The sequence below is a fragment of the Deinococcus wulumuqiensis R12 genome, assembly GCF_011067105.1.
Taxonomy (GTDB): Bacteria; Deinococcota; Deinococci; order Deinococcales; family Deinococcaceae; genus Deinococcus; species Deinococcus wulumuqiensis.
In genome coordinates this window covers 2350550-2406598 of sequence record NZ_CP049357.1, presented here as the reverse complement: position 1 = coordinate 2406598, position 56049 = coordinate 2350550, and the positions used below count along the sequence as shown (strand labels likewise).

Below are 56049 nucleotides of genomic sequence, written 5' to 3'. Positions count from 1 at the left end.
TCACCGGCGTGAGCCTGGGCATGATTCCCTTCGACTATCAGGTCACGATGTCCTACTACGTGGTGGCGCACTTCCACAACGTGATGATGTTCGGCACCGCGTTCCTGGCGATGGCGGGTCTGTACTACTGGTGGCCCAAGATGACCGGACGCTTCATGGACGAGAAGGTGGGTCTGGCCCACTTCTGGCTGTTCATGGTCGGGTCGTGGCTGACCTTCCTGCCGCAGTACATCCTGGGTCTGCTGGGCATGCCCCGCCGCTACTACACCTACCCCTCGGGCAACTGGGCCTGGACCGAGCTGAACTTCGCCAGCACCGTCGGCGCGTTCCTGCTGCTCCTCGGCGGCCTGGTGATGCTGTGGAACATGTTCCAGAGCTTCAAGCGCCCGATCACCGCCGGACCCAACCCCTGGGGCGGCTTTACCCTGGAGTGGACGAGCAGCAGCCCGCCCGCCGCCTACAACTTCGCCCACGACTTCCCGCAGAACTTCCCCACCGAGCGCCCGCTGTACGACTGGGAAAAGAACGGCGACACCCTGACCCCGGTGGACCCCAAGAGCATTCATCTGCCGCAGGACAGCATCTGGCCGTTCATGACCGCCTTCGCCCTGCTGCTGATGGGCTACGGCCTGAGCTTTGGCTGGTTCACCAACTATGACCCGGCTGTCGGCCTCAAGCCCTTCGCCGACGCCAGCCTGAGCTTCAAGATCGCCACGGCGGTGCTGTACCTCAGCTTCCCGGTGTTCTTCTACTCGCTGTTCAAGTGGGCAGGCACCCGTGAGTACGCCGTGCCTGTGGCGCACCACCACCTCACCAAGTACGACAACGGCTTCATGGGCATGGCCTGGTTCATCATCTCGGAAGTCTCGCTGTTCGCCATCCTGATCGCCGGCTACGTCTACCTGCGCGTGATCGGCGCCGCCGAGCCGCCCGCACTGCGCCCGAACATCTGGCTGGCCGCGCTCAACACCCTGATTCTGGTCACCAGCTCGGGCGTGATCCACAAGGCCGAACAGGACCTGCACCATGGCCGCGCCAGCTGGGGTCGCCTGGGCCTGTTCATCACGCTGCTGCTCGGTGCCATCTTCATGATCTTCCAGGTGTACGAGTTCGCCCTGTTCGGCACCGAGAGCGACTGGCGCCAGAACCTGTGGCAGTCGTGCTTCTTCATCATCGTCGGCCTGCACGGTCTGCACATCCTGATCGGCGGCACCGGCATCGCCCTGCCCTACTATCAGGCGCTGACCGGCAAGATGGACAAGTACAACCACGGCTCCATCGTCCCCGCCAGCCTGTACTGGCACCTGGTGGACGTGGTGTGGCTGCTGATCGTCGCGATCTTCTACGCCTGGTAAACCTGGCGACGGAGAGCGAACAAAGGAGAGAGGGAGGCACCTACGCCTCCCTCTCTCCTTCTTTCTTTTTCAGCTTGTTCAGGTCCGCTCCTCTGCCGCCGTCTCCCCTTTCGCCTCGCGGCCCATCAGGTGCCGGACGCCCTGTTGCGGGGTCCACTCGCCGCGCGTGACGTGCGCCACCGCCCGCACGATGGGCAGGTCGTGACCGTGGGCGCCCGCCCAGGCGTCCAGCAGGCCCGCCGTGCGCAGACCCTCCACCACCTTGCCGCCCTGCTGCGGACTTTCGCCCCGCGCAATCGCCTCGCCCGCCGCCCGGTTGCGGCTGTGGGGGCTGGTGGCGGTGGCGATCAGGTCGCCCAGTCCGCTCAGGCCGTAGACCGTTTCTTCTTCGGCGCCGAGCGAGCGCAGGTAGCGGTTCATCTCGCGCAGGCCCCGGGTGAGCAGGCTGGCCTTGGCGTTGTCGCCCAGATTCAGGCCGTCGCCCATTCCGGCGGCCACCGCCATCACGTTTTTCAGCACGCCGCCGAGTTCCACGCCGGTCACGTCGCGGCTGGTGTACACCCGCAGATGCGGCGACATCAGCGCGGCCTGCACGCCAGCGGCCAGCGCCGGGTCACGGCTGGCGACCACCGTGGCGGCGGGCAGCCCGCGCCCGATTTCCTCGGCATGGTTGGGACCGCTCAGGACCGCCACCCGGTCAAAGCCGAGCCCCGCCGCGTACTCGCTCAGGCGGCTGCCGTCGGGCGCGAGACCCTTGGCGCACAGCACCACCCCCAGCCCGCGCGGCAACCCGGCCAGCAGCTCGGGCACCCCCACGCTCGGCACGACCAGCAACGCGAAGTCGGCGCCCGCGACGGCGCCCGGCAGGTCGGACGTGACCTGCACCTGCGGCGGCAGCAGCACGCCCGGCAGGTACTCGCGGTTTTCACGCACCTCGGCCAGCCGGGCGGCGAAGTCGGGGCGACGTGCCCACAGCCGCACCTCCTGCCCCGCCCGCGCCGCCGCTGCCGCCAGCGCCGTGCCCCAGCCCCCGGCCCCCAGCACCGGCAAGACCGGCCCGCTCACGCTTCCCCCTGCCACGCGAACACCCAGATACGCGGGGTTCCGGCGTGCGGCGCGGCGTAGTCGGGGTATTCCACGATTTCCCAGCGGGCGAATCCGGCCTCGCGCAGCAGCGGCTCCAGCTCGGCAGGGTCGTAGCCGCGCTCGCGGTGGGTTTCCACGAATTCCTGCACCTCGCCACCTTTGCCCATCACCCGGCAAAACGCCTGCACGACGCCCAGTTTTTCCTCGGCGTCGTAGTGGTGTGACCAGTGGTAATGGACTTCCTCACCGGCCTCGCTGCGGGCCAGGCCCTCGATGGCGTCGCCTTCCCACAGCTCGCGCACGCCCAGACGGGTGTTGAGGTCGCAGGCAAACAGTCCGCCCGGCGCGGTGTGGGCCGCCGCCCGGCGCAGCGCCGCGCCGAGGTCGGCGGGGGTCAGCAGGTTGTTGAGGCTATCGAAGACGCAGGTGACGAGGTCGAAGGTTTTGCCCAGGTCGAAGCTGCGCAGGTCGCCCTGCTCGAACTCCACCCAGGGCAGGCGCCGGCGGGCCACGTCCAGCATCTCGGCACTGCCGTCCACGCCTGCCACCGCCAGACCGGACTGCTGAAGCTGCCGGGTCATGCCGCCGGTGCCGCAGGCGAGGTCGAGGGCGCGGCGCGGGGCGAGGCCGCCGTCACGGGCATAGGTCAGGATGAAATCCGCCCAGTGGTCGTACTCCACGTCGGCCATGATCGCGTCGTACACGGCGGCCAGGGCCGTAAAAGGGGGGCGCTGCATGGCGTCACTATAGGCGCCCGCCCCCAGGACTCAGGCCGGGCGCAGTTCGCCGCTGCCCAGTTGCCGCTCGATTTCGGCCACCGCGTGCTCGGCGTGGACGCGGCCATTTTCGATAAAGACCTGGTTGGTCCTGCCGGCAAAGCCCGCGCTGCCCACCACGAACAGGCCGGGCACGCTGCTCTCGTAGTTCTCGGTCAGCACCAGGCACTCGTCAGGCTGCGTGGCGAGGTTCAGCCCGTCCAGGAACGACAGGTCGGGGCGGTAGCCGGTCAGCGCGAAGGTGAAGTGCGTGGGCAGCTCGAAGGTCGTGCCGTCTTCACGCTGCACCACCACGTGCTCGGGGTGAATCTCGACCACCCGCGAGTTGAAGTGCGCCGCGATGCTGCCTTCCTTGATGCGGTTTTCGAGGTCGGGCCGCACCCAGTACTTGATGGTGCTCTTGAGTTCGGGAGCGCGGACCACCATGGTCACGTTCACGCCGCTGCGCCACAGGTCGAGCGCGGCGTCGGCGGCCGAGTTGCCCGCGCCGATGACGGTCACGTTCAGGCCCATGAAGGGGTGGGCCTCGGTGTAGTAGTGGCTGACGTTTTCGCTGTCCTCACCGGGAATGCCCATACTCAGCGGGTTGTCGTAGTAGCCGGTCGCCACCACCACCCGCCGCGCCTCCACCACCCCGCCCGAGCCGTCCTGCGCCTCGATTTCGAGGGTAAAGCCCGCCGGGGCCGCGTGCACCCTGGTCACGGCGGTGTACTGCCGCACGTTGAGCTGCTCGCGCTGGGTGACGAGGCGGTAGTACATCAGCGCGTCGCGGCGGTCGGGCTTGTCGTGCCCGGTCACGAAGGGGTGGTTGCCGATTTCGAGTTCGGGGGCGGTGGTAAAAAAGCCCATGTAGGTGGGGTACTCGAAAATCGCGTTGACCACGCAACCCTTTTCCAGCACCACGTAACTCAGGCCCGCACGCTTGCAGGCGATGGCGGCGGCCAGGCCCACCGGTCCGGCTCCGACAATTGCCACATCATAAAGACTCATGGCCCTATTGTGTCAGCCCGCGCTCCGGCGCACCGTGACCCGCCTGCCCCTGCTACTTTGAGAGCCATGCCGGGTGCGCGTTGGTGGTCGGGAGTGGTGCTGGGTGGGCTGTCGCTGGCCCTGCTGGGTTGCGGCCCCAAGCCTATCGAGGGGCTGCGAAGCTACGAGTATCTGGGCGGCGACCAGCGCAGCGGCGTGCTGACCTACGGTGAAACCCCGCCCGTCGGTGGCCCGTACAACCCGCTGTGGCAGACCTGCGCCCTCTACACGCAGCCGGTCTACAACGAGTACGCCGTCCATAGCCTCGCGCGGGGCGCGGTGTGGGTGACGTACCGGCCCGGCCTCGACGCCGCCGAGGTCGAGGGCCTCAGGACCCTGCTCGCCGGGCAACCCGCCGCGCTGCTCAGCCCTTACCCCAACCTGCCCTCGCCCATCGTCATGACGGCCTGGAACAGACAGCTCAGCGTGGAGAAGGCCGACGACGCCCGCTTGACCCGTTTCCTGAAAGAAGTGCTGCCGGAAAACAGCGCCCCGGAAAAGGGCAGCCCGTGCAGCGGCGGCTTCGGCGGCACCCGCTGAAGGGGACGGGCCGGCTGCATACCCTTGACGGCGGCTGCATCCTGCCCTATAGTTTTAAGCATCACCGCCCAAGCGGCGGTTTTTTTATTGTCCGTTTGCCTGAAACTCGTCCTGCATTTCACAGGCAATCTGCGCCAGCGCCCCCGCCTGACCGATGCGCCGCTGCCCGTCGCGCACGGCGGCTTCACGGCGGCGCCCCCCCAGCAGCCCACGCACGGCCTGCGCGATGTCCGGCGCTTCCGGGCGGGTCAGCGTGAGGGCCGCGCCCAGCAGTCGGCCCTGCCGCGCCGCGAAGCCGGGGACATACTGCGGCCCGGCGGTGGGAAACCCGACCACCGGCACGCCCAGACCCGCCGCCTGCTCGTTGGCGGTGCCCGCGGTGCCCAGCGCCACGCCACCCGAAGACGCCGCCGCGTGGAGAATGGCCGAGAACCGGCCACGCAGCAACCAGACGCGCGTTTCGTCCCGGCTCGCCAGCACTGCCCCCTCGCCACACGCCTCCAGTGACCAGCCGGGCAACTCCGGCACCTCGGCAAAGGAGCGCGGCCAGGCCACCAGCGCCTGCATCTGCGGCAGGGCGCGGGCGCCGCCGAGCATGACCGGCAGCGAGGTCTGCGCGTCTCCGCGCTGGCCGGGCAGCAGGGCCAGCACCGGAAGGCCACTGCGCAGCGGCGACAGGTCACCCTCGGGCGCGGGAAGCACGTCCATCGCGAAGCTGCCCCGGTACGCGGCGTTCACCCCCCGGCGGGCGAGGTGCCGGGCCGAGGCCGCGTCGCGGGTGTAGACCCGCCAGGCGCGGCGGCCCAGCGCGAGTTCCCAGGGCATAAAGACGTTGGCGCCCAGCGCGTTGAGTTCCCTGAGGTGGGTCAGCGGCGTCATTCCCTCGCCGTAGAGGACCGACACCAGCGGCTGCACATGCACGAGCGGCAGGCGCGGGCGGGCGGCGGCCCCGCGCACCTGCCGGGCGGCCAGCGTGCCCACCGCGAGCGCGTAGGTGTCCCCCACGACGACCACCCGGCCCACCTCGTGCCCGTGGGCGTGGGCGGCGAGCCACTGCCGCAGCGAAGTCTGCACCAGTCCGGCCCGCAGGTCGGCCCGCAGGTTGTCCAAGTTGCCGAAGGGAAACCCGCCCGAGGGCAGCGCGAGCAGCGGCCCAGCGATGTCCGCGAGCCCGGCGTAGGCCCCGCCCGCCCCCACCAGCGGCAGCGCGAGCAACGGCCGAGCGGGCCAGCGACGGCGCAACTCGCGGGCCAGCGCCGCGCCGATCAGGTCTTCGGCATGTCCGTTGGACACGAGCAGGGTGGCGGGCGCGACAGACAGCGACATGGCTCCGAGGGTAGCGTCCGGGCATCAGGAGCCGCGTCCGGTCCCGGCCAGCGCTGCTCCGGGGAGGAAACCGCATGAACAAGAACAACTTCTGGACCGCGCTCGGACTCTGCCTGTCCCTCGGACTGGCCGGGGCTGCCGCTCCCGCATCGTCCACCTCTGCCCGCGTGCAGGCCCCGGCAGGCACTTTTGTCGGCCAGGACAGAGAGGGGGTACGGACCTGGCTCGGCATTCGGTATGCCCAGCCGCCCGTCGGGGACGCCCGCTGGCAGCCGCCCCGCCCCACGCCCCCCCTTCCGGGCGACACCCCGGCGACGCAGCCGGGGGCCGCCTGTCTTCAGGCCTTCGAGCTGCCGGGACACCCCCAGACGCTGCGCGGCGCCGAGGACTGCCTGTTTCTGAACGTCTATGCGCCCGAAGGTGCGCAGAAAGCCCCAGTGATGGTCTGGATTCACGGCGGCAGCTTTCGGACCGGCGCGGGCAGCGACTACGACCTGAGCGTGCTGGCCCGTGAGCAGGGGGTGGTGGCGGTCAGCCTGAACTACCGCCTGGGCGCCCTGGGGTTTCTGGCGACCCCGGCGCTCGACACCGCGCAGGGCACGGCGGGCAACCTGGGCCTGCTCGACCAGCAACTCGCGCTGAAGTGGGTGCGGGACAATGTCGCTGCCTTCGGGGGCGACGCGCAGAACGTGACCGTGTTCGGGGAGTCGGCGGGCGGCATGAGCATCTGCGCCCAGCTCGCCTCGCCGGGTGCCGCAGGCCTGTTCGACAAGGCGATTATTCAGAGTGGTCCCTGCACCGCCCCCGGCATCATGCAGAGCCGCGCCGAGGCGTACAACCTGGGCGCCCGCTTTGCCGCCGCCGTGGGCTGTGACCCCGCCGACGCCGCCTGCCTGCGGGCCGTGCCCGCCGAGAAGCTGGTGCAGACCCGCTCGCCGAACGCCGCTTTTCCCGGCGCCGTGCCGTTTCCGCCCGTCTACGGCGACAGCACTGTGCCCCGCGCTCCGGGCGAGGTACTGCGGCAAGGGCTGGCGACCCGCGTCCCGCTGCTGATCGGCAGCAATCTCAACGAGGGCACCCTGTTCGCCGCCTGGGTGGGCGACCCCCGGCGCGACCTGAGCGCCGCCGAATTCCTGGCCCTGAACGCCGTGCTCAACCGCGCCAACGCCCCCCGCGCCCTGCTGACCTACAACAGCCGCCGCTTCGGCACCCGCACCCAGGCCGCCGCCGCCAGCGCCACCGACAGCCTGTTCGCCTGCCCGACCAGCAACCTCGCCCGCGACCTCTCGCGCTTCGGGCCAGTCTACAGCTACGAATTCCGCGACCCCAACCCGCCCCGGCCCGCGCTGCTGCGGCCCACTGCCGGGCTGCCGACCTTCGGTGCCTTTCACGGTGCGGAAATCGTGAGTGTGACCGGCACCCCCACCGGCCTGGGCGACCCCGCCGACTTCACGCCCGCGCAGGCCGAACTTTCGCGCACCATGCAGACCTACTGGGCCAACTTTGCCCGCACCGGCCAGCCGGGTGGCCCTGGACTGCCCGCGTGGCCCGCCTTCACCGCCGAGCAGCCGCAGGTGCTGGGCCTGGCCCCCGGCGAGGTCAAGCCGGTTGAGGACTTCCGCGCCGAGCACCACTGCGACACAGTCTGGCGGCCCTGAAACGGGACAATAAAAAAGCCGCCTCTTGGGCGGTGATACTGACTACTTTATCCGCTTATTCAGGGGTTGTCAAGGGTATGCAGTGGGGAGGGCCGTTTCCCCGCACGGGATGCGGCACCCTGCCGACACCTTCCCGCAAACGAAGAAGGCCGCCATGCAGACGACCTTCCTTGCCCTCAGACTTTTGGACCTTCAGACCTCTTGAGGCACCCCGGACACAAGTTCAGCTGTGCGTCATGTCCAGCGGCACGACCCACTGGGCAAATTCTTCCTCGGTGACGTGGCCCAGCGCGAGCGCCGCTTCCTTGAGGCTGGTGCCTTCCTTGTGGGCCTTCTTGGCGATGGCGGCGGCCTTGTCGTAGCCGATGTACTTGTTCAGGGCGGTGACCTGCATCAGGTTGATGTCGAGGTTGTGCTTGATTTTTTCCTCGTTCGGCTCGATGCCCACCGCGCAGTTGTCGTTGAAGGCGAGGCAGGCGTCCGAAATCAGGCGAATGCTTTCCAGCACGGCGTGAACCATGACGGGCTTGAACACGTTGAGCTGGAAGTTGCCCTGCGACCCCGCAAAGGCGACGGTGGCGTCGTTGCCGAAGACGCGGGTGGCGACCATCGTCATGGCTTCCGACTGGGTGGGGTTCACCTTGCCGGGCATGATGCTGGAGCCGGGTTCGTTCTCGGGAATGGTGATTTCGCCGATGCCGTTGCGGGGGCCGCTCGCCAGCCAGCGCACGTCGTTCGCCATCTTCATGAGTGCCCCGGCCAGGGTGCGCAGCGCGGCGGAGGTCTGCACCAGCGCGTCGTGGGCGGAGAGCGCGGCGAACTTGTTCTCGGCGCTGCGGAAGTGGTAGCCGGTCTCGGCCTCGTACTTTTTGGCCGCCAGATCACCGAATTTGGGGTGGGCGTTCAGGCCGGTGCCCACCGCCGTGCCGCCGATGGCGAGGTCGAGCAGGCCCTCGCCCGCGTGCCTCACTTCCGCCAGCGCGTAGTCGAGTTGCGCCACCCAGCCGCCGATTTCCTGCCCCAGCGTGATGGGCGTGGCGTCTTGCAGGTGGGTGCGGCCCACTTTCACGAGGTCCTTGTACTGCTCGGCCTTGGCGTGCAGGGTATCGCGCAGCTTGCCCACCGCGCCGTACAGCCGCTCGTTGAGTTCCAGCACCACCGCGATGTGCATGGCGGTGGGGAAAGTGTCGTTGCTGCTCTGGCCCCGGTTGACGTGGTCGTTGGGGTGAACGGGAGCCTTGCTGCCCATCTCGCCGCCCGCGATTTCGATGGCGCGGTTGGAAATCACCTCGTTGGCGTTCATGTTGCTCTGGGTGCCGCTGCCCGTCTGGAACACCACCAGCGGGAAGTGGTCGTCAAGTTTGCCGGCAATCACTTCGTCGGCGGCCTTCACGATCAGGTCGGCCACGTCGGCGGGCAGTTCACCGAGTTCGGCGTTGGCCTGCGCCGCGCCCTTTTTCAGGATGCCCAGCGCCCGGATGACGGGCCGGCCCCACACGAAGGTGTCGCGGCCAATCGGGAAGTTGTGGATGCTGCGCTCGGTCTGTGCGCCCCAGTAGCGGCTGGCGTCCACGTCCATCTTGCCCATCGTGTCGGTTTCTTGGCGGGTTTTGGTCATAGCGCTTTCAGTTTACGGCGTTTGAAGATTCGACTTTATGGAGCGCGCGGAGTGCTGCCCCGAGTCGCCAGAACCACCACAGCAAAAATGCCGCCACCACGCCGAGGCCGAGGCCGTCCGGTTGCCCGGAATCCCAGCGCCACCAGAACACGCCCAGCAGCAGGGCCATTATTGTCCCTGGCGCACTGAAAAGCCACGCGCACCCGCGCCGCGCCGCTCAGCCGCAAGCCTGCGATGACCAGCCAGCGCAGGGTAGGGACCAGCAGGACAATGAGGAGCGCGGCCGCTACCCCGGCGGCTGGCGGCAGGTGAAGGGTAGCGTTCAGCACAGTGAACAGCAGTGTCAGCAGAATGACCATGCCAGCGCGCCCGGCCTCGCCTTCCTCGAACACCGCTCGGCGCCAGCCTGCCGCGCTGAGTGCATAGCCGGGATGCAGCAGCCCCCTATCGGTCACGGTCAGGTGGGCTTTTCTGAAAGCGTCGTTGGCCCGGTGCGGGTCACCCCATTCGCGTAGCACGTCTTCGACGCTCTCACCCGCGTCCACGGCATCGTCCAGATGGGCCAGATGTTCAGCCCTGACCCGCTCGGCGGCTTGCGGCGCGAGGCCATGCGTGGCGATTTCCAGCCACAGCGGCGGCGACAGCGGGGCGTTCCAGTGGGGGTGAATGTTCCAGGCCATCTCAACCTCCCCCCACGACCGCGCCCACCGCCTGTGTCTGCCGCTGCCACTCGCCCCGCGCCCGTGCCAGAGCCGTGCGCCCCGCGTCGGTCAGGCGGTACTCGCGGCGCACGCGGCCCCTGACATCCACCTCGCTGCTTTCCACCAGCCCTTCCTTCTCCAGCAGGTGCAGCGCCGGGTAAAGGCTGCCCTCCTTGGCGCTGAGGACGCCCTCAGACCGGGCCTTGATGGCCTGGGCGATGGCGTAGCCGTGTTCGGGCTGACGGTCGAGCACCGCCAGAATCAGCAGGCGCAGTTGCTCCTTGGTGTTCATGCGGGCACGATACATTGAAAATTTATGTATTGCAATTTGAGGTATAGAAGGCGACACGCTAGAATTCCCCTTAGAGGTTATTTATGACGCCACAGATGCAATTTACTCTGGCAGACCTGCTGCGGCGGCACGGCATCACCCAGAAAAAGCTGGCGGAGGCGGCAGGCATGCGCCCGGCCACGCTCAATGCGCTGGTGAAGGCCAAAACGGGGCGGGTGGAAATCGGCACGCTGGTGGCGGTGATTTCGGGCCTTCGCAAACTGGGCGTGCAGGCCAACGTGGGCGACCTGCTGCGCGTGGAAGACGTTCCAGACGATGCAGAGCAGGCAGCGAGGGAGCGGGCGTTGAGGCTGCTGGGCGGCGAACCCTGGGGCCTGAAGCCGCGTGGTTCGGCGGTGCTGGCAGAGGTCAACGGCCCACCCATTGAAGAATTCCTGCGCGAGCATCGGGGGCCAGAGCTTTGACGCTGCTGTATCTGGACACCTCGGCGCTGGCCCGTCTGTACACCCGTGAGGAAGGCCATGAACACGTTTCCGCCGAATATGCCCGGAGTACGGGTGTGGTCTGCCACGACAACACTTTCGTAGAGATGGCTTCTGCTCTGGGCGGCAGGCGGCGGCGCAAACTCATGACCGAGGGGATGTACGCGCAGGCCCAGCGAGATTTTGAAGCCGACTGGCCCACTTTTCGTCACGTCGCCATAGACCCGCCCCTCCTCTCGGACGCGGCCCGCCTCGCTCAAAGTTACGGCCTGCGCGCTTATGACGCGGTGCATCTGGCGGCGGCGCTGGCCCTGGTGCCGCTGGGCGTGCGCTTCATGACCTTCGACGCGGCGCTGCGCGAGGTGGCGCGGGACGTGTTGCCCGCCGTGTGGGAAGCGTAGGCGCGGGAGCCACAGGCGCAGGCGGCCATTACCCTTTCCTGACACGATTTGCTCTAACTTACGGAACGCGTTTCACCGAGTCGTTCGACGTTGAAGATAGGCCCATAAAGATTGGCCCGTGAAAATCGGCCTGTCGAGAACCCCTTGCCCTCTCCTCTTGCCCCTGGAGTTCCCATGTCCCTGAAACCTGCCCTGCTGCTGTCCTGCGCCCTGCTGCTCGCCGCCTGCGGTCAGTCGCCCGCCGTGACCGAACCGGCCACCGCTCCCGCTCAGGCCGCGCCCGCTTCCGTCCCCGGCGCACAGAACAGCCTGCAAAGCCTGTCGGTCAAGCCCGACGCCCTCACCGTGACGGTGCCTGAAGGCGCGAGCGCCGTCACCTTTACGCTGCAAGGCACCAAGCTGCCGGGCGGCAAAGTGTTCCCGGGGGTCATCCAGGACGGACAGGCGAGCGCGGACCTGAGCGGCCTGCCGAAAGGCGACCCCAAGTACACCGTGACCGTGCGGGCGTACGACGTGCCGGGCGGCGTGGTGCTGTATGCGGCCCAGACCAGCATCAACCTGTCCAGCGGCAAGGTGACCGGCCCCCTGACCTTCGAGCGCGTGAAGGCCGACGTGACCGTGACCGCCAGCCCGGTGCTGCCCGAAACGTCTGCCCTGACCGCCCAACTCGGCGAGCAGACCGTGACCCTCACGGTGAAAGACGGCGTGGCGAGCGGCACCTTCGCGGGCGTGCCCACCACCGGCAGCCAGACCGTGACCGTGACCGGCCAGAGCAGCGACGGCCAGACCACCCAGAGCGGCACGGCCACCTTCGCTGTGCTGGAAGGCGGCACCCGGGCCGAAGTCAAGCTGACCGAACTGGCCCACTGCCCTGTCTCCACCAGCCCCGTGACCCGTGTTCCCGCCGTGCAGGGCAGCGGCGACGCCAGCCCCCTGCTGAATCAGGTCGTGACGGTGCGCGGCATCGTGACCGCCGACTTCCAGAGCGGACTGCGCGGCTTTTTCATTCAGGACGCGCAGGGCGACGGGGACGCGGCCACCAGCGACGCCGTGTTCGTGTACACCGGCACCGCGCCGCAGAACGTGCAGGTCGGCCAGTACGTGCAACTGACCGGCACCGTCAAGGAGTTCTACGGCTCCACCCAGATCGACACCCTGACCGCCTTTGCTGGCTGCTCCGGCACGCAGGAAGTCAAGCCGGTCGAACTGAAAGCGCCTTTCACCGACCTGGAAAAGTACGAGGGCATGCGCGTCACCTTCCCCGAAACGCTGACCGTGACCGACAACTACGGTTACGGGCGCTACGGTGAACTGGGCCTGAGCGCGGGCGGACGCCTGTTCAACCCCACCAACGGCAACGTGACCACCACGCTGGAGCAGAACGCCGCACGCAAAATCGTGCTGGACGACGCCAACACTGCCCAGAACCCCGCCAACCTGCCCTACCTGAGCGCGGAAGGCACCCGCCGCACCGGGGACACCGTGACCGGATTGAGCGGGGTGCTGCACTACGCCAACAACGTGTTCAAGGTCGAGCCGACGGTCGCCCCCACCTTCGCCGACACCAACCCGCGCCCGGCCCAGCCCAAGGACGTGGGCGGCAGCCTCAAGGTGGCCGGGGCCAACGTGCTGAACTACTTCACCACCTTCACCAGCAACGACCGCGGAGCCGACAGCGCCTACGAATTCCAGCGCCAGAAGACCAAAGTGGTGAATGCGCTCAGGGGGCTGGACGCCGACATCGTCACCCTGATGGAAGTGCAGAACAACGGCGACGTGGCGCTGAACGACCTCGTGACCAGCCTGAACGCCGCGTACGGCACCGACACCTACCGCGCCGTGCAGACCGGCACCATCGGCACCGACGCCATCAAGGTCGCCATCATCTACAAGCCCGCGCGCGTGAACCTGGTCGGCAAGTACCAGGTGGACACCAACGCCATTCACAGCCGCCCTCCCCTCGCCCAGACCTTCCAGGACAAGCAGGGCGGCGGCGTGCTGACCGTGGTCGCCAACCACCTCAAGAGCAAGGGCAGCTGCCCGACCAGCGGCGACGTGGACCGCGGCGAAGGCTGCTGGAACGAACTGCGCACCCAGCAGGCCCAGGCGCTGCTCGGCTTCGTGGACCGCCTGAAGACCCTCAGCGGCGACATGGACGTGCTGCTGATGGGCGACTTCAACGCCTACGGTGCCGAAAAGCCCATTCAGACCCTTCAAAGCGGCGGCTTCGTCAGCGAGAACCTGCGCATTCCCGCCGAGGACCGCTACTCCTACCAGTTCGGCGGGCAGTTCGGCTACCTCGACCACGCGCTCGCCAGCACCAACCTCGACACTCAGGTGACGGGCGTGACCGAATGGCACATCAACGCCGACGAACCCACGCTGGCCGACTACAACGTGGAATACAAGCAAAACCCCGAGTGCCGCACCAGCACCTGCACCAGCCCCGACCTGTGGCAGAACAACCCCTTCCGCGCCTCCGACCACGACCCGGTGCTGATCGGCCTGCAACTCACCCGCGACGAGGTGCGCCCCGACTTCACCCTCAGCGTGAGCGGCACCGCAGCGGCGACCGCCGCTCAGCCCTACACCCTGAACCTGACCACCAGCGCCCTGCCCGACACCCTGACCGTGAACTGGGGCGACGGCCAGACCGAGACCCTGAGCAGCGGCGCGACCACGGCCACCCACGCCTACGCCAGCGCCGGAACCTACACCGTGACCGTGACGGCCACCGCGAATGGTCAGACCCAGACCGCTGTCCAGACGGTGACCGTGAGCGCCGCGCCCGTGGTCGTGACGCCCCCCACCTCCGCCAGCAAACTGGTCATCAGCGAGGTGTACGGCGGCGGCGGCAACAGCGGCGCGACCTACACCAACGACTTCATCGAGATTTTCAACGCGGGCACCACCAGCGTGAACCTCGGCGGCTACAGCGTGCAGTACGCCAGCGCCACGGGCACCAGCTGGGCCGTGACGCCCCTGACGAGCGTGAACCTCGCCCCCGGCCAGTCCTACCTCGTGCAGCAGGCCAAGGGCGCGGGCGGTACCACCCCCCTGCCCACCCCCGACGCCAGCGGCACCCTCGCCATGAGCGGCAGCGCCGGGCAGGTGGCCCTGGTCGAGGGCACGGCCAAAATCACCGGCAGCACCGACGCTGGCGTGCGTGACTACGTGGCGTACAGCGGCCTGAGTAGCAGCACCAGCGCCGCTCGCCTGTCCCCCTGCACCGACACCGACGCCGCCAGCGACTTCAAGGCCGGTGCGCCCACCCCGCAGAACACGGGCGCGGCGCCTGTAAACTGCGTGACCCCGCAGTAATTTCTGCCCTCTGCAAGTACCCGGTCCTGGTGGCCGGGTGCTTTTCATTTGCTTCTGCTCTACTGCCCGTATGAGGCCATACCTCAATTATCTTCAGCACATCATGGAGCACGGCACCAACAAGGCCGACCGCACCGGCACCGGCACCCGCTCGGTGTTCGGCTATCAGATGCGCTTCGACCTCTCCGAAGGCTTTCCGCTGGTCACGACCAAGCGCGTTCACCTCAAATCGGTCATCTATGAACTGCTGTGGTTCCTGCGAGGCGAGAGCAACGTGGGGTGGCTTCAGGAGCGCGGCGTGACCATCTGGGACGAATGGGCGCGTGAAGGCGGCGAACTTGGCCCGATCTACGGCGTGCAGTGGCGCAGCTGGCCGGATGCGGGCAGCGGTCACATCGACCAGGTTTCGCAGGTCATCGAGCAAATCAAAACGAACCCCGATTCGAGGCGCCTGATTGTGAGTGCCTGGAACGTGGCGCAGCTTGACGATATGGCCTTGCCGCCTTGCCACCTCCTGTTTCAGTTCTACGTGGCAGACGGCAAACTCAGTTGCCAGCTTTACCAGCGTTCAGCCGACAGCTTTCTTGGCGTCCCCTTCAATATCGCGTCCTACGCACTGCTCACCCTGATGGTCGCCCAGGTCTGCGACCTCGAACCCGGCGAATTCATCTGGACGGGGGGCGACTGCCACATCTACAGCAACCACATGGCGCAGGTGGAAAAGCAACTGGGGCGCGAGCCTCGGCCCCTGCCGAAAATGCACCTCAATCCCGCCGTCAAAGACATTTTCGAGTTCAGGTACGAGGACTTCACGCTGGAGGGGTACGACCCCCACCCCGGCATCAAGGCGGAGGTGGCGGTGTGAGTGGAGGCATTTATGCCATACACCACCTTGAGAGCGACCGGCAGTACATAGGCAGCGCGCTCAACATTGCGGCGCGTTGGCGGCTGCACCGCAAACAATTGAAAGACGGCAACCACCACTGCGCTCACCTGCAACGCGCCTGGAACAAATACGGGGCGCAAGCTTTCGAGTGGACTGTCCTGGAAACCTGTCCCGCAGAACAGCTGCTGGAACGCGAGCAGCACCATCTTGACAGCACACGCCGCAAGTACAACTCTTCTCCAACGGCCAGCAGTCCACGCGGCACCAAGCATCGCCCCGAAGTGGTCGCCGCCATGCGTCAGCGGGTGCTGGCGGCGTATGGAAATCCGGCATTTGCCGAGCGACACCGGGAAGCGCAGCGACGGCGTTTCGAGGACCCGGCCCAGCGCGAGGCCGTCAAGCAGCGCAATTCCGGCGTCTACCGGGTGACTCGGCCAAGCGGAGAAGTGCTGGAAGTGCGCGGCATCACCCAGTTTTGCCGCTCCGAAGGGCTTTCCGTCACACAGATGACGGCTCTGGCACGGGGCGCACGGCTCCAGCCATACCGGGGTTGGCTTTGCGAGGTCATCACCCCTTCCAAAACGGGGCAAGCCAAGCGCAAGCATCGCAGTTATCCCCTCCCCAGCCGTCCCACCGAACCCAGGCAAGCCAAAAGATTTGCCGCACTTTCACCGCAAGGGGTCAGGCTGGAGGGCCGTAATCTGGCCGCGTTTGCCCGTCAGCACGGCCTGGACGAACACGGTTTGCGTGGCGTCGCCGCAGGACGACAAACCCACCATGCGGGCTGGGTCATTCGCTGGCAGGCGGCAGGCGAACAGGTTGAACTTTTGCCACCCGTGCGAGGCAACAGAAATGTAAAGCACTCCATTTTGACCGACGCAGGGGGCGAAGAATACAACTGCGACAACCTGCTGGCCTTCTGCAAAACGCGGGGCCTGAACGCTCCTTCGCTGGTTGAAGTGGCGCGGGGACGCAGAAAACAGCACAAAGGCTGGAGGTGCCGTTATGACCAGTGAAAAACAACGTGCCTGGGACAAGACCTATCTGGAAATGGCGCGGCTGGCGTCTCAGCATTCGCATGACCCGCGCCTGCAAGTGGGGGCGGTTGTCGTAGACCAGGAAAACGGCTCGGTGATTGCCATCGGCATCAACGGACGGGGCCGGGGCCGACCCAACGAACCCCTTTCGCTGGAGCCTGGGCAATCGGGCTGTGCCCACGCCGAAATGAACGCGCTGGCCCGCGCTTCGTGGCAGGGCGGCAAAACCTACACAATTTATGTGACACACGCCCCCTGCCCCATCTGCGCCGCGCTGATTTTGAATGTCCCAGTCACGCGTGTCGTCTACGGCGAAGGCTACCGCGACCCGACCGGGATTCGTGAAATGGTCGAAGGCGGTCTGGAAGTCGTTCAGATGGAGGTGAGCCATGCCCAGTAACCCCCAACTCATCGCCATCGCCGCGCAGACCGAAAACCGGGTCATCGGCAGGGACGGCGGGATGCCCTGGCACCTGCCCGCCGACTTCGCGCACTTCAGGCGCCTGAGCCGGGGCAAGCCCAACATCATGGGACGCAAGGTGTGGGACTCGCTGGGCGGGCAGCCGCTCAGGGAACGGGAGAATATCGTCCTGACCCGCAACCCTGGCTTCCAGGCCCCCGGAGCCACCGTCGCCCATTCGCCCGAAGAAGCCCTGAACCTGGCCGGGAACGCGCCCGAAATCGCCATCATCGGCGGCGAGGAAATCTACCGGCTGTACTGGGACCGGCTGACCCGGCTGGAACTGACGCTGATTCACGCGGAGCTGGACGGGGACACCTTTTTTCCCGAAATCGGGCCGGAATGGGAACTCACGGCCGAACAGTTCCGGCCTGCCGACGAGAAAAACCGTTACGACCTGACGTTTCAGACCTGGCGGCGGATCGGCGATCATGGGCCATGACCGACCCCCGCCTCGCCATCGAACAGGAACGCACCGAGCAGGAGCAGGAGCGCACCGAGCGCGTTCGTGAGCACGAAAAAAGCGGGCGGTTCAAGGCGTTCATGGACGCCGTCCCGCTTCTGGCGACGCTGGCGACCGCGACGGTGGCCGTGTTCGGTAGCCTGCAGTCGCAGCAGCAGTACCGCGACGCGCAGGCGTCCGAGCGGTTTCAGAGCGCGGTGGAGCTGCTGGCGGGCGACGACCTGACCACCCGGGTCGGCGGCATCGCGCTGCTGGGGCAGGTGGCGCAGACCAGCAGCGAGCGGCGCGAAAACGCCGTGCGGCTGCTCGCCACCTACCTGCGCGTTCACTCGCCCGTGACCGAGGAAGGCCGCACAAAGCCAGTGGTCACGGCCCCCCCCACCGAGGAAGTCCGCGCCGTCCTTTCGGCGCTGCAGTACCGGGGCAACGTGAACAACGTAGACCTGGGCCGCATCAGCGCCCGCAACCTGATGGAAAGCAGCACCGACCTGACCGGGCTGGTCTTCGCCCGCAGCGACCTCAGCGGCAGCCTGCTGGAGGGGGCGAACCTGACCGGAGTCCCGTTCAGGCAGGCCACCCTGCGCGGCGTCGATTTCCGGGGGGCCAACCTGACGCGGGCGACCTTTCAGGAAGCCGACCTGACCGGGGCACAGTTTCAGGGGGCTGACCTCAGCGGCGCGGATTTGACGCAGGTCAAGGGCCTGACCTCCGCGATGCTGGCCGGGGCCACGACCGACGCCGACACCCGGCTACCCGACGGGATAACGGTGCCGCCCGCCGAGCCAGCCAGCACCGTCAAGCCGCCCGTGCGGTGATTTGCTATCCTCGCTCCCATGAGGCGTTCGACCCGACGTGCATATCCGTTCCGCCGCCAGGTGGAAAGGTCGAACACAGCCTGAAATCCCCCGACAGCGGCGCATTTGCAGACAGCAGATGCGCCGCTTTTCTTTGGAGTGAACATGTCCGAAATCCGCAGAAACGTGCCCGTAGACGAACAGATTCAGATTCTCAAGCGTGGCGTGGTGGACCTCGTGTCCGAAGACGACCTGCGCCGCAAGATTGCCAGGGGGCAGGAAACAGGCCAGCCCCTGCGCGTCAAACTCGGCGCCGACCCCACCCGCCCGGACCTGCACCTCGGTCACGCCGTGATTCTGCGCAAGATGCGGCAGTTTCAGGACCTCGGGCACAAGGTCATCATGCTTATCGGCGACTTCACGGCGACCATCGGCGACCCCACCGGCAAGTCCAAGACCCGCCCGCCGCTGAGCCTGGATGAGGCCCGCGCCAACGCCGAGAGCTACCTCGCCCAGTGCCGCCTGATTCTGCGCCAGGAACCCGAGGTGCTGGAAATCCGCTACAACTCCGAATGGCTCGAACAACTCGGCTACAAGGACATCATCGGGCTGGCGGCCAAGTACACGGTCGCCCGCATTCTGGAGCGTGACGACTTCAGCAAGCGCCTGAGCGCGGGCACGCCCATTTCCATGCACGAACTGCTCTACCCGCTCACCCAGGGCTACGACTCGGTGGCCCTCCGGGCAGACGTGGAACTCGGCGGCACCGACCAGCTGTTCAACAACCTCGTGGGCCGCGCCCTGCAACGCGACTACGACCAGGAAGCGCAGGTGGTCATGACCCTGCCGCTGCTGGTGGGCCTCGACGGCACCGAGAAGATGTCCAAGAGCCTGGACAACTACATCGGCCTGACCGACGCGCCGCACGCCATGTTCGCCGGGCTGATGAAGGTGCCCGACCCCTTGCTGGAAAACTACTTCACCCTGCTGACCGACCTCGGCGCCGAGCGGATTGCCGAGCTGCTCGCCGGGCACCCGGTGGCCGCGCACCGCGAACTCGCCCGCGAAGTCGTGCGCTCGTTTCACCCAGGCGCCGACCTCGACGCCGCCGAGGAGCGCTTCCGCTCGGTGGCGAAGGGTGGCATTCCCGACAACATCCCCGAGGTGCGCGTGCCGGTCGGCGAACTCGGCGAGCAGGGCAGTGTCGCACTGGCCAAGCTGGTCGTGCTGGCGGGCCTGGAACCCAGCAACGGCGCCGCCCGCAAGCTGATGCAGAACCGGGGCCTGAAGCTGAACGGCGAGGCGTTCACCGACCCGCAGGGCCAGCTCACCCGCGAGCAACTGGCGGGCGGCGTGGTCGTTCAGAAGGGCAAGGACAAGTTCGCCCGGCTGCTGCTGGAAAGCTGACCCTCATGCTGTTACGGCCTGTGCGAAATTGCGGTCACCCGGAAGTTATGCACAGGCTGCCGCACCCGGCACTCGCCCGCGACTTTGTCTGTCCACCACACCTTTTTTTCGCGCCCGGAAAAAGGCTTATCCACAGGACGGCTGTGCAAAAAGTGCGTCCCTGTGGATAAAAAAGCTGACCTGCCCATCACAATCGCGTGGTGGGCAGGACTTCGCTGGGGGCGAAACGTCAGCCTGGGCCGCTCATACGGATTCCGCTTAACTCCTGCACAGTCGGGAAAGCGCCGCCTGTGCATCCATATCGCAGAATCCGTATTTTTTCCTACTCGCATCCGCTCTGCTGCGCAGCTTTGCAAGTCGGATTGAATCTGAAACGACCAGATTCAATCGGAATCCGTATCAGACCCGGTCGGACAGGTCCTCGGCCTTCAGTTTCTCCACGCGCAGCATGTTGGTGGTTCCGCGCACGCCGAAGGGCACGCCCGCCGTAATCACGTAGCGGTCGCCCACATCGGCCAGGCCGCTCTTTTTCAGCTCGTCGTTGGCGATGCGCACCATGTCGTCGGTGTCCTCGGGGTCCTCGCTGAGCATGGGGAACACGCCCCACGACAGCGCCAGCTGGTTGCGGGTGATTTCGTTGGGCGTCAGCGCGATGATGGCGACGGGCGGACGGTTCTTGGAAATGCGGGTGGCCGCGCCGCCGGTGCTGGTGAAGGCGACGATGGCCGGAGCGTCCAGCTTGGCGCCGATATTGCACGCCGCCTGGGCGATGGCGTCCTGGGCCTGCTCGGTGTCGAGCACCAGTTGGCGCTGCATGAGCTGGTAATGCTCGCTGGCCTCGGCCTCGCGGGCGATGCGGTCCATCATGGCGACCGACTCCACCGGGTACTGCCCGGCGGCCGACTCGGCCGAGAGCATCACGGCGTCGGTGCCGTCGTAGATGGCGTTGGCCACGTCCGACGCCTCGGCGCGGGTGGGGCGGGGCAGGTTGATCATGCTCTCGAGCATCTGGGTCGCGGTAATCACCGGCTTGCCCGCTTCACGGCACATGCGGATGATGCGTTTCTGGATGGTGGGCACCTGTTCGGGGCGCATTTCTACCCCGAGGTCGCCACGCGCCACCATCACGCCGTCCACTTCCTTCAGGATGTCGTCGAAGCGGTCCACCGCCTGCGGCTTCTCGATTTTCGCCATCAGCTTGGCGCGGGAGCCGAAGCGGGCGAGATAATGCCGGGCGAGCAGCAGGTCGTCGCGCGAGCGCACGAAACTCAGGGCCACCCAGTCCACGCCGAGGGTGGCGCCGAATTCCATGTCCTGCACGTCCTTTTCCGAGAGGGCAGGCACGGTGAGGTCGGCCTCGGGCACGTTGATGCCCTTGTTGTTTTTCAGCACGCCGCCGATCAGGACGGTCGTCTGAATTTCGCTGCCGCGCACGTGCTCGACCCGCAGGCTCATGTTGCCGTCGTCGAGCAGCAGCGTCATCCCCGGCGTCACGTCGGCGGCCAGGCCCTTGTAGGTGCTGCCCACGCGCTCGGCGCTTCCTTCCACATCGTCCATCGTGATGACGAACTTCTGGCCGGGGGTGAGCGTCACCGCGCCCTCCGCGAAGCGCCCCACGCGAATCTTGGGGCCTTGCAGGTCCTGCAAAATGCCGATGGTCACGCCTTTGCTGGCGGCGAGGTCGCGCACCATCTGCACCGTCTGGCGGTGGTCCTCGGGGTCGCCGTGGCTGAAGTTGAGGCGAACCACGTTCAGGCCCGCGTCGATCATGCGCCCGAGCACCTCGGGGCTACGGCTTGCTGGGCCAACAGTCGCCACGATCTTGGTGGCGCGGTCAAAGTGTTTCATGGAGTCTCCAGTCGAAGGGGGGGGACGGCACAGGGGATGGAAGCAGTTCCAGGGAGCCATGAGCTGTGGGCCATGAGCGATGCGGAAAAACCTCACGGCTCATGGCCCACGGCCCGGAGCCTTTAGAGCATTTGCCAAAAAGACGCAACGTCTTTTTGGCGAGCGGACTGGGACAGCTCGCAGAGAGCGAGTGCAAAACACGGAGCAGGGCGGACTTGCAAAGCTCCGGAGGAGAGAATGGAGTGATGCGGGGTGCCGGTTCCGCGCATCACGTCATTCGGAGAACTGCTCTAGCGCAGCGCCTTGCGTCCCAGGAACACGGCGCGGTCACCCAGCTGGTCTTCGATGCGCAGCAGCTGGTTGTACTTGGCGATGCGGTCCGAGCGGCTGGCCGAGCCGGTCTTGATCTGCCCGGCGTTGGTCGCCACGGCGAGGTCGGCGATGAACGCGTCTTCCGACTCGCCCGAGCGGTGGCTGATGATGGTGCCGTAGTGGTGGCGCTTGGCGAGTTCGATGGCGTCCATGCTCTCGGTCAGGCTGCCGATCTGGTTGACCTTGACCAGAATCGCGTTGCCCACCTTGCGGTCGATGCCCTGTTGCAGACGCTCGGGGCTGGTCACGAAGAGGTCGTCCCCCACCAGCTGCACCTTGTCACCGAGCCGGGCGGTCAGGCGTTCCCAGCCGTCCCAGTCGTCTTCGGCCAGACCGTCTTCGATGCTCACGATGGGGTAACGGCTGGTCCAGTCGGCCCAGAAGTCGATCATTTCGTCGGTGGTCAGCACGCGGCCTTCGCCTTCGAGGTGGTACTTGCCGTCCTTGTACAGCTCGGTCACGGCGGGGTCGAGCGCGATGCAGATGTCTTTGCCGGGTTCGTAGCCCGCCTTCTGAATGGCTTCGAGCAGCACTTCGAGGGCTTCTTCGTTGCTCTTCAGGTCCGGCGCGAAGCCGCCCTCGTCACCCACGTTGGTGTTGTAGCCGCGGGCGCTGAGCACTTTTTTCAGGTGGTGGAAGGTTTCGGTCCCGTAGCGCAGGGCTTCGCGGAAGCTGGGCGCACCGACCGGCATCACCATGAATTCCTGAAAGTCCACGCTGTTGTCGGCGTGGGCGCCCCCGTTGATGACGTTCATCATCGGGACCGGCAGGGTCCTCGCGTTGGAGCCGCCGAGGTAGCGGTAGAGCGGAATATCGAGTTCAGCGGCGGCGGCGCGGGCGGTCGCCAGGCTCACGGCCAGAATCGCGTTGCCGCCCATCTTGCCCTTGTTGGGTGTGCCGTCCACGTCCATCAGGGCCTTGTCGATGGCCGCCTGTTCGCTGGCGTCGAGGCCAATCAGGGCCGGGCCGAGGGCCTCGCGCACGTTCTGCACGGCGCGTTCCACACCCTTGCCCAGGTAGCGCTCGCCGCCGTCGCGCAGTTCGAGGGCCTCGTGGCTGCCGGTGCTCGCCCCCGAGGGCACGATGGCGCGGCCCGAGAAGCCGCTGTCGAGGTGGACTTCGGCTTCGACAGTGGGGTTTCCGCGCGAGTCCAGCACTTCACGGGCGATGACTTTCTCGATGTTCATGATCCTTGACCTCCAGGGCGAAATGGGTTGAGAACGTGGGCGGCAGATGCCCCCCGCTCCCCTTGCAGAAACGGGTGGGCGTAGCTTGGACACTATACGGGGCCGCAGTCAGGGCGATGTCCTGTCCGGGCGAAGGGCGCCGTGCCCCGAAACCCTGGATCCCCACCGCAGCCGCACATGCCCCGTAACGGCCTCAGAAGGCCCCTTAAACGCGCAGCGTGACCATGACCGCCATGTACCCGCTTCCCCCACCCACGGCGCGGAAAATGGCGGGACTGGTGGACCCGGAAAACAGCAGCTCGGCGTCTCCGTCAATCGGGCCGAGGGCGTCGAGGACGTGCCGGGCGTTGAAGGCGAGGCTCATCGCCTGTTCGGTGCCGCCCTGCGTGACGCTCAGGGTGTCCTGGGCGCGGCCATAATCACCCTCGGCGGCGAGGCGCAGGGTACCTTCCGAAACCAGGAACTCGACGCGGTTGTTGGCATTCTTGTCGGCCAGCACCGCCACACGGTTGACGGCTTCCTTGAGCGCGGTAGCCGGCAGCGTGACCTGCAGCTTGATTTCCTTGGGAATCACCCGCTCGTAGTCGGGAAAGTCACCGTCGAGCAACTTGAGGTTCATTTTCACCCGGTCGGTGGTCACGGTCAGCATGCCGTCGCCGTAGGTAAACCGCGCCTCGCCGTCCTTGAGCACGCGAATCAGTTCGTCCACGCTGCGGGCCGGAATAATCAGGTTTTTGCCGTCGCCGCTCGCCGGAAAGTCACGGATGGCGACCCGGTAGCCGTCGGAGGCCACCACGCGGGCGCTTTCGCCGTGGTGCTCAAGCTTGATGCCGCGGAACACCGCCTGAAACGCCTCGTTGCTGGCCGCGTAGCGCACGCTGGAAAAGGCGCGGGCAAGTTCCCCGCCTTCCAGGCTCACGTCGGCCTGCGCGGGGAAAGAAAGCGGCGGGTACGCCCCGATGTCACCGGTCTGGAGCTTGAAATCCGAGCCGCCCGAGCGCACCGAGAGTTCCTGACCGGCCAGTTCGAGTTCGACGAGTTCGCCGCCGAGGTTGCGGACAATCTGCGCGAACAGGTGCGCGGGCACCACGAAGTTTTCGGGCTGCTGCACCTCGGCAGGCACGAAGCACGACAGGTCGATTTCCAGGTTGGTGCCGCTTAGCGTCAGGCCACCCTCCGACGCCTCGACCTTCAGCGCCGTCAGCAGCGGATTGCTCGAACGGTTCGGGATCACGCGTTCGAGCAGGCCCAGGCCCTCGTTCAGGGTCTTTTTGGTGACATTGGCTTTCATCACCGGTCATTCTACGCCGTTTGCCCACCGGAGTTCAGGGGGAGAAATTGCGTTGGGGACGGCTTTTTCAGCACCAGCCCTTGCGGAGGTGGATTTCTGCGGCCACGCCGCACTTATCCACAGAACTTATCCACACCTGGGGAAAACTTCGTGCTGGACATGAAATTGCTGTGAGGCTCCGGTCTGGAACCTGAAGAACGGCTGGCCCCCTCCCCCGCTTTGGGGAAGTTCACCTCGACCTGTCCTTTTTGGAAGTTTCCAGAACGTTCTGCAAAAGATCCAAGGTCGCCCAGCCTATCTGTTAACTGTCTTTTTAAAAGACTAAAAACAGTAGTAGCAGTAGTAGGTCCTGTGGATACTGTGGAAAACTCGGCTGAACACCGTCCCAGAGCCAAAAAGTTTTCCACAGACAGGGTGTGGAAAACCCTCAAAACCTGTGGATAAGCTGTGGATAACTTGGGGGGTTATCCACAGGCACTTTTTAGGGGCAAGTTATCCACAATTTTATCCACAGGATTTTGGCACTTATCCACAGGATATCCACAGGTTTTTCCACAGAAAGTGAAAAGTTTCACCGCCATTTGGAACGGGATTTTGGAACGTTTCAGCCTATCACCTAACTTTTGGGAACATAATCTGCATACTTCCGGCATCTCATTCTTTTCCCAGCATACCAAACTGGCCCAAAAAAGGGGCCCTTCGCCCCTCTTTGCCCGGCAACCTTACGCCCCGACTTCTTCCTCCTCTTCCTTGCCCTGGATGCGGTTGCGCAGAGCCGTGACCGTAGCGGCCAGTTCGGGGTCTTTGCCCATCTGGTCGGTGATTTTGCTCACGGCGTGCATGACGGTGGAATGGTCGCGCCCGAAAAACTGGCCGATTTCGGGCAGCGAGTGCCCGGTCAGCTCGCGGATGAGGTACTGCGCGACCTGCCGGGGCACCACGATGTCGCGGGCGCGGCCCGAGCCGCGAATCAGGTCGGGGGTGGTGCCGTACTGGGCGGCCACCTGACGCAGCACGTCGGTCATCTCGACTTTGGCTTCCTGGGGAGCGAACACGTTGCTCAGGGCTTTGGCCGCCACCGCCCGCGAAAAGGGCACGTTGTTGAGGCTGGCGAAGGCCACCACTCGCATCAGCGCCCCCTCCAGCTCGCGGATGTTGCTCGTCACCTGCCGGGCGATGAGTTCGAGTACTTCCTGCGGAATGGTGATGCGGCCCTGCTCGGCGTTCATTTTCAGAATCGCCACGCGGGTCTCGTACTCGGGCGACTGGATGTCGGTGATCAGCCCCCACTCGAAGCGGCTGCGCAGGCGGCCTTCGAGCGTCTGGATGTCCTTGGGCGGGCGGTCGGAACTCAGGATGATCTGCTTGTTGCTCTCGTAGAGCGCGTTGAAGGTATGGAAGAACTCTTCCTGGGTGCGCTCCTTGCCCGCCAGAAACTGGATGTCGTCCACCAGCAGCAGGTCCACCGAGCGGTAACGGTTGCGAAACTGCGTGGTCTTGTCGTCGCGGATGGCGTTGATCAGTTCGTTGGTAAAGGTCTCGGTGGAGACGTACTCGATGCGCTTGTCAGGAAAGCGCTCGGCGAGGTAGTGCCCCACCGCGTGCATCAGGTGGGTCTTGCCCAGGCCCACGTCCCCGTAGATGAACAGCGGGTTGTACGCCTTGCCGGGCGACTCGGCCACCGCCAGCGCCGCCGCGTGCGCGAGGTTGTTGTTCGGACCGACCACGAAGTTCTCGAAGGTGTATTTGGGGTTGAGCGTCTTGCGGTTGTCGCCGGGATGACTGGCCGGGGAACTGGGCGCGGGTTTGGGTCTGGGCGCCGCCGCAGACGGTTCCGGCGCGGGCGGCGGGTCGTTGGGCAGCAGCAGGGCGTCCTGCGCGGCGGGGAGCACCTGAAACTCGACCTGCGGCTGCTCGGCGCCCAGGGAACGCAGCGCGGCGAGCAGCAGTTCGAGGTAATGGTCCCGGAACCAGTCCTTGGTAAAGGAGTTGCGCACGCCCAGCAGCAGCGAACCTTGCTGCACGCCCAGCGGTTTGACCGGGGCGAACCAGGTCGTGTACTCCAGATCGGAGACGTTTTTGCGCACGTAAGCGAGGACGTCGGTCCAGATTTCCTGTGAGATAGTGCTCCCCCTCCCCCGTCGGCGGGGGCGTTTTCCCCGCATCAGGGTCAGGGTAGCAGACGGGGTGAAGCGGACAGGAGGCGGGGGGCTGAAGACCCCCTACAGCGTCCGCCTCACCCCACGCGCCGCACCTGCCCGGCCTGCTCCCAGCTCTGGCGCTCGCTGCGGGCGACCTGTTCGTGCAGGTGCAGGATGGCGGCGTTGCCCCGCGCCTCGCGCTCCTGAATGGCGCGGGCGGTCACGGTGTCGATGTAGGCCATTCGCAGCAGTTCGGCGCTGGTCAGGCCGTCACGGGTGGCCTTGACGCCGCGTTCCTGCCGCACCGAGGCGCTGTCCTTGCCGAGCACGGTGCGGTTGCTGATGCTGCCGAGTTGTCCGTACACCCGGCCCTCGCCGCCGTGCCGAGCGACAGTGGCGAGCAGTTCGCGCCGGGCGCCGGTGCTTTCCAGTCGGGCCGCCAGCCAGCGCCGGGCGCCGGGTTCGGGGTTGCGCTCGGCAATCTGCGCGGCGAGGCGCACGTCTCCCTGCATGGCGCGGGCCAGCAGGTCCCGTGCCCGCCTGTGCCAGCGCCGGGCCTCGGGGGTGTCGAGGGCAAACGCCAGGGCCACGAAATCGGGCACGCTGACGGCGGCCTCGGGGCCAGCACCGAAGTCGCGGTACGTCTCGGGCAGGCCGTGTTCGACCAGGGCAGCTTCCCAGCTCTGGGTGAGACCGAGTTGCTGCCGGGCGGTGGGGGCGTGGAGGAAACCGTCCGCGCTGACAGGCAGCCGAACGGAGCCGAAATTGAGGGTCAGCGGAGCGTTCTTCATACAGATATTCTAGCATAGATTATGTTTTTAGCATAATAAGCCTGTTCTAATGTTGGCTTAGTTTTTGCTGTCCAGGACAAGATTTTCTTCCTTAAGCCATGCTCAACGTCATGACCGGGCAGCTACAGTGGGCGCCATGTCCTCCCTGTCCGAACTTCGCGCCGTGTGGGGCCAGCGTGCGCTGCCTGCGGTGGGCGTGAGTGTGCTGCTGCAAGACGGGGCGGGCCGCGTTCTGCTGCAGCGCCGGGGCGACGACGGGGGGTGGGGCGTCATCGGCGGCGGGCTGGAACCCGGCGAAGACTTTCTGAGTGCCGCGCACCGCGAACTGCTCGAGGAAACCGGGCTGCGCTGCCCGAACCTGCGCCTGCTGCCGCTGGACACCGGCCTGGTGGGCGGGCCGGAGTTCTGGCACCGCTACCCGAATGGCGACGAGGTGTATCTGGTCGGCCTGCGAACCGAAGGCACGGTGCCCGCCGCCGCCCTGGACAGCGCCTGCCCCGACGACAGCGGCGAGACGCTGGAGCTGCGCTGGTTCGCGCTGGACGGGTTGCCGCCGCTGAGCAGCAACATCAACCGCGAGAGCATGAACGTGCTGCGGGCACGGCGCGGGCTGCCGCCGTTGCCCCGGCTGGACGTGCCGCCGCCCCCGCCTCCCGGCCATTGGCTGCGCGAGCTGCGGGCGTTGGTCGGTTCCCGGCCCCTCATGACCCCTGGCGCAAACGTGGCAGTGACGAACGAGCGCGGCGAGGTGCTGCTGCTGAAACACGCGGGTACGGGACGCTGGACGCTGCCCGGTGGCAGCCTCGAACCCGGCGAATCGTTCGCGGAATGCGCGGCGCGGGAGCTGCGAGAGAAAACGGGCCTGCGGGCGGCGAGTCTGATTCCGCTGGAAATGTTCGCCGGGGCCGAGTACCGCTTCACCTACCTGAACGGCGACGTCATAGACAACATTTCGGTGCTGTTCCGGGCTGGGGATGTCAGCGGCGAATTTGCCCTCGACCTCACCGAACGTCACGGCGCCGCGTGGTTTGCCCCGGACGCTTTGCCGCCCGTCGGGGAACTGAGTGGGCCGCTGATTCGGGCGCAGGTGGAGGGCTGGCGACGGCTTGGACCGGGTGCAAGTTGAGGCGTTTGGCCCCCGATGCCGCGACATCGCTTATGCTGAAAAGCTGATGAGTGCCGTCATTCACCTGCAAGCGCTGGGGCTGACCGAATACGAGGCCAGGGCCTACACGGCGCTGCTGGCCCTGGGACGCGCGGTTCCGGCGCGGGTGGCGCGTCAGGCGAGTATTCCCCGGCCCAAGATCTACGAAACGCTCGAGCGTCTGGAGGGCCGGGGACTGGCCGCCAAGGTGGGTCAGAACCCGCTGGAATACGCGCCGCTTTCTGCCCGCGAGTACCTCTCGCGTTCGCGGCGGTCGTTCGATGACCGGCTCGCCGCCCTGGACCGCGACCTCTCGCGCCTCGCCCCCGACCCGGCGCCCGAGGCGGTCTACCACCTCAACGGCGAGGCGGCGATTCGCAGTCTGGCCGAGGACATGATTCTCAACGCCCGGCGCTGCGTTTATCTGGCCGGGGAGCAGACGCTGGCCGAGCGACTCGAACGCCTGACCCCGCGTGGCGTGGAGCTGATGCGGGCCGACCTCGCCGACCTGCCTCCCATCGCCGCGCCGGGGCAGCGGGCCTTTTTGCTCGCCCGCGACACCGAAGCGGCGCTGATCGGGCATTTCATTCCCGAGGGCGAAAGCGGCGAGGCGCACGGGGTCCACACCCACAACCCGGTGATCGTCCACCTGATCAAGGGGTACGTGAAGCTGGCGGCGCAGAAAAAGGGCTGACGCACCTGACCCTGCCCCCTGAAGCCGGGTGACAGGGTCAGCGTGTGCGCTTTACAGCTCGGTCGTGTCGCCCGGTTGCAGGACGCGGGCCTCCACGCCCTGCCGCTCGGCCCCGGCGCGGAAGACCTGCGGGTCACCCGTCAGCACCGGAAAGGTGCCGTAGTGCATGGGAATGGCGACGCGCGGGCGCAGCAGCTCCAGCGTGCGGGCGGCTTCTTCCGGCCCCATGGTGTAGTGGTCGCCGATGGGCAAAAAGGCGAGGTCCAGCCCCCGGTCCCCGATCAGGCGCATATCGGAAAACAGCGCGGTGTCGCCCGCGAAATACAGCCGCTGGCCGCCGAACTCGATGACCAGTCCGGTGGGCATCCCGCCGTAGGTGCCGTCTGGGAAAGAACTCGAATGCCACGCGGGCGTCAGCGTCACGCTGCCCCAGTCGGCGCGGTAGGTGCCGCCGATGTTCATGCCGACCGCGTTCGTGGCGCCGTGTGCCCCGGCGTACCCGGCGATTTCGGCGGTGGCGACGATGGGCACGCCCGCCTTGCCGAAGTCCAGGGCATTGCCCCAGTGGTCGCCGTGCGCGTGGCTGACGAGCACGGCGCTCGGCTGCCAGCCCAGGGCCTCGGTCAGCGTGACCGGGCACTGGGGGTTGCCCTCGATAAACGGGTCGATCAGCAGGCGGTGCTGGCCGTCGTCGAGAAGAAAAGTGCTGTGGCCGAGAAAACGAATCTTGAGCATAAAAGTCCTCCTGTGGCTTTTCAGTATGGGGGAGCCGCGGGCCGCTTGAGGAACCCCTTCAGTCTCAGCCGCTTCACGCTGTGGACGCCTATAGTGGACCGGCCCCGCCTGCGGCGCCCTGCGGGCGGGATTCCGAAAGGAGCCTGCCGCCGTTGTCTGACCTGCCTAGCCTCTCCAGCCTGAACCTGATCGGCGTCACCCTGCGCGACCTGCTCGATATTTTGCTGGTCGCCGCCCTGCTGTATCACGGCTACAAGCTGGTGGCCGGCACGCGGGCGGTGAACGTGGTGCGCGGCATCATGGTGTTCGCCGGGGTGTGGGTGGCGGCGCGGCTGCTGGGGCTGGTCACGCTGACCGACCTGCTGGGCCGGGCGGGAACGGTGGGCCTGTTCGCGCTGGTGGTGCTGTTTCAGCCCGAACTGCGGGCGGCGCTGGAGCGGGTCGGGCGACCACGCGGCGCTGCCGAACGCGACGGCGCGGCGCTTCAGGACCTCGCCCGCGCCCTGGAACGCCTCGCCGAGCGCAAGACCGGCGCCCTGGTCGCCATCGAGCGCCGCACGCCGCTGGGCGAATACGCCGCCACCGGGGTGCCGCTCGACGCCGTGGTGAGCGTGCCGTTTCTGGAAGCGCTGTTTGCCCGCAACGCCCCGCTGCACGACGGCGGGGTTATCGTGCAGGGCGCCCGCGTGGTGGCCGCCGGGTGCCTGTTTCCCTTGCAGGCGAGCGACGGCACCTACCGGCGCTACGGCACCCGGCACCGCGCCGCCATCGGGCTGTCCGAAGTCACCGACGCGGTGGTGCTCATCGTGAGCGAGGAGCGTGGCAGCATGCGCATTGCCCTGAACGGGCGCCTGGGACCGGACCTGACCCCCACCGAACTGCGCGAGCAACTGCGCGAACTCGTCTACGAACGCGGTGACTTGCCCAGCGCTGCGGTTGCGGTGCCTGCGGCGGCAGAGGGCCGGGCGTGAGCAGAAACGAAAAGGCCCCTGTGCCCGGCGCCCGGTTCCTGACCCGCTGGCTGAGTCCGGCCTACGGCTGGCGGCGGCTGCGGCACAACCTCGGCCCCAAGCTGCTGTCGCTGGGGGCAGCGGTGGCGCTGTGGCTGCTGAGCACCGGCGACCAGCGGGCACAGGTGCAGCAGAGTTACGACGTGCCGATCACGGTGCGCGACACCACCGGGGCGGCAAGCACCAACGAACGCCGCGCCGTCAGCGACCTCAACCCTGAAACGGTGCGCGTGACCCTCACCGGGCGGCCCGAGCGCCTGAACGAACTGCGGGCGAGCAACATCGAGGCCCTGCTCGACGTGACCGGAGTTCCCGAGGGCAGCTTCAACCGCCCCGTGCAGATCGTGGCGCCGAGCAACACGGTGCTGAGCAAGCAGACGCCCGAGCGGGTGCAGGGCTTCGTGGACAGCGCGCTCAGCCGCACCCTGACCGTCACGCTGGGGGTGGCGGCCCCCGCCGAGGACAGCCTGCCGCGCTTCGAGGTCAAGCCCGGCGAGGTGCAGGCCACCGCCCCGAGCCGGGTGCTGAACCAGGTGACGCGGGTGGTCACCAGTCCGCTTTCGCTGGCCCCCGGCGAGAAGCGTGAGGCCCCGCTGATCGCGCTCGACAGCCAGGGCCGGGTGGTCGAACAGGTCACGCTGCGCCCCGCCAGCGTCTCGGTGCAGCGGCTGGACACCGGCACCCTGCCGGTCAAGGCGTTGCCGGTGGTGCTCGCTCCGCCCCCGGCAGGTCTGCGGATCGTGTCTCAGACCCTGCAACCACGCACCGTCCGGGTGGTCGCGGCCCCCGAGCTGCTCGGGCGCCTGCGCGAGGTCAGCGGGCAGGTGGACTACCGGGTCGGCAGTTCCACCGTGCCGGTCACGCTCAGGCTGCCTGCCGGAGTGCAGGCCCTCGAAGCCGTCAACGTCAGTCTGGTCGTCGAGCGGGTCACGGCGGCGGACCCGGCCACCGGGGGCACCAGTCAGCAGGAGTCCAGTCAGCAGAAGTCCGGCCAGCAGAAATCCGGTGCAGATGAGGCCGGCACGTCGGCCAGCGGGAACGGCAATTGATTCCGCTTTGAAAAAAATGGACGGCTCCCCACCTCTGCGGCCTGAAAGCCCCTGTGCTCATGCCGCTGCCCGGGGGCCGTGGGATACTCCAGCCGATGACCAAGCTCGCCTTTGCCCCGTCGCTGTGCGGTCTGCTGTTGCTGGGAAGCCTGGGGGTCGCTCAGGCCCAGACCGGGATTCCGGCTCTGCCGCCTGCACCTCAGCCGGTTCCTGTGCCCGCTCCGGCTCCGGTTCCCGCTCCGGTCACGGCGCCCGCGCCTGCAAGCCCGGCACCGCAGCAGCCTCAAACGCCCGCGCCTCAGCTTCCGAAAGATCAATCCCCCAAAGAGCAGCCCCAGAAGGTCCAGACGCCCAGGCCGCCCGTTTCGTCCCGCCTCTCCCCTGCCCCCACGCCCAGCCCCCTGCGCGCTCCCCTGCTGATTCAGGCGCGGGTCAATGTTCCGGCGCTGGTGGCGGGCAAAAAGACGACGGTGCCGCAGCTGCGCACCCTGACCATTCCGGGCGAGCGGGCCGCCCAGCTGCGTCAGCGCGGCGAGGTGACGGTCAGTCTGCAAGCCGACCTCGACACCTTCCTCAAGTCGCTCGCCGCTCCGCGTGACGCCCGCTTCGAGCAGCAAGGCGACGGGCAGTGGGCCGCCGTGCAGCACAACGGCCTGAAGGTGGACGCGCAGGCCACCCGCGCCGCCGTGCAAAAGGCCCTGCGTGACCCGCGCGGCGTGAGCGCCGACGTGGTCGTCACCGGACAGGTCGCGCCGCAGCGCACGCTCGATTTCTTCGCTTCGCGCGGGATCACCACGTTCCTGGCAACCGGCTTTACCAGCTACTACGGCAGCAGCCCCGAGCGCGTCAAGAACATCCATGTCGGCGCCCGGAACTTCAAGGACCGGCTGTTCGAGAGCGACGTGTTTTCCTTCAACAAGTTCATCGGCCCGGTCAGCGAGCGCAACGGCTACGTGCCCGGCCTCGTCATCGCGGGCGACCAGACGGCGAGCGGCGTGGGCGGCGGCATCTGTCAGGTCAGCACCACCGTCTTCCGCACGCTCTACGGCGCGGGGCTGAAGGTCGTGCAGCGCCAGAACCACTCGTACCAGGTCTTTTATTACGACCCGCAGGGCCTCGACGCCACCATCTACCAGCCGCAACTCGACCTGAAGTTCGGCAACGACACCGGCGGCGCCATCTGGTTCCAGACCGAGTGGGACGACCAGGAAGCCACCCTGAGCATCACCGCCTTCGGTCAGGCCCGCGATTACCGGGTGGAGGTGGGCACGCCGAAGACGCTCAAGACCGTGGCCCCACCCAAAGACCGCGTCATCTACGACGCTTCGCTTCCCGCCGGGCAGCGCAAGCAGGTGGACTGGGCCGCGCCGGGCGCCACCATCGAGGTCACGCGCCGCTTCGTGCGCGGCGGCAAGACCTTCAAGCAGGACACCCTGCGCAGCGTGTACCGCCCCTGGCCGAACATTTTCCGGGTGGGGACGAAGAAATAGCAGAGGGCGAAGTGTAGAGAGGGAGAGGCGATGGTGCGGCCTCTCCCCCTTTCCTTAATTTGAAACCGTGTGAAGGGTGGCGATCAGTTCGGCGTCGCTTTCGGGACTGTGCGTGTTGCCGTGGGAGCCGGGGGCCAGACGTGATACGGATTCCGATTGAATCTGGTCGTTTCAGATTCAATCCGACTTGCAAAGCTGCGCAGCAGAGCGGATGCGAGTAGGAAAAAATACGGATTCCGCGATATGGATGCACAGGCGGCGCTTTCCCGACTGTGCAGGAATGAAGCGGAATCCGTATGAGGCCAGCGGGCCGTTCTTGCCGAGAGGTGTCTTCTGCATCACCTCGAGCTCAAGCCTGCTGCCCGGCGAGTTGAGAGGCGACAGCTTCTTTCAGGCTGGTGCTGGGCCTTCCAATCAGTTCGCGCAGGTCGCTGTTGGGCAGTTCCAGTTCGCCCCGCGCCACCCCTTCGTCCGAGGAAACGAGCATCTGCGCGACAGGCGCAGGCAACCCGAAGCCTTCCAGGGTGCGCTGATAGTCTTCGGGCGCGAAATTGCGGTATTGCACGTCCTTGCCGCTCTGCTTCGACAGTTCGGCAGCCAGTTCGGACAGGCTGAACGCTTCGTCGCCCGCCAGTTCGTACACCTTTCCGGCCTGTCCGTCACGGGTCAGTGCGGCGGCAGCGGCCTCGGCCAGGTCCTTGCGGGAGGCGGCGCTGATGCGGCCCGTTCCGGCGGCTCCCAGGACACTTCCGGTCTGCAATGCCTGCGCCAGATCGTAGTTTTCCAGATACCAGCCGTTCCGCAGAAGGACGAACGGCACGCCGCTTTCGGTCAGCAATTTCTCGGTGGCCTGATGGTCGGCGGCCAGGGACATCCGGGCCGTGTCGGCCTTGAGCAGGCTGGTGTAGGCGAGCAGTTCCACGCCCGCTGCGCTGGCCTCCTCGATCACCGTGCGGTGCTGGTCCGCGCGGTCATTCAGGTCGCTCGACGAAATCAGCAACAGCCGCTGCACCCCCGCCAGTGCCCTGTCCCAGCCTTCCGGCGAGTTGTAGTCGGCCTGACGAATCTGCACGCCGGGCGCGAACAGACCCTGCGCCTTGGCGGGATTCCGGACGATGGCGACGATGTGGTCGGCAGGCACACCGCGTTCCAGCAACGACGAAACGACGAGCTGACCGAGCTTCCCGGTGGCGGCGGTGACGGCGATGGTCGGGGATGAGGTGGAATTCATGGTGGACCCCTTTTGGATAGGCTTGAGGAAGCAGATTCAGAGTGTCTGGGCCGGACGGATTGGAGAGTGGTCTCCCCTCGAAGGCCCATATCGTGGGCGTTTTCCTGAGGGTGCGTCGCGTCGCCCACATGCCCACCCGTGCAGCTGGCGAAAGGGAGCATAGGGCAGTGCTCCAGAAAATCCTTCAAGCGGCTTTGAGAGACTCAGCCACTGAGCGACTCAGCCACTTCCAGAAGATTAGCCCAGGGACAGTCGTATCCCAAAGCGGAATGATAAAAGGTGACGCGCATGCCCCGTACTTCAGTGCGGGGTCAAGCGGCACGCATCCCGCAGGGATGCCAAGCCAAAGCCCCGTGTTCTGTTGTATACTTACAGAGCAATGCCCCCGCGTGGCTGGAACCACCGGGAGCGTGGCAAGACGGATAGAGGCCGTCAAGCATGCAAGAGAATATCACCCAAATCCGGGTGTACCGCTATCGGCTGTACCCCACCAAACCTCAAGAGGTCGCCATGTTTGAGACATTGCGCCTCACTCGCACGCTGTACAACGCGGGCCTTGAACAGCGGATTGCGGCCTACCGCAAGCAGGGTAAAACGGTTACGGCCTACGACCAGCAGAAGGAACTCACCGCCCTGAAAGCGGAATGCCCAGAGTTCAACGCGGTCTACAGCCATGTCCTGCAAGACGCGCTGGACAGACTGGACAAGGCGTACAAGGGCTTCTTTGCCCGCGTGAAGCGTGGCGACAAGGCTGGGTTTCCGAGGTTCAAACCCCGGCAACGCTGGAACTCTTTCAGGTTCAAGGAGGTGTGGGATAGGAAGAAGGGTCAGTGGCTCAGCCCTGGGAAGCCCGTAGACGAGGGGCGGCGTATCAACATCCCCAAAATCGGCGCGGTGAAGTGCAAGTTTCACCGTCCGCTGGAGGGGACGCCCAAGACCCTGCAAATCGTCCACGACTGCGGCGAGTGGTACGCCGTGTATACCTGCGAGGTTCCCGTGAATCCCCTCCCCGTAACGGGAAGTGCCGTAGGCGTGGACGTGGGGACGCGGTACTTCGCCATCACATCAGACGGTGAATTCGTCCACAACCCCCGGCATCTGGGGAACGCGTTGAAGAAGCTGCGCGTCCAGCAGCGCACCGTGTCCCGTCGCAAGAGGGGCGGGAACCGCCGTCGAAAGGCCGCTTTGCAGGTCGCCAAGACGCACCGGAAAATTCGTCGCTCAAGGCAGGACTTCCACCACAAGACCGCCCGGAAGCTGGTCAACGAACACGACCTGATTGCTCACGAAGGCCTGAAGGTCAGCAACATGGTGCAGTCGAACCTCTCCCGCTCCATCTCCGATGTCGGGTGGAGTGCATTCTTCGACATCCTGCGCGGTAAGGCTGAGAGTGCTGGCCGCGTGGTGGTGCGGGTTCCCCCTCAGTACACTTCGCAACGCTGCCATGCGTGCGGACACACCTGCCGGGAAAACCGCAACAACGAGGTGTTCAAGTGCGTTTCCTGCGGACATGAAGACCATGCTGATTGGAACGCGGCGAAGAACATCCTGGCAAGGGCCTTGCCTTCAGGCGTGAACGGTAACGAGGTGTCGTATGCCGTCGCCTGAGAAGCCTCGCTCTTTAGAGCGGGGAGTGGTCACGTTATTCCTCGGCCTCGTAACCCAGGATTTGCAGAATCCGGTCGAGCTCCTCGCGGGAGCCGTAGTTGAGTTCCACGCGGCCCCTGTCCTCGCCGGTGATTTTGACGCGGGTGCCGGTGCGGCGGCTGAGGTCGAGTTCGAGTTGCCGGTAGGCGCGGGGCGGGTTGACCTTGATGGGAGCGGTCTGGTCCGCTGCCCGGCTGCTGCGTTCGCGCCGGAGCGCCTCGGCCTCACGCACGTTCAGCCCCCGGCTGCGAATCTGCTCGAAGGCCCACAGCCGGTCGGCTTCGGGCTGCGTCAGGACGGCGCGGGCATGGCTGGCGCTGATGGTGCCGTCGTCGAGCGCGCGCAGCACGGGTTCGGGCAGGGTCAGCAGCCGCAGGGCGTTGGTCACGGTGCTGCGGCCCTTGCCCACCGCCTGCGCCACGCCTTCCTGGTTCAGCCCCTGGTCGAGCAGGGCCTGGTACGCCCGCGCCTCCTCCAGCGGCCCGAGGTCCTCGCGCTGGAGGTTTTCCACGATGGCGATTTCCAGCGCCTCGCGGTCCCCGAGGTCACGGATAATCACGGGCAGTTCGGTCAGCCCGGCGAGCTGCGACGCCCGCCAGCGCCGCTCGCCCGCCACGATTTCGAAGGCGTCCCCGCGTGGGCGCACCAGCAGCGGCTGGAGCACGCCCTTTTCCCGGATGCTCTGGGCGAGTTCGGCCAGCGCTTCAGGCTCGAACACCTGCCGGGGCTGGTAGGCGGCCTGGGCGATGCGGTCGGTGCGCAGCATCTGCACCTGTGGCCCGCTGCCGCTGCCTTCAGAGCGGGCAGGGTCGGCCTTCTTGCTCAGCAGGGCGTCGAGGCCCCGGCCCAGGCTAGGTTTTTTCGACACGTTGCAGCACCTCCTCGGCCAGCCGCTTGTACGCGGCGGCTCCGCTCGACAGCGGCGCGAAGGCGTTGATGGGCTTGCCGAAACTCGGCGCTTCGGACAGCCGGACGTTGCGCGGCACCACCGACCAGAACACCAGTTCGCCGAAATGCTGGCGGACCATCGTTTCCACGTCCTGCGCGAGGTTGGTGCGGCTGTCGAGCATGGTCAGCACGATGCCCAGCACCTTCAGGCGGGGGTTGAGGCCGCCCTGCACGCGCTCCACCGTCTCCATCAGCCCGGCGAGGCCCTCCAGCGCGTAGTACTCGGCCTGCACGGGAATCAGGAGGGCGTCCACCGCCGCCAGCACGTTCACCGTCAGCGGCCCCAGGCTGGGTGGGGCGTCCACCAGCACGAGGTCGTAGCCCTGCACGCTCGCCAGCAGCCGGGCCAGGGCGTCGGGGTCGTCGGCCAGTTCCACGCCTGCCCCCGCGAGGTCCGGGGTGGCGGGCAGCACGTCCAGGCCCTTTTGCGAGGTGCTGAGGGTAAAGTCGGCGTTGCGGGCGGGTTCGCCCAGCGCCTCGTACAGGCCCTGCTCGGCGCCGCGCTGCCCCAGGCCGCTCGTGGCGTTGCCCTGCGGGTCCATGTCCACCACCAGCACCCGGCGGCCTCCGGCGGCGAGGTAGGCCCCCAGGTTGACGGCGGTGGTGGTCTTGCCCACCCCACCCTTCTGATTGACGACTCCGATGGTTTTCATGCCTCTCCTGTCACGTTCCGGCTCCCTGGTCGCGGGGGCCAGTCACTTCGCTTTCCAGAATAGCGGCTGATGGGTCGGCACGCCCTCGCGCCGGGGGTAACGCGCGGGCGTGGGCCGCTGCTTTTCCAGCACGATCAGGGTGCGGGCGTCGCCCGAAACGGGAAGGGTAAAGGGGTCCACCTCAATCACCCTGCCCCCGACTTCGCCCGCCGCCCGCCGCCCGGCGTCCAGTTCCTCGTCGCTGAGGGGGCCTTTTTGTGCCACGAACACGCCGCCCACCCGCAACAGCGGCAGCGCCAGCTCGGCCAGCACCGGCAGCGCGGCCACGGCGCGGGCGACCACCCGGTCATACTGCTCGCGGTGCTCGGCGCTCTGGCCCAGCGTTTCGGCGCGGCCCACCTGCGGGGTGACGTGAGACAGCCCCAGTTCGGCGGCGGTGTCGCGCACGAAGTCGATTTTCTTGCGGATGGAATCCAGCGGCACCAGGTCCAGTTCGGGGCGCACGATGGCGAGCGGCAGCGCCGGAAAGCCCGCCCCGGTGCCGAGGTCGAGCGTGCGGTACGCGCCGTCGAGGTGCCCGCCACGCAGGGTGGTCAGCGAGTCCACGAAGTGCTTGAGCACGATGTCTTCCTCGGTCTTGAGCGCCGTGAGGTTGAGCCGCTCGTTGCCGGAACGCAGCAGCGCCAGCAGCCGCGCAAACTGCGCTTCATGGGGCGTCACGTCGAGTTGCAGTTCTTCGGCTCCGCGCCGCAGCAGGGCCAGTCCTTCGGGTGTCACAGTCCGTACCTCTGTTTCATGTCCTGGTAGCGCCCGTAGGCGTGTTCGTCGGTCTGCTCAAGGGGCAGGCTGTCGAGCAGCGGCACCAGCGTCTCGCGCAGGGCCTGACCGCGCATCATCCACTGAAAATAGCTGCGTCCGCCGTGCGTGTAGGGGCCGTAGAGCCTGGACTCCGGAAGCATGTCCAGCAGGGTCTCGAACAGCCGCTGGTGCCGGGTGTGCATCCGCAGCGTGACGTGCGGCTGCTTGCCGTCGCCGCCGAAATGCCCCTCGCCAATGAGGATGCCCAGCAGCAGGCCGCGCTCGAAGTCGCTCAATTCAGGCACGGACAGTTCAGGCATAGGCCCCTGCCTGCCGCCGCCCCGGTCCATATCCGTCGTTCAGCCAGTCCACCGCAGGACTGTATCAGGCCCGCTCCATCAGCAGTTCCAGCCCCCGGCTCGCCGTTTCGCGCAGGCTCAGGTCGGCGTGGGCGCTCAGGTCGGTGGCTTCCGGGTTGAGTTCGATGACCACGCCGCCGCGCCGCCGCGTTTCGTGCGCCAGCCCCGCCGCCGGGTACACCACGCTGCTCGTGCCGATGACCAGCGCGACCTCGGCCCCGGCAAAGGCCCGCTGCGCGGCGTCCAGCGCCGCTTCGGGCAGAAATTCCCCGAACCAGACGATGTTCGGGCGCATGGGCTGACCGCCGGGCGACAGGGGCGGCAGGGTCAACTCGTCCGGGTGGGGCAGGGGAAAGACCTCGCCGGTCTGCTCGTCGCGGGCCTGCGAGAGGTTGCCGTGCAGCTCGACCAGCTTGCCCCCCGCGCTGCCGCTGCCGGCGCGGGCGTGCAGGCCGTCCACGTTCTGGGTCGCCAGAAAAAACCCGGCGCCCTTTTGCCGCTCCAGTTCGGCCAGCAGGTCGTGGCCCCGGTTGGGCTGCGCGGATAGCACGTCGCGGTAGCGCCCCGCGTACCACGCCCACACCAGCTCGGGGTCGCGGCGGTAGGCGCCGGGGCTGGCGAGGTCCTCGGGCCGGAAGCGCGCCCAGTGCCCAGTTTGCGCGTCGCGGAAGGTCGGAATGCCGCTCTCGGCGCTGATGCCCGCTCCCGTCAGCACGGCGACGCGGCGGGCGGCTCGCAGGGCGGCGCGGGCTTGCGCAAGGTCCATGCCCTGAAGATAGCGGGAGGCGGCCCGTATCCTTGAGCGCATGACCCAGCCCGAACTCACCCCCGCCCAGCGCACCGAGGTCGAACTGCTCGCCCGGGGCCGCGCCGACAAGAGCCGCACCCTGCGTGACCTGAGCCTCCCCGAAACCCCCGAGGCCGCCCACGCGCTGCTGCTGCGGCTGGGGGTCTGGGACGAGGCCCGCACGCCCTATGCCGACCGCCTGCGGGCCGCCCTCAGCGCCGTCGAGCTGCCGGTGCCCGACTTCGACCCCGAAGAGCCGCGCCTGGACCTGACGCACCTGCCCACCTTCGCCATCGACGACGAGGGCAACCAGGACCCCGACGACGCGGTGGGGGTGGAAGCTCTGGAAGGCGGCCTGACCCGGCTGTGGGTGCATGTGGCGGACGTGGCCGCGCTGGTGGCGCCCGGCAGCCCGCTCGATCTCGAGGCCCGCGCCCGTGGCGCCACGTTGTACCTGCCCGACCGCACCATCGGGATGCTGCCCGACGAACTGGTGCAGAAGGCCGGTTTGGGGCTGAGCGAAACCTCGCCCGCGCTGTCCATCTGCCTCGACCTCGACGAGGACGGCAACGCCGAGGCGGTGGACGTGCGGCTGACCCGCGTGAAGGTGCAGCGCCTGGCCTACCAGGAAGCGCAGGCCCGGCTGGAAGCGGGCGAGGAACCCTTCGTGACGCTCGCCCGTCTCGCCCGGGCCAGCCGCCTGCTGCGCGAGGGCGAGGGGGCGCTGAGCATCGACCTCCCCGAAGTGCGCGTGAAGGCCGACGACACGGGCGCCTCCGTCTTCCCGCTGCCCAAGCCCGAGATGCGAACGGTGGTGCAGGAGTGCATGACGCTGGCAGGCTGGGGCACCGCCATTTTTGCCGACGACAACGACCTGCCCCTGCCCTTCGCCACGCAGGACTACCCGACCCGTGAGGTGGCGGGCGACACCCTGCCCGCGATGTGGGCGCGGCGCAAGACCCTGGCCCGCACCCGCTTTCAGCCCTCGCCGGGGCCACATCACGGGATGGGCCTCGACCTGTACGCCCAGGCGACCAGCCCCATGCGCCGTTACCTCGACCTCGTGGTGCATCAGCAACTCCGCGCTTTCCTGGCGGGCCGCGACCCCCTGAGCAGCAAGGTCATGGCCGCCCACATCGCCGAGTCGCAACTCAACGCCGACGCCACGCGGCAGGCCGAGCGCCTCAGCCGCCGCCACCACACCCTGCGCTTTATCGCTGCTCAGCCCGAGCGCGTGTGGGACGCGGTGGTGGTGGACCGCCGGGGGGCGCAGGCCACGCTGCTGATTCCCGACCTCGCCTTCGACGTGCCGATGAGCACGCCCGCCGCTCCCGGCACCGCGCTGCAGGTGCAATTTGCCGATATCGACCTGCCGCAAATGCGGGTGCGGGCGCGCAGCGTCTGACGCTGTCAGCAAGCGAATCCACAGCGGGACATTTCGCCCTGAACGGAAAAAAATGACGTTCTAGACGCGGGAAAGTTGCCTCATCTTGCATTTGGAAAGCGCCAGGGCTGTCTAAACTGCGGGTATGACTGCCGCGAGCCTTCCCTGCGACATCGTGTCCCTGCGCATGGCCCACTGCCGTGCCGAGCACGCCGCCGGGAGCGGGCAGTATCACCTCGCGGTGCTGCACTACCGCACCTGTCTGGAAGTCGCCGAGCGCCGCGAAGACTGCCGCGCCATGCAGTTTTTCGCCCTGCGCCTCGCCGAGTGCTACGACGCGATGGGCCTGAGAACCAAGGCCCACGCCTTTCTTCACCTCGCCGACGCCGACGGGTCTGCGCCGCTGGGTTGAGACCGGGAGCGCCAGAAGGCCGGGAAGGGGTGCTAACCGCCTGCGCCTCCCTCCCGGCCTTCTGACAGCAAAAGAAAAACCCCGCCGAAGCGGAGTCCCCTTGGTGGCCAGGGCCGGACTTGAACCGGCGACCCAACGATTTTCAGTCGTTTGCTCTACCAGCTGAGCTACCTAGCCATGCTCCCCAGGGGGAGACTTTGGCGGTCCGGACGGGATTTGAACCCGCGACCTTCTGCGTGACAGGCAGATATGCTAACCGCTACACTACCGGACCATCTGGTAAACACTGAGCTGCCGAAAGCAGCGCGACTAAAGATAGCGGCCGTTTTGCAAGGTGTCAACCGGGGCACGCCGGGCTGGCCTTCTGAGGACCAGCATCGGCCCACACCCGTATCAGCCCAGGCCCGACAGACTGGCCCGCTAGACTGCGGAGCGTGATAAGCGACCTTTCCGCTGACCCGGCAGCTCCCCGCGTCGGTGTGGTGATGGGCAGCCGCAGCGACTTCGACACGATGCAGGGCGCCCTGGAACTGCTCTCCGACTTCGAGATTTCCTACGAGGTCCGGGTGCTCTCGGCCCACCGCACGCCGGGGCTGCTGCCGACCTACGCGGCCCGCGCCGAGCGGCTGGGGCTGGCGTGCATCATCGCCGGAGCGGGCGGCGCGGCGCACCTGCCCGGGATGCTGGCGGCCTTTACCCGGGTGCCGGTGCTCGGCGTGCCGGTGCAGTCTCGCGCCCTGAGTGGGCAGGACAGCCTGCTGAGCATCGTGCAGATGCCGGCCGGGGTGCCTGTCGCCACCTTCGCCATCGGGTCAGCGGGGGCCAAAAACGCCGCGCTGTTTGCCGCTGCCCTGCTCGCCACCACCGACGAGGGCGTGCGGACCCGACTGGAGGCTTTCCGCGCCGCGCAGACCAGAGCCGTGCTGGACGACCCCCACTTCGGCGGCCACCCCCAGGCAGGAGCCGAATGACGACGCGGCCCTCGCCCACCCTGGGCATCCTCGGCGGCGGGCAACTCGCCCAGATGCTGGCCCTCGCCGCCCTGCCGCTGGGGGTGAAGGTGCGGGTCCTCGAACCCGACCCGCAGGCACCCGCCCGGCTGTGTGCCGAGCATTTGCAGGCCCCCTACACCGACCCGGTAGGGCTGGACGCCCTGGCAGAGTGCGACGCGGTGACGCTGGAATTCGAGAATGTTCCGGTGGGGGCGCTGGACGCCCTGCGGGGCCGCGTGCCCGTGCGCCCGGGGGCCGAGCTGCTCGCCCGGTCCAAGCACCGCGCCCGTGAGAAACACGCGCTCAGGGAAGCCGGAGCGCAGACCGCGCCTTTCGTGGAAATTGCGGCGCCGAGTGACTTGGAAGGTGCCCTGGAGCGGGTCGGGGGCCGGGGCATCCTGAAAACGTCCGAACTCGGTTACGACGGCAAGGGGCAGGTGCGCGTGGCTTCGCAGGAAGAGCTGGGCCGGGGCTGGGCCGAACTCGGGCAGGTGCCCTGCATTCTGGAAGGCTTCGTGGCTTTCGAGCGCGAAGTCAGTCTGGCGGTGGCCCGCACCCCCGACGGGCGCGTCGCCTTCGGGCCGCTGGTCGAAAATGTCCACCGCAACGGGATTTTGCGCACCTCGGTCTACCCCGCCCACTCTCCGGACGGCACCGAGGCCCGCGCCCGTGAGATGGCCCGCGCGGTGGCCGAGGGCTGGGGGCTGGAAGGGCTGCTCACCCTGGAGTTTTTCCAGTTGCCGGGCGGCGAGCTGCTGGTCAACGAGGTGGCTCCCCGCGTCCACAACTCCGGGCACCTGACCCAGGACGGCGGCGGCGTCAGCCAGTTCGAGGCGCAGGTCCGGGCCGTGCTGGGCCTGCCGCTGACCGACTGGTCTCCCCTGCTGCCCTGCGCGATGGTCAACGATGTCGGTGTGGAGGGGGCGACCCCCGACTGGGCCGCTGTCGACACCCTTCCTGGAACGCGCGTGCACCTGTACCACAAGGCCCACCGTCCGGGACGCAAGCTGGGGCACGTCAATCTGGTCGCTCCGGATGAGCCGACGCTGCGTGAGCGCCTCAGGCAACTCGAACTGCTGATTCCCTGACCGCGTGTCCGGCTGCTGGACGCCCAGCGCGCCTCCCGGCCTGCGCGGGGTGCCCGGTCATGACCCGCCCCTGATCGAGTGTCGCCTGAAAGGTGAGCTTTGCTCATGGCCCGTCAGGTCCCGGCGCCTAGGGTAGAGCCATGAAGCGTCTTCTCCTTTCTGCCCTGCTCGCGCTGCCTGGCGCAGCACAAGCGGCGCAACCGGCCTCCGCCCCGGCTCAGAACCTGCAACTCACCTTCAGCGGCGAACTCAAAACGATAGACGGCGGCCAGCTCGTGACTTCCCCGGTGACCCGGAACTGGACCCTGCCCGCCAAATGGGTGGCCCGCAGCCGTGAGTACGGCAAGCTCAGCACCTACCTGACTCCCTACCTGGACCGCGTGGAAAAGGAAACCTTCGTGCGGGGGCGTCCGGCCCGCTTCGAGCAGGTCGGGGGCAAGTGGGTGGCGACCGATCAGCCCGAATGGAAGCTGGACCGCAAGGCGACCGAGGCCAAACTGCTGGAGGCCATCCGGAACGGCGAAACCACCCTGGCCGTGGTGTACAGCGAAAAGGTGCCCCAGCGCAGTGTGGCGCTGCTGGCCGAGCGCGGGGTCACGCGCAACCTCGCCAGCGCCCGCAGTTCGTTCACCGGCAGCCCGGACTTCCGGGTCAAGAACATCGTCGTGGGGTCGGCCAAGCTCGATTATCAGTGGGTGGCCCCCGGCGAGGACTTCGATTTCAACAAGTCGATGGGTGAAATCAACGCGGCCAACGGCTTTGTTCCGGGGTACATCATTGCGGGTGGCACCCTGGCGCTGGAAGACGGCGGCGGCATCTGTCAGGTCAGCACCACCATCTTCCGCGCCCTGTGGGAAGCGGGCCTGCCCATCACCGAGCGCCACCAGCACAGCCACCGGGTGAGCTACTACGACCCCATCGGCTACGAGGCGACGGTCTACGCGCCCCACAAGAACCTGCGGATGAAAAACGACACCGGCGCGTACCTGTTTATCCAGGCGAGCTGGAACACCGCCACCCAGAAACTGCGTTTCGACGTGTTCGGCACCGACACCGGGCGCCGGGCCAAAATCAGTGCTCCGGTGGTGACGGACGTCAAACCTGCCGCCGCCCCCAGCTTCACCCCCGACAAGCAGGTGGCCCTGGGACAGCAGCGGCTCCTCGACCAGCCGATGGAAGGCATGACCAGCGTCATCACCCGCACCGTCACCCTCCGCGACGGCACGGTCAAGCAGGACAGCATCAAGAGTGTGTACCGGCCCTGGGGCGCCGTGTACGGGGTGCATCCCAACGACCCCCGCCTGAAGCAGACCGGGGCGAAGCGCTGAGCTGAGCGTTTGGCGTCCACAAATAAATCGGCCACACCGCGCAGAGGTGGCCGATTTGTTTTGCCGTGCGCGCAGGAATCGGCTGGCGTCCGTATCGGGTGCTCTAGAGCATTTGACAAAAAGACGCAACGTCTTTTTGGCGAGCGGACTGGGACAGCTCGCAGAGAGCGAGTGCAAAACACTGAGCAGGGCGGACTTGCAAAGCTCCGCAGGAGAGAATGGAGTGATGCGGGGTGCCGTTCCGCGCATCACGTCATTCGGAGAACTGCTCTAATGCTTCCACCATGACCACCGATCAGCAGCGCCTTGACGCGAATGCACGGCAGTTTGACCGCATTGCCGCCCGCTACGACGCGCTGGGTTTCCTGACCCGGGCGGCGTTGGCCCTGGCCGAAACCGTTCGTGTTCCGACTGGAGGTCGGGTGCTTGACGTGGCGACGGGAACCGGCACGGTGGCGCTGGCGCTGGCGTCCCAGGCGGCGGAAGTGGTCGGGACCGATATTGCCCCTGCCATGCTCCAGCAGGCGCGGGCACGTGCGGTTGGGTGCCCCAACGTGCAATTCGTGTCGGCTGAGGCAACTGCTCTGCCCTTCGCCGACCAGAGTTTCGATGCGGTGGTGTGTGGAGCCGGCCTCTTTTTCGTGCCTGACATGCCAGCGGCCCTGCGCGAGTGGCGACGGGTGCTGCGGCCCGGTGGCGAGGTGGTCTTCAGCGCGTTCGGGCGGGGACTGCTCGGGCCACTGCCGGGGCTGTGGCGAGAAACGCTGGCCGGGGAAGGCATTAAACCTGGGGCGCCCCCCCTGGGCCGCATCGGAACGGTCGAGGCCGCGAGCGACCTGCTGGTCCAGGCGGGTTTTCAGGGAGGTGCCGCCGAGTTGCTCGTTCTGCCCTACGCCCTGCCCACACCCGCCGAGCGCTGGTCGGACATTGCCGCCGGACTCGAGGGCTTGCCCCTTGCCGACCTCACCCCGGAGCAGCGGGTAGCCCTAAAAACCGAGCATCTGAAGGCGTTGCAACCACTCTTCGCGGCGGGTCCACTGACCGTACCGCTTCCCCTGATCTTGGCGCACGGCTACAGGGACGCTGGAGAGTCGAACGGCGGAGGCGTTGCGCTGTAGAGGGGGTCGAGGTTCCCCTTTACAGCGGAAGCCCCGGCACCCCTTGTTTCACCGTCAAGTTTCCCGTGGAACGTCACCGCTGGCATGATGGCCCTTGAGGTGGACCAGCAGGGCGCTGATATCGGCGTGCCGGACGCCGGAAATGCGGCTGGCCTGCTCCACCGTCTGGGGTTGCAAGCGCGTCAGTTTCTCGCGGGCCTCGTTCGACAGGGCAGAAATGCCCGCAAAATCGACGCCACTCAGGCTGAGGTCACGGGCTTTGGCCTCCGAACGCAGTTGCGACTCGGCTCGGGCGATGTACCCGGCGTACTTCACGCGGATTTCCACGGCTTCGCGCTCGGCGGCGCTGAGGTCGGCGGGCACCTGGGCGCCCAGCGCCTCCACATCGCTCAGCGACAGCTCGGGACGGCGCAACCAGGCGTCGGCGGTCTGGCCTTGCAGACGCTGCTTGCTCAGGCTCTCAATGCCGCGCTGGACCCGGGCGTATTTGTCCTGCACCTGTCGCAACTCGGCGTCATCCACCAGCCCAAGCGCGTGTCCCAGCGGCGTCATCCGTTCGTCGGCATTGTCCTGGCGAACCAGCAGACGGTGCTCCACCCGGCTGGTCATCATGCGGTATGGCTCGTCGCTGCCCTTGAACACGAGATCGTCGAGCAGCACGCCCAGATACCCGGTTTCACGCCCGATGAACTGCTCGTCCAGCCCAAGCGAGCGCCGTGCCGCCGCCGTGCCCGCGACGAGGCCCTGCGCCGCCGCCTCCTCGTAACCGCTGGTTCCGTTGAGCTGTCCGGCGGTAAACAGGCCCGGTAGCTTCTTCGATTCGAGGTTCAGGGTGAGTTCGGTGGAGTCCACCACGTCGTACTCGACGGCGTAGGCGTAGCGCTGAATCACCGCTTGCTCGAAGCCCGGCAGGGTGCGCACCAGTTCGTCCTGAAGACGCGGGGGCAGCGACGAAGAAAACCCCTGGAGATACACCTCGCTCGTCTGGACGCCGTCGGGTTCCACGAACAGCAGGTGGCGGTCATGGTGCGCGAACTTGACCACCTTGTCCTCGATGCTCGGACAGTAACGCGGCCCCAGGCCCTCGATGTCCCCGGCATACATGGGCGACTCGTGGAGGTTGGCCTGAATCAGCGCGTGGGTCTGCGGCGTGGTGTGGGTCTGCCAGGTCGGGGACTCGGCGGCGCGGGGGCCAGGGGCACCGGTAAAGCCGCGCGGCTGCGGGTCGGCAGGGATTTCCAGCAGGTCGGCAAAGCGCACCGAGTCGGCCCGGACGCGGGGCGGGGTGCCGGTCTTGTAGCGCTTGAGCACGTGTCCGCCGCGTTCCAGCGGGGCCGACAGAAAACGTGAGGGCGGCTCGCCCTGTCGGCCCTCCGGGCGCGACTGCCTGCCGTACCACGTCACGCCGCGCATGAAGGTTCCGGCGGCCAGCACCACGCTGCGGGCGTGAAGTCGGCGGCCATCGGTGGTGACGACGAACCAGCCGCCCTGCCCGTCACTTTCCAGGTCGGCGGCTTCTCCGCGCACGATGTCGATTTCGGAATGTCCAAAAATCACGTCCTGGGCGCGTTCGGCGTAGGCGTCGCGTTCGTTCTGGACCCGCAGGGACTGCACGGCGGGGCCTTTGCTCGCGTTGAGCATCCGGGTGTGGATGGCGGTGTCGTCGGCCAGGCGACCCATCAGCCCGCCGAGGGCCTGCACCTCGAAGACGAGCTGGCTTTTGCCCGGCCCACCGACTGCCGGGTTGCACGGCATCCGGCCCACCGTCGCCGGATTGCCGACGAGCAGGGCGACCCGCGAGAACTTGGCCGCCGCCCACGCCGCTTCCAGCCCCGCGTGGCCCCCGCCGATGACGATGACATTCCAGCCCTTCATAACACTTCAGTCTAGCGGCCTGACAGGAAAACAAACGTGTCCCGCGTGCATCTCCCACCCGTGCCTCCTGACTGGACCCCGATACCCCCCAGGGGTCAGAATGGCGGCATGGACTTCGCCAGCTTAAGGGCCGACCTCATCGGGTCGGAGGCCGTCATCCGCACCCCGTTCGGTGAGCGGCGGGTCACCTATGCCGACTACGTGGCATCGGGCCGGGCGCTGCGCAGCGTGGAGGACCGGGTGCGCCGCCTCGCGCTGCCGCTCTACGCCAACACCCACACCGAGGACAGCGCCACCGGAGCGCACTCCACCCACCTGACCCACGAGGCGCACGAGTACGTCAAGACGCAGCTGGGGGCGGACGCGAGCTGCAAACTGGTGTTCTGCGGCTCGGGCAGCACGGCGGCGGTGCGGCGCATGCAGGAGATTCTGGGCATCAGTGTCGGCGGCATCCACCGTCAGACGGTGCTGGACGCCCTCCCGGAACACGAGCGCCCGGTGGTGTTCGTCGGCCCCTACGAGCACCACTCCAACGAAGTGAGCTGGCGCGAGACGCTGGCGGACGTGGTGGAAATTCCGCTGTGTGCGCGGGGCAACCTCGACCTGGACGCGCTGGTGGCGGCGCTCAAGGATCCGCGCTACGCCCGCCGCCCCAGAATCGGGTCGTTCAGCGCGGCGAGCAACGTCACCGGCCTACTCACCGACACCCGCACCGTTGCCCGGATTCTGCACACGCACGGGGCCTACGCCTTCTTCGACTTCGCGGCGAGTGCGCCCTACGTCGCCATCGACATGAAGCCGGGACAGCCCGACGGGTACGACGCCGTGTTCCTCAGCCCCCACAAGTTCGTCGGCGGCCCCGGCACCCCCGGCCTGCTGTGCTTCCGGGAGGAGCTGTACCGGCTGAGCAGCCCCAGCACGGCGGGCGGCGGCACGGTGCGGTATGTCAGCCGCACCAAACACGCCTTCGTGGACGATATCGAGGCGCGGGAAGACGCGGGCACGCCCGCCATCCTCGGCAAGATTCGCACGGCGCTGGCGTTCCGGGTCAAGGAGCAGCTCGGCGTGAGGGCACTCACCGAGCGCGAACACGAGCTGTTCGGGCGGGCGGTCGCCCGTCTGGGTGCGCACCCCCGCGTTCGACTGCTCGGCAACCCGGACGCGCCCCGGCTGGCATTCCTGTCGTTTCTGGTCAGAGCCGAGGACGGCACCTACCTGCACCCGCGCTTCGTGGTGCGGCTGCTCAACGACCTGTTCGGGATTCAGTCGCGCGGCGGCTGCGCCTGTGCCGGGCCGTACGGTCATGCACTGCTCGACATTGACGACGAGCGGTCCGAGCGGTATTTCCAGTGCATCATGGGCGACCTCGACGGCCTCAAGCCCGGCTGGACGCGCCTGAACCTCGCGCCCTGGGCCACCGACGAGGAAGCCGACTTTCTGCTGTCCGCCATCGAGTTCGTGGCCGAACACGGCGAGAAGTTCCTGCCGCTCTACGACTTCGACTGGAAAACCGGGTCCTGGACACACGCCCAGGACGCCGCGCCGCCCTCGCTGTTCGGCGACGTGCAGCCGCAGCGGGGCGGGGGAGAGGTCCCCTACGCCGACTACCTGCGCGAAGCGGCGGCACTGGCGCAGGGTCTGAGCGTGACCGCGCGGCGCCCGGTGCCGGAGAACGTGCCGGGGGATCTGGTGTTTTTCGCGTACTGAAGCTTTCAGGACTTAGGGCATTTGACAAAACGTCTTTCTCGACAGCCGGCAGCATGACAATTTGACGGCCCCAGCCGAGGCTTATGACAGACTGCGGCCTGTGGGCAGCGGCAATCTCTGGAAACTCGACATCTTTCTTCTGGTGGTGCTCTGCATCAACCTGGGGCGAGCTGTAGAGAAGGAACAGGCTGTCTGGACGGTGATTTTCCTTCTCGGCACGCTTTTCATGGGTGACCGGGTGTACCGTCAGGGGAAAAATCCGTAATCGAGGCGCGTGAAGCCTGCTCTCCACCTTCCGCCCTCATACCGCCGCCTTCATACCGCAATGCGCCTGACCCCCTACAATGCCTAACGTTCGTTAGTTAGACATTTCAGGAGGCCGGGCACAGTGCGTGGCCCGCGCCTCTGGCAAGGAGGGCTTAGGCCAGATGATTCAACCCTTTACCGCTGACCCCATCCGCTTCGTGGCGGAAGACGGCCAGCCTGTTCTTCCGCTGCCGGAGCGCTATACCCCGGCGCTGCTGCGCGAACTGCACCACCTGATGCTTCAGGGGCGCGAGTTCGACCGCAAACTGATTACCCTGCTGCGGCAGGGGCGCACCAGCTTCTACTCGCAGGCGAGCGGCATGGAGGCCACCCAGATCGGGCTGGCGAAAGCCATTCGCGCCCGCCACGACTGGGTGTGGGGCTACTACCGTGACCAGGTGCTCGGCCTGGGTCTGGGCGTGCCGATGTTCACCCTGATTTCGCAGTGTCTGGGCAGCAACACCGACGAGTGCCGGGGCCGCCAGATGCCGCACCACTTCTCGGCGCGGGACTACAACTTCGTGTCGGCCAGTTCGTCTATCGCGTCGCAGGTGCCGCCCGCCGCCGGAAGCGCCATGGCGCAGAAGTACCTCGGCACCGACGAAATCACGGTGGTGACCTTCGGGGACGGGGCCACCAGCGAGGGCGACTGGCACGCGGGCATGAACATGGCGGGCGCGATGGGGGCACCCTGCCTGTTCGTGTGCGAGAACAACCAGTGGGCCATCAGCACCCACATCCGGCACCAGACGGCTTCCGAAAACATCCATGTCAAGGCCAGGGCGTATGGCATGCCCGGCTTTTACGTGGACGGCAACGACGTGGTCGCCGTGATGGAAGTCTGCCACCACGCCGCCGAGTGGGTGCGCGCAGGCAACGGCCCCGCGCTGGTCGAGTGCCTGACCTACCGCGTGGGGTCGCACTCCAACGCCGACGCCGACGCCGAAAAGAGCTACCGTACCCGCGACGAGGTGAACGAGTGGCTGGGCCGCGACCCCATTCAGCGCGTCGAGAACCTGCTCGAGTACCTCGGCGACCCCATCAGCGCCGAGGAACGCGCCGGAATGATTGCCGCCATTCACAAGCAGATCGACGAGGACGTGCTGCGGGCCGAGGCCGCCGGGTATCCCGACTGGCGCATCATGTTCGAGGACGTGTATTCCGACCTGCCCGACCACCTGCGGCAGCAGGAAGTGATGCTGCGCGAGGAGCAGGGGGGACAGGCATGACCACCCAGGCAGAACCCCGCACCATCAACCTGATTCAGGCCGTGACCGAGGCGCTGGCCGAGGAACTCGAGCGCGACGAACGGGTGGTGCTGTTCGGTGAGGACGTGGGCGCACGTGGCGGCGTGTTCATGGCGACGGCAGGCTTGCAGGAACGCTTCGGCAAGGGGCGCGTGTTCGACACCCCGCTGGCCGAAGGATCCATCGTCGGCGCGGCGGTGGGCATGGCGGTGCGCGGCATGCGCCCGATTGCCGAGATTCAGTTCGCCGACTACATCGGCCCCGGCTTCGACCAGTTGCTGAGTCAAGCCGCCAAGATTCGCTACCGCAGCGGCGGGCAGTTCACGGCGCCCCTGGTGATTCGCACCCCGTCGGGCGGCGGCGTCAAGGGCGGGCACCACCACTCGCAGAGTCCGGAGGCGTACTACTGCCACATGGCCGGAATCAAGGTCGTGATGCCCAGCACCCCCTACGACGCCAAGGGGTTGCTCAAGGCCGCCGTTCGCAGTGACGACCCGGTGATGTTCTTCGAACCCAAGCGCCTGTACCGCGCCGCCAAGGGCGAAGTGCCTTCTCACGACTACACCGTCGAAATCGGCAAGGCCGCCATTCGCCGTGAGGGGTCCGACCTCTCGCTCATCGGCTACGGCGGCGTGATGCCCGACCTCGAAAAAGCTGCCGACGCCCTTGCCGCCGAAGGGGTCAGCGTGGAGGTCATCGACCTGCGCTCGCTGGTGCCGTGGGACAGGCCGCTGGTGCTGCAAAGCGTGGAAAAGACAGGCCGCGCCGTGCTGGTCAGCGAGGCCCCGCGTATGGCGAATTTCATGGGCGAGGTGGCCTACACCATCCAGAACGAAGCTTTCGACTCCCTCTCGGCCCCGGTCGGGCAGGTGGCGGGCTTCGACACGCCCTATCCCTACATTCAGGACAAGATTTACCTGCCGGGGGCCAACCGCATCGTCGCCGCGTGCGTCAAGGCGCTCAATTACTAGCCCGCTGATAGCTTCCTGCCATGCCTGATCCCCTGCGCCCCGTTCTCGGTTTTCTGGGTCTCGCCATCGGCTTCGGTCTGTACGCCCTCGCCGGGCGGCTGGCCGAGCCGTGGCAGAGCGTGACCATCGGCGCCCTGTTCGCGCTGCTGGGGGCCGCCGCGTGGGGCTATGCGAAAGGGGAGAGGTGGATTCGCGTCCTCGCGGGCGCCCTGCTCCTCTACGCCCTGTTCCGGATTCTTTTTCCCTTCTTGCCACGAGGTATGTCATGAAAGAACTGCTGCTGCCCGAACTCGCCGAGAGCGTCGTCGAGGGTGAAATCCTGAAATGGCTGGTTCAGGAGGGCGACACGATTGCCCTCGAACAGCCGCTGTGCGAAGTCATGACCGACAAGGTCACCGTCGAACTGCCCAGCCCCTTTGCCGGAACCCTCCACAAGCGTCTGGCGAACGAGGGCGACGTGGTGGCCGTTCACGCCGTCATCGCCCTGATCGACGACGGGGCGGGCGGCGCGGCGACCCCCAGCGCGACCCAGGCCATTCAGGACAGCGCCGAGAACCCGGCGACTGCCGACATGACCCTGCCCGTGCAGGCCCGGGAGGAGCGCGAGCAGATGGGCAGCGACGAGGGCGGCTCCATCGTCGAGGCGACCCACATCGCCAAGGCCGACGACGACTCGGCCAGCCTGTTCAAGACCTTCGCCAACGACGAGGAAGTGAAGGTGCAGGGCCTCGGCCAGCGCAAGGCCGCCTCCGAGCAGGCGCCCGCCTACCGCAACGAGGGCCGTGTCCTCGCCGTTCCCGCCGCTCGCCAGGCGGCCCGCGAACTGGGCCTCGACCTCGCTGCGGTGCGCGGCTCCGGCCCCAACGGGCGGATTCGGGTGGCGGACGTGCTGGCGGCGGCGCAGGGGGCAGAAGGCGGAAGGCAGATGGCAGAAGGCCACAGTGCAGAAGGTCAAAGGCAGAAGGCAGAAGGCGTCAGTGCCCAAGCCGAAGCACCGGCCCCCGCCGCTCAGCCATCGGCCATCAGCCATCAGCCATCTGCACCCGCAGGCAAACTCGCCGCGCCCTCCGCGCACCTGCCTGCGCCCGTGCAGTACCGCACCCCGAAGGGCTTCGAGGACCGCGAAACCCGCGTGCCCCTGCGCGGAATGCGCCGCGTCATCTCGCAGCAGATGCAGGCGTCGCACCTCTACACCGTTCGCACGCTGACCGTGGACGAAGTGAACATGACCAAGCTGGTCGAGTTCCGCCAGCGTGTCAAGGACGAGGCCAAGGCCGCCGACGTGAAGCTGTCGTACCTGCCTTTCATCTTCAAGGCGATTGCGGTGGCCCTCAAGAAGTACCCCAGCCTCAACACCTCCTTTGACGAAAGCACGCAGGAAATCGTCCAGAAGTCCTACTACAACATGGGCATGGCCGTCGCCACCGAGGCGGGCCTGACCGTCCCCGTGCTGAAAGATGTTGACCGCAAGAGCATCTTCGACCTGGCGCGTGAAGTGGTGGACCTCGCGGCGCGGGCCAACGCGGGCAAGTTGCAGGCCGACGAACTCGCGGGCAGCTCCTTCAGCGTGACCAACATCGGCTCCATCGGCGCGCTGTTCTCGTTCCCCATCATCAACGTGCCGGACGCCGCCATCATGGGCATCCACTCCATCGTCAAGCGGCCCATCGTGGACGAGGACGACAACATCACCGTTGCCCACATGATGTACCTCAGCCTGTCGTTCGACCACCGCCTGATTGACGGGGCCGAAGCCGCCCGCTTCTGCAAGGAAGTCATCCGGCTGTTGGAGAACCCCGACCGTCTGATGCTGGAAGGCTTCTAAGGGTCGGAAGGTCTAACCGTCTCACTGCTCCTGCCCTCTCCCCGCTCGGGAGGGGGTTTTCATTTGGCTCCTTTGATATGTATTTTTGGAGAGAGTGGCGTAATCCCCTGCTTTTCAAAGCGGGGATATAAGCCACCGCCCCCGTCGGGGGCGCAATTCGTCGCCGTAGGCGGCGCAGGGCCATCTGCAGCAGGCTGGAATGTGATCCCATATGCACATGGCCGGGGAGCGTTCCACACGACACGCGCACTTCAATTTGAATTACCATCTGGTGTTCACGCCGAAGTATCGCCGTCGTTCGTTCTTTGGCCCGTCTCGCGAACGCCTGATGGAGATTTTCACGGCCACCTGCGCTGAACGCGACTGGCTCATCCGGGACATGGAAGTCATGCCTGACCACGTTCACATCTTCGTGTCCTGCCCGCCAAAATGGTCCCCGTCCGACATCGCCAAGATTCTGAAAGGCGTCTCGGCGCGGCTGATGCTGCAAGAGTTTCCCGAGCTGAGGCGGCGCGGCCATCTGTGGACGAACGCCTACTACGTGGGGTCTGCGGGCAATATCTCGGCAGATGTGATTCAGCGGTACATCGAGAATCAGCGCAAAGCACAGGTGGATGACGATGGGGTTTAAGGCTATGAAGTACCGCCTTTTTCCCAACGCCATTCAGGAAAAGGCGCTGGATTCCACCCTGTACCTGTGCCGCACTCTGTACAACGCGGCTCTTGAAGAACGCCGGACGGCCTACCGGAAATGCGGCGTGTCGATCAGCTTCTACGAGCAGAAACGCGCCTTGACCGAAATCAAGGCCGATTCCCCAGAGTACAAAGGCGTTCACTCGCAGGTGTTGCAGGACGTGATTGAACGGCTGGACAAGGCGTTCAAGGGCTTCTTTCGGCGGGTCAAGACCAAACAGACTGCCGGGTATCCGCGGTTCAAAGGGAGATTCCACTATGACTCCTTCACCTACCCACAGGCAGGCAAGACGGGGGCGATGCCCTTGCCGGAATCCGGCAAGGTCTACCTGTCCAAGATTGGGAACGTGCGCTGCAAGTACCACCGCCCGCTGGAAGGGGTGGTCAAGACGGCCACCGTCAAGCGGGAGGGGGACAAGTGGTTCATCGTGTTCACCTGCGAGGTAGAGGCGCAGCCTCTACCTATGACCGGAGACGTGATTGGGATTGACCTCGGCACAAATCCGAACTTCCTCATCACCTCAGACGGGGAGTTCGTGGAAGCCCCCCGGCACTTCAAAAAGGCTGAGCGCAAGATTGGCCTGTTGCAACGGTCTGCCGCCAAAAAGAAGCGGGGCAGCCGTCGCCAGAAGGAACTGAAGCGTCAGATCGCCTCTGAGCATCGCCGTGTTGCCAACCGTCGCCGGGACTTCCACCACAAGACGGCCCGCACCCTAGTAAATCGCCATGACGCGGTGTTCCACGAAGACCTGAACATCATTGGCCTCGCCCGTACCCGTACCGCTAAAGGTGTGCTGGACGCGGGGTGGGCGAGTTTCATCAACATTCTGTCCCTCAAAGCTGCGAACGCTGGAAGGACAGTTCTGGGGGTTGACCCCAAGTACACGAGTCAGGATTGCAGCGAATGTGGACACAGGCAGAAGGTCAAAATCGGCCATGCCTATGTCTGCGCGAACTGCGGGATGGACATGCACAGAGATGTGAATGCCGCCCTGAACATCCTGAATCGGGGCCGGGATGCGGCCTTCAGCGAGGGTGCGAAGGTTGCGCCTATTGACCTGAGAAGCCTCGCCCTTTAGGCCGGGGAGTCATCACGTAGATACCAAGGGAGGCCAGCCCGATGACGACAGCAAAACTTTTCCAGACGGGGCGTTCTCAAGCCGTGCGGCTGCCCAAAGCCTTCCGGTTCGAGGGACAGGAAGTCACCATCAAGCGCGTCTCCAACGGGGTGCTGCTGATTCCCAATACCGCCGAGGGACAGCAGGAATTCTGGCGCGGCTGGTACGCGGCCCTGCC

General features: G+C 66.7%; 53 protein-coding genes and 2 tRNA genes (2 of these 55 only partly in view). 33 read left to right on the top strand and 22 right to left on the bottom strand.

From position 1 onward, the window contains the following. A protein-coding gene (locus G6R31_RS11685) for a cbb3-type cytochrome c oxidase subunit I (RefSeq protein WP_017870355.1) crosses the window boundary here: on the top strand, window positions 1-1355 show its 3' portion. It extends 1108 nt beyond the left edge of the window; 1355 of the gene's 2463 nt are visible here — the last part of the coding sequence; the start codon falls outside the window, past its left edge; the stop codon is at window positions 1353-1355. Between the two features lie 78 nt (window positions 1356-1433). Here G6R31_RS11685 and G6R31_RS11680 read toward each other — a convergent pair whose 3' ends face one another. Genes G6R31_RS11680 through G6R31_RS11670 form a run of 3 tightly spaced genes read right to left on the bottom strand, consistent with a single transcriptional unit; the run spans window position 1434 to window position 4207 of the window. Further along, window positions 1434-2420 carry an NAD(P)H-dependent glycerol-3-phosphate dehydrogenase gene (locus tag G6R31_RS11680; RefSeq protein WP_017870354.1) on the bottom strand — a complete coding sequence of 329 codons (987 nt, stop codon included), beginning with the start codon at window positions 2418-2420 and terminating at the stop codon, window positions 1434-1436. Beyond that, the gene (locus G6R31_RS11675; protein ID WP_017870353.1) at window positions 2417-3178 is read right to left on the bottom strand and encodes a class I SAM-dependent DNA methyltransferase; all 762 of its coding nucleotides are present in this window, start codon (window positions 3176-3178) and stop codon (window positions 2417-2419) included. The genes G6R31_RS11680 and G6R31_RS11675 overlap by 4 nt, the downstream gene beginning before the upstream one ends. Window positions 3179-3208: 30 nt before the next feature. Beyond that, a complete protein-coding gene (locus G6R31_RS11670) occupies window positions 3209-4207 on the bottom strand; it encodes a YpdA family putative bacillithiol disulfide reductase (protein WP_025566786.1) in 999 nt (332 codons plus the stop codon). 66 nt (window positions 4208-4273) lie between these two features. Here G6R31_RS11670 and G6R31_RS11665 point away from each other — a divergent pair, with 66 nt between their 5' ends. Beyond that, entirely contained in the window at window positions 4274-4786 is a 513-nt protein-coding gene (locus G6R31_RS11665; protein WP_029732672.1) for a DUF3105 domain-containing protein, read from the top strand. Between the two features lie 84 nt (window positions 4787-4870). Here G6R31_RS11665 and G6R31_RS11660 read toward each other — a convergent pair whose 3' ends face one another. Next, window positions 4871-6112: a lipid-A-disaccharide synthase-related protein gene (locus tag G6R31_RS11660; protein ID WP_017870350.1), complete on the bottom strand. Its 1242-nt coding sequence runs from the start codon at window positions 6110-6112 to the stop codon at window positions 4871-4873. A gap of 74 nt (window positions 6113-6186) precedes the next feature. On the opposite strand from G6R31_RS11660, the gene G6R31_RS11655 reads away from it, so the two are divergent. After that, a complete protein-coding gene (locus G6R31_RS11655) occupies window positions 6187-7770 on the top strand; it encodes a carboxylesterase/lipase family protein (RefSeq protein ID WP_017870349.1) in 1584 nt (527 codons plus the stop codon). A 223-nt stretch (window positions 7771-7993) separates the two neighbouring features. Here the strand turns inward: G6R31_RS11655 and fumC are convergent, their stop codons facing one another. Genes fumC through G6R31_RS11640 form a run of 3 tightly spaced genes read right to left on the bottom strand, consistent with a single transcriptional unit; the run spans window position 7994 to window position 10381 of the window. Beyond that, a complete protein-coding gene (fumC, locus tag G6R31_RS11650) occupies window positions 7994-9388 on the bottom strand; it encodes a class II fumarate hydratase (protein WP_017870347.1) in 1395 nt (464 codons plus the stop codon). Between the two features lie 35 nt (window positions 9389-9423). Beyond that, window positions 9424-10068: a hypothetical protein gene (locus tag G6R31_RS11645; RefSeq protein ID WP_017870346.1), complete on the bottom strand. Its 645-nt coding sequence runs from the start codon at window positions 10066-10068 to the stop codon at window positions 9424-9426. A 1-nt stretch (window position 10069) separates the two neighbouring features. Beyond that, window positions 10070-10381, bottom strand: a complete 312-nt coding sequence (locus G6R31_RS11640) for a PadR family transcriptional regulator (RefSeq protein WP_017870345.1) — start codon at window positions 10379-10381, stop codon at window positions 10070-10072. A 95-nt stretch (window positions 10382-10476) separates the two neighbouring features. Here G6R31_RS11640 and G6R31_RS11635 point away from each other — a divergent pair, with 95 nt between their 5' ends. The 9 genes from G6R31_RS11635 to tyrS all read left to right on the top strand — a co-directional run bounded on the left by G6R31_RS11635 (window position 10477) and on the right by tyrS (window position 19632). After that, a complete protein-coding gene (locus G6R31_RS11635; RefSeq protein WP_017870344.1) occupies window positions 10477-10845 on the top strand; it encodes a helix-turn-helix domain-containing protein in 369 nt (122 codons plus the stop codon). Then, window positions 10842-11264 carry a type II toxin-antitoxin system VapC family toxin gene (locus G6R31_RS11630; RefSeq protein ID WP_017870343.1) on the top strand — a complete coding sequence of 141 codons (423 nt, stop codon included), beginning with the start codon at window positions 10842-10844 and terminating at the stop codon, window positions 11262-11264. Before G6R31_RS11635 ends, G6R31_RS11630 begins: the two co-directional genes overlap by 4 nt. 174 nt (window positions 11265-11438) lie before the next feature. Then, window positions 11439-14585 carry an ExeM/NucH family extracellular endonuclease gene (locus G6R31_RS11625; protein ID WP_017870342.1) on the top strand — a complete coding sequence of 1049 codons (3147 nt, stop codon included), beginning with the start codon at window positions 11439-11441 and terminating at the stop codon, window positions 14583-14585. Window positions 14586-14655: 70 nt separating this feature from the next. Continuing rightward, entirely contained in the window at window positions 14656-15450 is a 795-nt protein-coding gene (locus G6R31_RS11620) for a thymidylate synthase (RefSeq protein ID WP_017870341.1), read from the top strand. Further along, a complete protein-coding gene (locus G6R31_RS11615) occupies window positions 15447-16487 on the top strand; it encodes a GIY-YIG nuclease family protein (RefSeq protein ID WP_025566790.1) in 1041 nt (346 codons plus the stop codon). Before G6R31_RS11620 ends, G6R31_RS11615 begins: the two co-directional genes overlap by 4 nt. After that, the gene (locus G6R31_RS11610; RefSeq protein WP_017870339.1) at window positions 16477-16908 is read left to right on the top strand and encodes a deoxycytidylate deaminase; all 432 of its coding nucleotides are present in this window, start codon (window positions 16477-16479) and stop codon (window positions 16906-16908) included. Before G6R31_RS11615 ends, G6R31_RS11610 begins: the two co-directional genes overlap by 11 nt. Next, window positions 16898-17410 carry a dihydrofolate reductase gene (locus G6R31_RS11605; protein ID WP_017870338.1) on the top strand — a complete coding sequence of 171 codons (513 nt, stop codon included), beginning with the start codon at window positions 16898-16900 and terminating at the stop codon, window positions 17408-17410. The genes G6R31_RS11610 and G6R31_RS11605 overlap by 11 nt, the downstream gene beginning before the upstream one ends. Continuing rightward, window positions 17407-18246, top strand: coding sequence for a pentapeptide repeat-containing protein (locus G6R31_RS11600; RefSeq protein WP_017870337.1), 840 nt, complete (start codon window positions 17407-17409; stop codon window positions 18244-18246). Before G6R31_RS11605 ends, G6R31_RS11600 begins: the two co-directional genes overlap by 4 nt. 144 nt (window positions 18247-18390) lie before the next feature. Further along, window positions 18391-19632 (top strand): tyrosine--tRNA ligase, encoded by a 1242-nt coding sequence (gene tyrS, locus G6R31_RS11595; RefSeq protein ID WP_017870336.1) that lies wholly within the window; start codon window positions 18391-18393, stop codon window positions 19630-19632. A 399-nt stretch (window positions 19633-20031) separates the two neighbouring features. On the opposite strand, the gene pyk is transcribed toward tyrS, so the two are convergent. From pyk to ddrC, 5 genes are all read right to left on the bottom strand, one after another. Continuing rightward, window positions 20032-21480: a pyruvate kinase gene (gene pyk, locus G6R31_RS11590; RefSeq protein ID WP_017870335.1), complete on the bottom strand. Its 1449-nt coding sequence runs from the start codon at window positions 21478-21480 to the stop codon at window positions 20032-20034. A gap of 290 nt (window positions 21481-21770) precedes the next feature. After that, the gene (gene eno, locus G6R31_RS11585) at window positions 21771-23039 is read right to left on the bottom strand and encodes a phosphopyruvate hydratase (protein WP_017870334.1); all 1269 of its coding nucleotides are present in this window, start codon (window positions 23037-23039) and stop codon (window positions 21771-21773) included. 205 nt (window positions 23040-23244) lie between these two features. Further along, window positions 23245-24330, bottom strand: coding sequence for a DNA polymerase III subunit beta (gene dnaN / locus G6R31_RS11580; RefSeq protein WP_017870333.1), 1086 nt, complete (start codon window positions 24328-24330; stop codon window positions 23245-23247). Window positions 24331-25052: 722 nt separating this feature from the next. Further along, window positions 25053-26453: a chromosomal replication initiator protein DnaA gene (dnaA, locus tag G6R31_RS11575; RefSeq protein WP_025567472.1), complete on the bottom strand. Its 1401-nt coding sequence runs from the start codon at window positions 26451-26453 to the stop codon at window positions 25053-25055. A gap of 113 nt (window positions 26454-26566) precedes the next feature. Next, complete coding sequence (gene ddrC, locus G6R31_RS11570) at window positions 26567-27262, bottom strand: DNA damage response protein DdrC (protein WP_017870331.1); 696 nt, start codon at window positions 27260-27262, stop codon at window positions 26567-26569. A 136-nt stretch (window positions 27263-27398) separates the two neighbouring features. Here ddrC and G6R31_RS11565 point away from each other — a divergent pair, with 136 nt between their 5' ends. Further along, the gene (locus G6R31_RS11565) at window positions 27399-28388 is read left to right on the top strand and encodes an NUDIX domain-containing protein (RefSeq protein ID WP_017870330.1); all 990 of its coding nucleotides are present in this window, start codon (window positions 27399-27401) and stop codon (window positions 28386-28388) included. 46 nt (window positions 28389-28434) lie between these two features. Then, a complete protein-coding gene (locus G6R31_RS11560) occupies window positions 28435-29100 on the top strand; it encodes a TrmB family transcriptional regulator (protein WP_017870329.1) in 666 nt (221 codons plus the stop codon). A 51-nt stretch (window positions 29101-29151) separates the two neighbouring features. Here G6R31_RS11560 and G6R31_RS11555 read toward each other — a convergent pair whose 3' ends face one another. Then, the gene (locus G6R31_RS11555) at window positions 29152-29835 is read right to left on the bottom strand and encodes a metal-dependent hydrolase (RefSeq protein WP_017870328.1); all 684 of its coding nucleotides are present in this window, start codon (window positions 29833-29835) and stop codon (window positions 29152-29154) included. A 152-nt stretch (window positions 29836-29987) separates the two neighbouring features. On the opposite strand from G6R31_RS11555, the gene cdaA reads away from it, so the two are divergent. The 3 genes from cdaA to G6R31_RS11540 all read left to right on the top strand — a co-directional run bounded on the left by cdaA (window position 29988) and on the right by G6R31_RS11540 (window position 33384). Then, on the top strand, window positions 29988-30806 hold the full coding sequence (gene cdaA / locus G6R31_RS11550; protein WP_017870327.1) for a diadenylate cyclase CdaA: 819 nt from the start codon (window positions 29988-29990) through the stop codon (window positions 30804-30806). Beyond that, complete coding sequence (locus G6R31_RS11545; RefSeq protein ID WP_017870326.1) at window positions 30803-31894, top strand: CdaR family protein; 1092 nt, start codon at window positions 30803-30805, stop codon at window positions 31892-31894. Before cdaA ends, G6R31_RS11545 begins: the two co-directional genes overlap by 4 nt. A 95-nt stretch (window positions 31895-31989) precedes the next feature. Next, window positions 31990-33384: a VanW family protein gene (locus tag G6R31_RS11540; RefSeq protein WP_025567466.1), complete on the top strand. Its 1395-nt coding sequence runs from the start codon at window positions 31990-31992 to the stop codon at window positions 33382-33384. A 349-nt stretch (window positions 33385-33733) separates the two neighbouring features. On the opposite strand, the gene G6R31_RS11535 is transcribed toward G6R31_RS11540, so the two are convergent. Further along, complete coding sequence (locus tag G6R31_RS11535; RefSeq protein ID WP_017870324.1) at window positions 33734-34615, bottom strand: SDR family oxidoreductase; 882 nt, start codon at window positions 34613-34615, stop codon at window positions 33734-33736. A 438-nt stretch (window positions 34616-35053) separates the two neighbouring features. Between G6R31_RS11535 and G6R31_RS11530 the strand changes: the two genes are divergently transcribed. Further along, window positions 35054-36223, top strand: a complete 1170-nt coding sequence (locus tag G6R31_RS11530; protein ID WP_029732710.1) for an RNA-guided endonuclease InsQ/TnpB family protein — start codon at window positions 35054-35056, stop codon at window positions 36221-36223. 34 nt (window positions 36224-36257) lie between these two features. On the opposite strand, the gene parB is transcribed toward G6R31_RS11530, so the two are convergent. The 5 genes from parB to G6R31_RS11505 all read right to left on the bottom strand — a co-directional run bounded on the left by parB (window position 36258) and on the right by G6R31_RS11505 (window position 39786). Then, window positions 36258-37130, bottom strand: coding sequence for a ParB/RepB/Spo0J family partition protein ParB (parB, locus tag G6R31_RS11525; protein WP_017871141.1), 873 nt, complete (start codon window positions 37128-37130; stop codon window positions 36258-36260). Beyond that, entirely contained in the window at window positions 37114-37863 is a 750-nt protein-coding gene (locus tag G6R31_RS11520) for a ParA family protein (protein WP_017871142.1), read from the bottom strand. Before G6R31_RS11520 ends, parB begins: the two co-directional genes overlap by 17 nt. Before the next feature lie 42 nt (window positions 37864-37905). After that, window positions 37906-38640 (bottom strand): 16S rRNA (guanine(527)-N(7))-methyltransferase RsmG, encoded by a 735-nt coding sequence (rsmG, locus tag G6R31_RS11515; protein WP_017871143.1) that lies wholly within the window; start codon window positions 38638-38640, stop codon window positions 37906-37908. Continuing rightward, on the bottom strand, window positions 38637-38981 hold the full coding sequence (locus G6R31_RS11510; protein WP_029732709.1) for a hypothetical protein: 345 nt from the start codon (window positions 38979-38981) through the stop codon (window positions 38637-38639). The genes rsmG and G6R31_RS11510 overlap by 4 nt, the downstream gene beginning before the upstream one ends. Before the next feature lie 64 nt (window positions 38982-39045). Next, window positions 39046-39786, bottom strand: a complete 741-nt coding sequence (locus G6R31_RS11505; RefSeq protein ID WP_017871145.1) for an SIR2 family NAD-dependent protein deacylase — start codon at window positions 39784-39786, stop codon at window positions 39046-39048. 40 nt (window positions 39787-39826) lie between these two features. Here G6R31_RS11505 and G6R31_RS11500 point away from each other — a divergent pair, with 40 nt between their 5' ends. Further along, window positions 39827-41212 carry a ribonuclease R family protein gene (locus G6R31_RS11500; protein WP_017871146.1) on the top strand — a complete coding sequence of 462 codons (1386 nt, stop codon included), beginning with the start codon at window positions 39827-39829 and terminating at the stop codon, window positions 41210-41212. A gap of 124 nt (window positions 41213-41336) precedes the next feature. Continuing rightward, a complete protein-coding gene (locus tag G6R31_RS11495) occupies window positions 41337-41603 on the top strand; it encodes a hypothetical protein (RefSeq protein WP_017871147.1) in 267 nt (88 codons plus the stop codon). 101 nt (window positions 41604-41704) lie between these two features. On the opposite strand, the gene G6R31_RS11490 is transcribed toward G6R31_RS11495, so the two are convergent. Both G6R31_RS11490 and G6R31_RS11485 read right to left on the bottom strand, forming a co-directional pair. Then, window positions 41705-41780, bottom strand: a tRNA-Phe gene (locus G6R31_RS11490). Between the two features lie 21 nt (window positions 41781-41801). Beyond that, window positions 41802-41877: transfer RNA gene (locus G6R31_RS11485), tRNA-Asp, on the bottom strand. Window positions 41878-42040: 163 nt separating this feature from the next. Here G6R31_RS11485 and purE point away from each other — a divergent pair. From purE to G6R31_RS11465, 4 genes are all read left to right on the top strand, one after another. Beyond that, on the top strand, window positions 42041-42574 hold the full coding sequence (gene purE / locus G6R31_RS11480; RefSeq protein ID WP_025567042.1) for a 5-(carboxyamino)imidazole ribonucleotide mutase: 534 nt from the start codon (window positions 42041-42043) through the stop codon (window positions 42572-42574). Further along, window positions 42571-43683 (top strand): 5-(carboxyamino)imidazole ribonucleotide synthase, encoded by a 1113-nt coding sequence (gene purK / locus G6R31_RS11475; protein WP_017871149.1) that lies wholly within the window; start codon window positions 42571-42573, stop codon window positions 43681-43683. The genes purE and purK overlap by 4 nt, the downstream gene beginning before the upstream one ends. 140 nt (window positions 43684-43823) lie before the next feature. Continuing rightward, window positions 43824-45011 carry a VanW family protein gene (locus G6R31_RS11470; RefSeq protein ID WP_017871150.1) on the top strand — a complete coding sequence of 396 codons (1188 nt, stop codon included), beginning with the start codon at window positions 43824-43826 and terminating at the stop codon, window positions 45009-45011. Between the two features lie 284 nt (window positions 45012-45295). Next, window positions 45296-46129 (top strand): class I SAM-dependent methyltransferase, encoded by an 834-nt coding sequence (locus tag G6R31_RS11465; protein WP_017871151.1) that lies wholly within the window; start codon window positions 45296-45298, stop codon window positions 46127-46129. A 54-nt stretch (window positions 46130-46183) separates the two neighbouring features. On the opposite strand, the gene mnmG is transcribed toward G6R31_RS11465, so the two are convergent. Then, window positions 46184-48004 carry a tRNA uridine-5-carboxymethylaminomethyl(34) synthesis enzyme MnmG gene (gene mnmG / locus G6R31_RS11460; protein ID WP_017871152.1) on the bottom strand — a complete coding sequence of 607 codons (1821 nt, stop codon included), beginning with the start codon at window positions 48002-48004 and terminating at the stop codon, window positions 46184-46186. A gap of 108 nt (window positions 48005-48112) precedes the next feature. On the opposite strand from mnmG, the gene G6R31_RS11455 reads away from it, so the two are divergent. From G6R31_RS11455 to G6R31_RS11415, 9 genes are all read left to right on the top strand, one after another. After that, complete coding sequence (locus G6R31_RS11455) at window positions 48113-49711, top strand: aminotransferase class V-fold PLP-dependent enzyme (protein ID WP_017871153.1); 1599 nt, start codon at window positions 48113-48115, stop codon at window positions 49709-49711. A gap of 100 nt (window positions 49712-49811) precedes the next feature. Then, the gene (locus tag G6R31_RS11450) at window positions 49812-49976 is read left to right on the top strand and encodes a hypothetical protein (RefSeq protein ID WP_017871154.1); all 165 of its coding nucleotides are present in this window, start codon (window positions 49812-49814) and stop codon (window positions 49974-49976) included. Between the two features lie 163 nt (window positions 49977-50139). Further along, entirely contained in the window at window positions 50140-51246 is a 1107-nt protein-coding gene (locus G6R31_RS11445; protein ID WP_017871155.1) for a thiamine pyrophosphate-dependent dehydrogenase E1 component subunit alpha, read from the top strand. Continuing rightward, window positions 51243-52235, top strand: a complete 993-nt coding sequence (locus G6R31_RS11440; RefSeq protein WP_017871156.1) for an alpha-ketoacid dehydrogenase subunit beta — start codon at window positions 51243-51245, stop codon at window positions 52233-52235. The genes G6R31_RS11445 and G6R31_RS11440 overlap by 4 nt, the downstream gene beginning before the upstream one ends. A gap of 20 nt (window positions 52236-52255) precedes the next feature. Further along, window positions 52256-52504, top strand: a complete 249-nt coding sequence (locus G6R31_RS11435) for a hypothetical protein (protein WP_017871157.1) — start codon at window positions 52256-52258, stop codon at window positions 52502-52504. Then, window positions 52501-54060, top strand: a complete 1560-nt coding sequence (locus G6R31_RS11430; protein WP_017871158.1) for a dihydrolipoamide acetyltransferase family protein — start codon at window positions 52501-52503, stop codon at window positions 54058-54060. The genes G6R31_RS11435 and G6R31_RS11430 overlap by 4 nt, the downstream gene beginning before the upstream one ends. 211 nt (window positions 54061-54271) lie before the next feature. Beyond that, window positions 54272-54691 carry an IS200/IS605 family transposase gene (gene tnpA, locus G6R31_RS11425; RefSeq protein WP_017871159.1) on the top strand — a complete coding sequence of 140 codons (420 nt, stop codon included), beginning with the start codon at window positions 54272-54274 and terminating at the stop codon, window positions 54689-54691. Window positions 54692-54695: 4 nt separating this feature from the next. Further along, on the top strand, window positions 54696-55832 hold the full coding sequence (locus tag G6R31_RS11420; RefSeq protein ID WP_225990031.1) for an RNA-guided endonuclease InsQ/TnpB family protein: 1137 nt from the start codon (window positions 54696-54698) through the stop codon (window positions 55830-55832). 41 nt (window positions 55833-55873) lie between these two features. Then, on the top strand, window positions 55874-56049 hold the 5' portion of the coding sequence (locus G6R31_RS11415; protein ID WP_017871161.1) for an antitoxin. 64 nt of this gene lie beyond the right edge of the window; the window shows 176 of its 240 coding nt (coding positions 1-176); its start codon is at window positions 55874-55876; the stop codon falls past the right edge of the window.

Bases quoted from the DNA above. Each gene is read 5' to 3' on its own strand.
- G6R31_RS11675 (WP_017870353.1), bottom strand. From the start codon at position 3,178: ATGCAGCGCCCCCCTTTTACGGCCCTGGCCGCCGTGTACGACGCGATC.
- G6R31_RS11670 (WP_025566786.1), bottom strand. From the start codon at position 4,207: ATGAGTCTTTATGATGTGGCAATTGTCGGAGCCGGACCGGTGGGCCTG.
- G6R31_RS11665 (WP_029732672.1), top strand. From the start codon at position 4,274: ATGCCGGGTGCGCGTTGGTGGTCGGGAGTGGTGCTGGGTGGGCTGTCG.
- G6R31_RS11660 (WP_017870350.1), bottom strand. From the start codon at position 6,112: ATGTCGCTGTCTGTCGCGCCCGCCACCCTGCTCGTGTCCAACGGACAT.
- G6R31_RS11655 (WP_017870349.1), top strand. From the start codon at position 6,187: ATGAACAAGAACAACTTCTGGACCGCGCTCGGACTCTGCCTGTCCCTC.
- fumC (WP_017870347.1), bottom strand. From the start codon at position 9,388: ATGACCAAAACCCGCCAAGAAACCGACACGATGGGCAAGATGGACGTG.
- G6R31_RS11645 (WP_017870346.1), bottom strand. From the start codon at position 10,068: ATGGCCTGGAACATTCACCCCCACTGGAACGCCCCGCTGTCGCCGCCG.
- G6R31_RS11640 (WP_017870345.1), bottom strand. From the start codon at position 10,381: ATGAACACCAAGGAGCAACTGCGCCTGCTGATTCTGGCGGTGCTCGAC.
- G6R31_RS11635 (WP_017870344.1), top strand. From the start codon at position 10,477: ATGCAATTTACTCTGGCAGACCTGCTGCGGCGGCACGGCATCACCCAG.
- G6R31_RS11625 (WP_017870342.1), top strand. From the start codon at position 11,439: ATGTCCCTGAAACCTGCCCTGCTGCTGTCCTGCGCCCTGCTGCTCGCC.
- G6R31_RS11620 (WP_017870341.1), top strand. From the start codon at position 14,656: ATGAGGCCATACCTCAATTATCTTCAGCACATCATGGAGCACGGCACC.
- G6R31_RS11610 (WP_017870339.1), top strand. From the start codon at position 16,477: ATGACCAGTGAAAAACAACGTGCCTGGGACAAGACCTATCTGGAAATG.
- G6R31_RS11605 (WP_017870338.1), top strand. From the start codon at position 16,898: ATGCCCAGTAACCCCCAACTCATCGCCATCGCCGCGCAGACCGAAAAC.
- G6R31_RS11600 (WP_017870337.1), top strand. From the start codon at position 17,407: ATGACCGACCCCCGCCTCGCCATCGAACAGGAACGCACCGAGCAGGAG.
- tyrS (WP_017870336.1), top strand. From the start codon at position 18,391: ATGTCCGAAATCCGCAGAAACGTGCCCGTAGACGAACAGATTCAGATT.
- pyk (WP_017870335.1), bottom strand. From the start codon at position 21,480: ATGAAACACTTTGACCGCGCCACCAAGATCGTGGCGACTGTTGGCCCA.
- eno (WP_017870334.1), bottom strand. From the start codon at position 23,039: ATGAACATCGAGAAAGTCATCGCCCGTGAAGTGCTGGACTCGCGCGGA.
- dnaN (WP_017870333.1), bottom strand. From the start codon at position 24,330: ATGAAAGCCAATGTCACCAAAAAGACCCTGAACGAGGGCCTGGGCCTG.
- ddrC (WP_017870331.1), bottom strand. From the start codon at position 27,262: ATGAAGAACGCTCCGCTGACCCTCAATTTCGGCTCCGTTCGGCTGCCT.
- G6R31_RS11565 (WP_017870330.1), top strand. From the start codon at position 27,399: ATGTCCTCCCTGTCCGAACTTCGCGCCGTGTGGGGCCAGCGTGCGCTG.
- G6R31_RS11560 (WP_017870329.1), top strand. From the start codon at position 28,435: ATGAGTGCCGTCATTCACCTGCAAGCGCTGGGGCTGACCGAATACGAG.
- G6R31_RS11555 (WP_017870328.1), bottom strand. From the start codon at position 29,835: ATGCTCAAGATTCGTTTTCTCGGCCACAGCACTTTTCTTCTCGACGAC.
- G6R31_RS11540 (WP_025567466.1), top strand. From the start codon at position 31,990: ATGACCAAGCTCGCCTTTGCCCCGTCGCTGTGCGGTCTGCTGTTGCTG.
- G6R31_RS11535 (WP_017870324.1), bottom strand. From the start codon at position 34,615: ATGAATTCCACCTCATCCCCGACCATCGCCGTCACCGCCGCCACCGGG.
- G6R31_RS11530 (WP_029732710.1), top strand. From the start codon at position 35,054: ATGCAAGAGAATATCACCCAAATCCGGGTGTACCGCTATCGGCTGTAC.
- G6R31_RS11520 (WP_017871142.1), bottom strand. From the start codon at position 37,863: ATGAAAACCATCGGAGTCGTCAATCAGAAGGGTGGGGTGGGCAAGACC.
- G6R31_RS11510 (WP_029732709.1), bottom strand. From the start codon at position 38,981: ATGCCTGAACTGTCCGTGCCTGAATTGAGCGACTTCGAGCGCGGCCTG.
- G6R31_RS11505 (WP_017871145.1), bottom strand. From the start codon at position 39,786: ATGGACCTTGCGCAAGCCCGCGCCGCCCTGCGAGCCGCCCGCCGCGTC.
- G6R31_RS11500 (WP_017871146.1), top strand. From the start codon at position 39,827: ATGACCCAGCCCGAACTCACCCCCGCCCAGCGCACCGAGGTCGAACTG.
- G6R31_RS11495 (WP_017871147.1), top strand. From the start codon at position 41,337: ATGACTGCCGCGAGCCTTCCCTGCGACATCGTGTCCCTGCGCATGGCC.
- purK (WP_017871149.1), top strand. From the start codon at position 42,571: ATGACGACGCGGCCCTCGCCCACCCTGGGCATCCTCGGCGGCGGGCAA.
- G6R31_RS11470 (WP_017871150.1), top strand. From the start codon at position 43,824: ATGAAGCGTCTTCTCCTTTCTGCCCTGCTCGCGCTGCCTGGCGCAGCA.
- G6R31_RS11465 (WP_017871151.1), top strand. From the start codon at position 45,296: ATGACCACCGATCAGCAGCGCCTTGACGCGAATGCACGGCAGTTTGAC.
- mnmG (WP_017871152.1), bottom strand. From the start codon at position 48,004: ATGAAGGGCTGGAATGTCATCGTCATCGGCGGGGGCCACGCGGGGCTG.
- G6R31_RS11455 (WP_017871153.1), top strand. From the start codon at position 48,113: ATGGACTTCGCCAGCTTAAGGGCCGACCTCATCGGGTCGGAGGCCGTC.
- G6R31_RS11445 (WP_017871155.1), top strand. From the start codon at position 50,140: ATGATTCAACCCTTTACCGCTGACCCCATCCGCTTCGTGGCGGAAGAC.
- G6R31_RS11440 (WP_017871156.1), top strand. From the start codon at position 51,243: ATGACCACCCAGGCAGAACCCCGCACCATCAACCTGATTCAGGCCGTG.
- G6R31_RS11435 (WP_017871157.1), top strand. From the start codon at position 52,256: ATGCCTGATCCCCTGCGCCCCGTTCTCGGTTTTCTGGGTCTCGCCATC.
- G6R31_RS11430 (WP_017871158.1), top strand. From the start codon at position 52,501: ATGAAAGAACTGCTGCTGCCCGAACTCGCCGAGAGCGTCGTCGAGGGT.
- tnpA (WP_017871159.1), top strand. From the start codon at position 54,272: ATGCACATGGCCGGGGAGCGTTCCACACGACACGCGCACTTCAATTTG.
- G6R31_RS11420 (WP_225990031.1), top strand. From the start codon at position 54,696: ATGAAGTACCGCCTTTTTCCCAACGCCATTCAGGAAAAGGCGCTGGAT.